At 69.9% G+C, this 53,177-nt stretch carries 42 protein-coding genes and 2 pseudogenes; 14 read left to right on the forward strand and 30 right to left on the reverse strand.

Annotation, left to right across the window (positions count from 1 at the left end):
* Positions 1-46: 46 nt before the first annotated feature.
* The 8 genes from U9R90_RS24260 to U9R90_RS24295 form a co-directional block, all read right to left on the reverse strand.
* Positions 47-463 (reverse strand): metal-sulfur cluster assembly factor, encoded by a 417-nt coding sequence (locus U9R90_RS24260; protein ID WP_411059791.1) that lies wholly within the window; start codon positions 461-463, stop codon positions 47-49.
* An 11-nt stretch (positions 464-474) separates the two neighbouring features.
* Positions 475-948, reverse strand: a complete 474-nt coding sequence (sufU, locus tag U9R90_RS24265) for a Fe-S cluster assembly sulfur transfer protein SufU (RefSeq protein ID WP_411058773.1) — start codon at positions 946-948, stop codon at positions 475-477.
* A gap of 32 nt (positions 949-980) precedes the next feature.
* On the reverse strand, positions 981-2,237 hold the full coding sequence (locus tag U9R90_RS24270) for a cysteine desulfurase (RefSeq protein WP_411058774.1): 1,257 nt from the start codon (positions 2,235-2,237) through the stop codon (positions 981-983).
* A complete protein-coding gene (gene sufC, locus U9R90_RS24275) occupies positions 2,234-2,998 on the reverse strand; it encodes a Fe-S cluster assembly ATPase SufC (protein WP_411058775.1) in 765 nt (254 codons plus the stop codon). The genes U9R90_RS24270 and sufC overlap by 4 nt, the downstream gene beginning before the upstream one ends.
* Positions 2,999-3,005: 7 nt before the next feature.
* Positions 3,006-3,323 carry a non-heme iron oxygenase ferredoxin subunit gene (locus U9R90_RS24280; RefSeq protein WP_411058776.1) on the reverse strand — a complete coding sequence of 106 codons (318 nt, stop codon included), beginning with the start codon at positions 3,321-3,323 and terminating at the stop codon, positions 3,006-3,008.
* Positions 3,323-4,501, reverse strand: a complete 1,179-nt coding sequence (gene sufD, locus U9R90_RS24285) for a Fe-S cluster assembly protein SufD (RefSeq protein WP_411058777.1) — start codon at positions 4,499-4,501, stop codon at positions 3,323-3,325. The genes U9R90_RS24280 and sufD overlap by 1 nt, the downstream gene beginning before the upstream one ends.
* Positions 4,502-4,562: 61 nt before the next feature.
* Positions 4,563-5,987: a Fe-S cluster assembly protein SufB gene (gene sufB, locus U9R90_RS24290; RefSeq protein ID WP_411058778.1), complete on the reverse strand. Its 1,425-nt coding sequence runs from the start codon at positions 5,985-5,987 to the stop codon at positions 4,563-4,565.
* Complete coding sequence (locus tag U9R90_RS24295; RefSeq protein WP_411058779.1) at positions 5,984-6,727, reverse strand: helix-turn-helix transcriptional regulator; 744 nt, start codon at positions 6,725-6,727, stop codon at positions 5,984-5,986. The genes sufB and U9R90_RS24295 overlap by 4 nt, the downstream gene beginning before the upstream one ends.
* Positions 6,728-6,877: 150 nt before the next feature.
* On the opposite strand from U9R90_RS24295, the gene U9R90_RS24300 reads away from it, so the two are divergent.
* The 3 genes from U9R90_RS24300 (at position 6,878) to U9R90_RS24310 (ending at position 9,632) form a co-directional block, all read left to right on the forward strand.
* The gene (locus U9R90_RS24300) at positions 6,878-7,810 is read left to right on the forward strand and encodes an ABC transporter ATP-binding protein (protein ID WP_411058780.1); all 933 of its coding nucleotides are present in this window, start codon (positions 6,878-6,880) and stop codon (positions 7,808-7,810) included.
* The gene (locus U9R90_RS24305) at positions 7,807-8,574 is read left to right on the forward strand and encodes an ABC transporter permease (protein ID WP_411058781.1); all 768 of its coding nucleotides are present in this window, start codon (positions 7,807-7,809) and stop codon (positions 8,572-8,574) included. The genes U9R90_RS24300 and U9R90_RS24305 overlap by 4 nt, the downstream gene beginning before the upstream one ends.
* Positions 8,575-8,636: 62 nt before the next feature.
* Complete coding sequence (locus U9R90_RS24310; protein WP_411058782.1) at positions 8,637-9,632, forward strand: COX15/CtaA family protein; 996 nt, start codon at positions 8,637-8,639, stop codon at positions 9,630-9,632.
* A gap of 51 nt (positions 9,633-9,683) precedes the next feature.
* Here U9R90_RS24310 and U9R90_RS24315 read toward each other — a convergent pair whose 3' ends face one another.
* From U9R90_RS24315 to U9R90_RS24325, 3 genes are all read right to left on the reverse strand, one after another.
* Positions 9,684-10,772, reverse strand: coding sequence for an amidohydrolase family protein (locus U9R90_RS24315; RefSeq protein WP_411058783.1), 1,089 nt, complete (start codon positions 10,770-10,772; stop codon positions 9,684-9,686).
* Positions 10,773-10,858: 86 nt separating this feature from the next.
* Positions 10,859-11,221, reverse strand: a complete 363-nt coding sequence (locus U9R90_RS24320; protein ID WP_411058784.1) for a hypothetical protein — start codon at positions 11,219-11,221, stop codon at positions 10,859-10,861.
* 93 nt (positions 11,222-11,314) lie between these two features.
* On the reverse strand, positions 11,315-12,256 hold the full coding sequence (locus tag U9R90_RS24325) for a heme o synthase (protein ID WP_411058785.1): 942 nt from the start codon (positions 12,254-12,256) through the stop codon (positions 11,315-11,317).
* Between the two features lie 401 nt (positions 12,257-12,657).
* Between U9R90_RS24325 and tkt the strand changes: the two genes are divergently transcribed.
* From tkt to pgl, 5 genes are read left to right on the forward strand one after another with little or no spacing between them, the layout of a single operon-like run.
* The gene (gene tkt / locus U9R90_RS24330) at positions 12,658-14,745 is read left to right on the forward strand and encodes a transketolase (protein WP_411058786.1); all 2,088 of its coding nucleotides are present in this window, start codon (positions 12,658-12,660) and stop codon (positions 14,743-14,745) included.
* A gap of 37 nt (positions 14,746-14,782) precedes the next feature.
* Positions 14,783-15,901, forward strand: coding sequence for a transaldolase (gene tal, locus U9R90_RS24335; RefSeq protein ID WP_411058787.1), 1,119 nt, complete (start codon positions 14,783-14,785; stop codon positions 15,899-15,901).
* Positions 15,902-15,906: 5 nt separating this feature from the next.
* Entirely contained in the window at positions 15,907-17,445 is a 1,539-nt protein-coding gene (gene zwf, locus U9R90_RS24340) for a glucose-6-phosphate dehydrogenase (RefSeq protein WP_411058788.1), read from the forward strand.
* Positions 17,442-18,461 carry a glucose-6-phosphate dehydrogenase assembly protein OpcA gene (opcA, locus tag U9R90_RS24345; RefSeq protein ID WP_411058789.1) on the forward strand — a complete coding sequence of 340 codons (1,020 nt, stop codon included), beginning with the start codon at positions 17,442-17,444 and terminating at the stop codon, positions 18,459-18,461. The genes zwf and opcA overlap by 4 nt, the downstream gene beginning before the upstream one ends.
* Positions 18,458-19,243: a 6-phosphogluconolactonase gene (gene pgl, locus U9R90_RS24350; RefSeq protein WP_411058790.1), complete on the forward strand. Its 786-nt coding sequence runs from the start codon at positions 18,458-18,460 to the stop codon at positions 19,241-19,243. Before opcA ends, pgl begins: the two co-directional genes overlap by 4 nt.
* Before the next feature lie 198 nt (positions 19,244-19,441).
* Here pgl and U9R90_RS24355 read toward each other — a convergent pair whose 3' ends face one another.
* The gene (locus U9R90_RS24355) at positions 19,442-21,109 is read right to left on the reverse strand and encodes a glycoside hydrolase family 13 protein (RefSeq protein ID WP_411058791.1); all 1,668 of its coding nucleotides are present in this window, start codon (positions 21,107-21,109) and stop codon (positions 19,442-19,444) included.
* A 221-nt stretch (positions 21,110-21,330) separates the two neighbouring features.
* Positions 21,331-22,602 carry an ABC transporter substrate-binding protein gene (locus U9R90_RS24360; RefSeq protein ID WP_411058792.1) on the reverse strand — a complete coding sequence of 424 codons (1,272 nt, stop codon included), beginning with the start codon at positions 22,600-22,602 and terminating at the stop codon, positions 21,331-21,333.
* A 164-nt stretch (positions 22,603-22,766) separates the two neighbouring features.
* On the opposite strand from U9R90_RS24360, the gene U9R90_RS24365 reads away from it, so the two are divergent.
* From U9R90_RS24365 to U9R90_RS24375, 3 genes and pseudogenes are all read left to right on the forward strand, one after another.
* Positions 22,767-23,282: a PadR family transcriptional regulator gene (locus tag U9R90_RS24365; RefSeq protein ID WP_411058793.1), complete on the forward strand. Its 516-nt coding sequence runs from the start codon at positions 22,767-22,769 to the stop codon at positions 23,280-23,282.
* Positions 23,283-23,413: 131 nt separating this feature from the next.
* Positions 23,414-24,067 (forward strand): annotated as a pseudogene (locus U9R90_RS24370) (ABC transporter ATP-binding protein); the annotation flags it as partial.
* A gap of 2 nt (positions 24,068-24,069) precedes the next feature.
* Positions 24,070-26,364, forward strand: a complete 2,295-nt coding sequence (locus tag U9R90_RS24375) for an ABC transporter permease (RefSeq protein WP_411058794.1) — start codon at positions 24,070-24,072, stop codon at positions 26,362-26,364.
* A 131-nt stretch (positions 26,365-26,495) separates the two neighbouring features.
* Here the strand turns inward: U9R90_RS24375 and pgi are convergent, their stop codons facing one another.
* The 15 genes from pgi to uvrA form a co-directional block, all read right to left on the reverse strand.
* On the reverse strand, positions 26,496-28,148 hold the full coding sequence (gene pgi / locus U9R90_RS24380; protein WP_411058795.1) for a glucose-6-phosphate isomerase: 1,653 nt from the start codon (positions 28,146-28,148) through the stop codon (positions 26,496-26,498).
* 59 nt (positions 28,149-28,207) lie between these two features.
* A complete protein-coding gene (locus U9R90_RS24385; protein WP_411058796.1) occupies positions 28,208-29,455 on the reverse strand; it encodes an MFS transporter in 1,248 nt (415 codons plus the stop codon).
* Between the two features lie 269 nt (positions 29,456-29,724).
* Positions 29,725-30,060: an RNA polymerase-binding protein RbpA gene (locus U9R90_RS24390; RefSeq protein WP_078077905.1), complete on the reverse strand. Its 336-nt coding sequence runs from the start codon at positions 30,058-30,060 to the stop codon at positions 29,725-29,727.
* A gap of 169 nt (positions 30,061-30,229) precedes the next feature.
* Positions 30,230-30,460, reverse strand: a complete 231-nt coding sequence (gene secG / locus U9R90_RS24395; RefSeq protein ID WP_411058797.1) for a preprotein translocase subunit SecG — start codon at positions 30,458-30,460, stop codon at positions 30,230-30,232.
* A 135-nt stretch (positions 30,461-30,595) separates the two neighbouring features.
* On the reverse strand, positions 30,596-31,372 hold the full coding sequence (gene tpiA / locus U9R90_RS24400) for a triose-phosphate isomerase (protein ID WP_411058798.1): 777 nt from the start codon (positions 31,370-31,372) through the stop codon (positions 30,596-30,598).
* A gap of 7 nt (positions 31,373-31,379) precedes the next feature.
* Positions 31,380-32,591: a phosphoglycerate kinase gene (locus U9R90_RS24405; protein WP_411058799.1), complete on the reverse strand. Its 1,212-nt coding sequence runs from the start codon at positions 32,589-32,591 to the stop codon at positions 31,380-31,382.
* A gap of 107 nt (positions 32,592-32,698) precedes the next feature.
* Positions 32,699-33,703, reverse strand: coding sequence for a type I glyceraldehyde-3-phosphate dehydrogenase (gene gap / locus U9R90_RS24410; RefSeq protein WP_411058800.1), 1,005 nt, complete (start codon positions 33,701-33,703; stop codon positions 32,699-32,701).
* A gap of 187 nt (positions 33,704-33,890) precedes the next feature.
* A complete protein-coding gene (locus U9R90_RS24415; RefSeq protein WP_411058801.1) occupies positions 33,891-36,860 on the reverse strand; it encodes a M14 family zinc carboxypeptidase in 2,970 nt (989 codons plus the stop codon).
* A 147-nt stretch (positions 36,861-37,007) separates the two neighbouring features.
* Complete coding sequence (gene whiA, locus U9R90_RS24420; protein WP_411058802.1) at positions 37,008-37,997, reverse strand: DNA-binding protein WhiA; 990 nt, start codon at positions 37,995-37,997, stop codon at positions 37,008-37,010.
* Positions 37,988-38,995 carry a gluconeogenesis factor YvcK family protein gene (locus U9R90_RS24425; RefSeq protein ID WP_411058803.1) on the reverse strand — a complete coding sequence of 336 codons (1,008 nt, stop codon included), beginning with the start codon at positions 38,993-38,995 and terminating at the stop codon, positions 37,988-37,990. Before U9R90_RS24425 ends, whiA begins: the two co-directional genes overlap by 10 nt.
* Positions 38,992-39,927 (reverse strand): RNase adapter RapZ, encoded by a 936-nt coding sequence (gene rapZ / locus U9R90_RS24430; RefSeq protein WP_411058804.1) that lies wholly within the window; start codon positions 39,925-39,927, stop codon positions 38,992-38,994. Before rapZ ends, U9R90_RS24425 begins: the two co-directional genes overlap by 4 nt.
* The gene (gene uvrC / locus U9R90_RS24435; protein WP_411058805.1) at positions 39,924-42,044 is read right to left on the reverse strand and encodes an excinuclease ABC subunit UvrC; all 2,121 of its coding nucleotides are present in this window, start codon (positions 42,042-42,044) and stop codon (positions 39,924-39,926) included. The genes rapZ and uvrC overlap by 4 nt, the downstream gene beginning before the upstream one ends.
* Before the next feature lie 110 nt (positions 42,045-42,154).
* Positions 42,155-42,586 carry a Rieske (2Fe-2S) protein gene (locus U9R90_RS24440; protein ID WP_411058806.1) on the reverse strand — a complete coding sequence of 144 codons (432 nt, stop codon included), beginning with the start codon at positions 42,584-42,586 and terminating at the stop codon, positions 42,155-42,157.
* A 141-nt stretch (positions 42,587-42,727) separates the two neighbouring features.
* Entirely contained in the window at positions 42,728-44,482 is a 1,755-nt protein-coding gene (locus tag U9R90_RS24445; protein WP_411058807.1) for an alpha/beta hydrolase, read from the reverse strand.
* 449 nt (positions 44,483-44,931) lie between these two features.
* A complete protein-coding gene (gene uvrA, locus U9R90_RS24450) occupies positions 44,932-48,015 on the reverse strand; it encodes an excinuclease ABC subunit UvrA (RefSeq protein WP_411058808.1) in 3,084 nt (1,027 codons plus the stop codon).
* Between the two features lie 187 nt (positions 48,016-48,202).
* Between uvrA and U9R90_RS24455 the strand changes: the two genes are divergently transcribed.
* From U9R90_RS24455 to U9R90_RS24465, 3 genes are all read left to right on the forward strand, one after another.
* Entirely contained in the window at positions 48,203-48,889 is a 687-nt protein-coding gene (locus U9R90_RS24455; RefSeq protein ID WP_411058809.1) for a maleylpyruvate isomerase family mycothiol-dependent enzyme, read from the forward strand.
* Positions 48,890-48,899: 10 nt separating this feature from the next.
* Positions 48,900-49,556: an MBL fold metallo-hydrolase gene (locus tag U9R90_RS24460; RefSeq protein ID WP_411058810.1), complete on the forward strand. Its 657-nt coding sequence runs from the start codon at positions 48,900-48,902 to the stop codon at positions 49,554-49,556.
* Between the two features lie 184 nt (positions 49,557-49,740).
* The gene (locus U9R90_RS24465) at positions 49,741-50,787 is read left to right on the forward strand and encodes a S66 peptidase family protein (RefSeq protein ID WP_411058811.1); all 1,047 of its coding nucleotides are present in this window, start codon (positions 49,741-49,743) and stop codon (positions 50,785-50,787) included.
* Positions 50,788-50,791: 4 nt separating this feature from the next.
* On the opposite strand, the gene U9R90_RS24470 is transcribed toward U9R90_RS24465, so the two are convergent.
* Positions 50,792-51,784, reverse strand: a complete 993-nt coding sequence (locus tag U9R90_RS24470; protein WP_411058812.1) for a TerC/Alx family metal homeostasis membrane protein — start codon at positions 51,782-51,784, stop codon at positions 50,792-50,794.
* Between the two features lie 226 nt (positions 51,785-52,010).
* A pseudogene (locus U9R90_RS24475) lies at positions 52,011-53,177 on the reverse strand (export associated protein); the annotation flags it as partial.

Here is a 53,177-nt window from a genome sequence, read left to right on the forward strand (position 1 = left end):
TCCGGATGCATCCGGACAGCCGCCCCTCGGTACGGCGGAGTACGACTCAGACGTTGAAGCCGAGCGCGCGCAGCTGCTCGCGGCCGTCGTCGGTGATCTTGTCCGGGCCCCACGGCGGCATCCAGACCCAGTTGATCCGGAGCTCGTTGACGATGCCGTCGGTGGCGGACTTCGCCTGGTCCTCGATCACGTCGGTCAGCGGGCAGGCCGCGGACGTCAGCGTCATGTCGATGGTGGCGATGTTGGCCTCGTCGACATGGACCCCGTAGATCAGGCCGAGGTTGACGACGTCGATGCCCAGCTCGGGGTCGACGACGTCCAGCAGCGCCTCGCGGACCTCCTCCTCGGAGGCCGGCTTCACGGTCGCGGCCCCGTCCGGGGTCGCGGCGGCGGGCGTCGCGGTGTCGTCCGGCGTCGCGGCGTCGGGCGTCGCGGCACTCTCGGTCGCGGCGTTCTCTGTCACGGCGTTGTCAGTCATGCGATCTTCCTCACAGCACTCTCGCGGTCGTCGCCCAGCGCCTGCGCCGTCGCGTCCTTCCACGCCATCCAGCTCAGCAGAGCACACTTCACGCGTGCCGGGTACTTGGAGACACCGGCGAACGCGACCGCGTCCTCCAGTACCTCCTCCATGGCGTCGTCCGGCTCCAGCTTGCCCTTGGACTGCATCAGCTCCAGGAACACCTCCTGGATGCGCTGCGCCTCGGCCAGCTCCTTGCCGACCAGCAGGTCGTTCAGGACCGAGGCGCTGGCCTGGCTGATCGAGCAGCCCTGGCCCTCGTACGACACGTCCGCGATGCGCGACCCGTCGTACTTCACGCGGAGCGTGATCTCGTCGCCACACGTCGGATTGACGTGGTGCACCTCGGCGTCGCCGTCCCGCAGGCCACGCCCATGGGGGTGCTTGTAGTGGTCCAGGATCACTTCCTGGTACATGGAATCAAGCTTCACCAGTCAACCCTCAGCCGCTGCCTCGTCAACCATCAACCGAAAAAGTTCCGTACATGCTCCAGGCCGTCCACCAGGGCGTCGACCTCGGCGGGCGTGGAGTACAGATAGAACGACGCTCGCGTGGTCGCAGGAATTCCGTACCGCAGGCAGACCGGCCGCGCGCAGTGGTGGCCGACCCGGACCGCGATGCCCTGCTCGTCCAGGACCTGGCCCACGTCGTGCGGGTGGATGTCGCCGAGTACGAAGGAGATCGCGGCGCCCCGGTCCTCGGCCGTCACCGGACCGATGATCTTCAGGTCCGGGACCTCGAGCAGCCGCTTGACCGCGTACTCGGTGATCGCGTGCTCATGCTGCGCGATCTTCTCCATGCCGATCGAGTTCAGGTAGTCCACGGCCGCACCGAGCGCGATGGCCTGGGACACCGGAGGCGTACCGGCCTCGAACTTGTGCGGGGCCGGAGCGTAGGTCGAGGAGCTCATCGAGACGGTCTCGATCATCTCGCCACCGCCGAGGAACGGCGGCAGGTCCTCAAGCAGCTCCTGGCGGCCCCACAGGACGCCGATGCCGGTCGGACCGCACATCTTGTGGCCGGTGAAGGCCACGAAGTCGGCCTGCAGCGCCTGCACGTCCAGCGGCATGTGCGGGGCGGCCTGCGAGGCGTCGATCAGGACCAGCGCACCGACCTCCTGGGCGCGGCGGACGATCGCCTCGACCGGGTTGAGGGTGCCCAGGATGTTGGAGACCAGAACGAACGAGACGATCTTCGTCTTCTCGGTGATGACCTCGTTGATGTTGGACAGGTCGAGTCGGCCGTCGTCGGTGAGGCCGAACCACTTCAGCTTCGCGCCGGTGCGCTGCGAGAGCAGCTGCCACGGAACGATGTTGGAGTGGTGCTCCATCTCCGTGATGACGATCTCGGTCTCGTGGTCCACGCGGTAGGGCTCATCGGCCCAGCCGAGCATGTTGGCCACGAGGTTGAGCGACTCGGAGGCGTTCTTGGTGAAGATCACCTCGTCCCGGCTGGGCGCGTTGATGAACTCCGCGACCTTGTCCCGGGCGCCTTCGTACAGCGCCGTGGCCTCCTCGGCGAGGACATGCACGCCGCGGTGGACGTTGGCGTTGTGCTGCTCGTAGTACTCGGTGATCACATCGAGCACCTGGCGCGGCGTCTGCGAGGTCGCCGCGTTGTCCAGGTACACGAGCTTCTTGCCGTCGTGGAGCACCCGGTCCAGGATCGGGAAGTCCTTGCGGATCGCCTCAGTGTCGAGGAGGCCCGGCAGCTGTGTCACGCGGATGCGCCACCCTTCGTGTAAGCCTCGTAGCCCTCGGCCTCCAGCTTGTCGGCGAGCTCGGCGCCGCCGGACTCGGCGATGCGGCCGTTCGCGAAGACGTGCACGAAGTCGGGCTTGATGTAGCGCAGGATGCGCGTGTAGTGCGTGATCAGCAGAGTGCCGACCTCGCCGCTCGCGTGGACGCGGTTGACGCCCGCGGAGACCTGGCGCAGGGCGTCGACGTCCAGGCCGGAGTCGGTCTCGTCGAGGATCGCGATCTTCGGCTTGAGCAGCTCCAGCTGGAGGATCTCGTGGCGCTTCTTCTCACCGCCGGAGAAGCCCTCGTTGACGTTGCGCTCCGCGAAGGCCGGGTCCATCTGGAGGTCCTCCATCGCGGTCTTGACCTCCTTCACCCAGGTACGCAGCTTGGGGGCCTCGCCGCGGACGGCGGTGGCGGAGGTGCGCAGGAAGTTGGAGACCGAGACACCGGGAACCTCGACCGGGTACTGCATGGCCAGGAACATGCCGGCGCGGGCGCGCTCGTCGACGGACATCTCCAGGACGTCCTCGCCGTCGAGGGTGACGGTGCCGCTGGTGATCGTGTACTTCGGGTGGCCCGCGATGGAGTACGCGAGGGTGGACTTGCCGGAGCCGTTGGGGCCCATGATGGCGTGGGTCTCGCCCTGCTTCACAGTCAGGTCGACGCCCTTGAGGATCTCCTTCGTGGCGTTGTCGGCCTCGACGGTGACGTGCAGGTCTCGGATTTCAAGCGTTGCCATGGGTGCCTCAGGACTCCTGGGAGAGGGAGACGAGCACGTCGTCCCCTTCGATCTTTACGGGGTATACGGGGACGGGGCGCGTCGCGGGAAGGCCGGACGGCTTGCCGGTGCGGAGGTCGAAGCTGGAGCCGTGCAGCCAGCACTCGATCTGGCAGTCCTCCACCTCGCCCTCGGAGAGCGACACGTTCGCGTGCGAGCAGATGTCGTAGATCGCGAACACCTCGCCCTCGGTGCGGACGACCGAGACCGGCGTGCCGTCGAGTTCCACCCGCTTGGGGGTGTCCCCTTCCAGCTCGCTGAGGCCGCAGGCGCGTACGTACGTCATCAGACCGACGCCTCCAGCTCGGCCTCGATCTTGGCCATGAGGCGCTCCTCGATGTCCGGGACACCGATCTGCTGGACCAGCTCGGCGAAGAAGCCGCGCACCACGAGGCGGCGGGCCTCGATCTGCGGGATGCCGCGGGACATCAGGTAGAAGAGCTGCTCGTCGTCGAAGCGGCCGGTCGCCGAGGCGTGGCCCGCGCCGACGATCTCGCCGGTCTCGATCTCCAGGTTCGGCACCGAGTCGACCCGCGCGCCGTCCGTGAGGACGAGGTTGCGGTTCATCTCGTAGGTGTCGGTGCCCTCGGCGGCGGCCTCGATGAGGACGTCACCGATCCAGACCGCGTGCGCGTTGTCGCCCTGGAGCGCGCCCTTGTAGGCGACGTTGGACTTGCAGTGCGGGACGTTGTGGTCGACCAGGAGGCGGTGCTCCTGGTGCTGGCCCGCGTCGGTGAAGTACAGGCCGAAGAGCTCGGCCTCGCCACCGGGGCCCGCGTAGGTGACGCGCGGGTGCAGACGTACGACGTCGCCGCCGAAGGTCACCACGACCGACTTGAAGGTGGCGTCGCGGCCGATGAGGGCGTTGTGCTGCGAGACGTGGACGGCAGTGTCGTCCCAGTCCTGCACGGAGACCACGGTGACCTTGGCGCCGTCGCCGATCAGGAAGTCGACGTTGGCGGCGCGGACGGCGTCACCGGTGTGGTCGATGACGATGACAGCCTCGGCGAAGGCGCCGATGTCGAAGACGGTGTGCCCGAAGGTGGTGCCGCCCTCGCCGTGCAGGGTGACCCGCACCGGCTCGGTGAGCACCTGCTCCTTGGGGACCGAGACGACGGTGGCCTTCTCGAAGGACGAGAACGCCTGGGCGGCGATCCGGTCGACCGGCGTACCGGCCTTGCCGACGCGCGCGTCGTCCCGGCCGACCGACTCGACGGTGACGCCGTCGGGGGCGTCGATGTCGGCCTTCAGGGTGCCGTCGGCCTTCGCGGTGCCGTCGTGCAGACCCCTGAGGCGCTCCAGCGGCGTGAACCGCCACTCCTCCTCGCGGCCGTGCGGGACCGGGAAGTCCGCCACGTCGAAGGACGGGGGCGCACTCATACGGGTGGCGACGGTGGACTCGGCGGCCACCGCGATGGATCCGGCGGTGGTGGAGCCCACCGGGATGTTCTGAGCCTCAGCCATGGCTGTCGTAGTGCTCGCTTTCTCAGTCAAGACGTGTAGCTGCGGACCGTGGGCGGGGGCGTCAGCCGACCGCGCCTTCCATCTGCAGCTCGATCAGCCGGTTGAGCTCCAGCGCGTACTCCATGGGCAGCTCCTTGGCGATCGGCTCCACGAAGCCGCGCACGATCATGGCCATGGCCTCGAACTCGGTCAGACCGCGGCTCATCAGGTAGAAGAGCTGGTCCTCGGAGACCTTGGAGACGGTGGCCTCGTGGCCCATGGACACGTCGTCCTCGCGGACGTCCACGTACGGGTACGTGTCCGAGCGGGAGATGGTGTCGACCAGGAGCGCGTCACAGAGCACGTTGGACTTCGCGCCCGGAGCGCCCTCGCCGATCTCGATCAGACCGCGGTACGAGGTACGGCCGCCGCCGCGCGCCACCGACTTGGAGACGATGTTGGACGAGGTGTTCGGGGCCATGTGGACCATCTTGGCGCCGGCGTCCTGGTGCTGGCCCTCGCCCGCGAAGGCGATGGACAGGGTCTCGCCCTTGGCGTGCTCGCCCATCAGGTAGACGGCCGGGTACTTCATGGTCACCTTGGAGCCGATGTTGCCGTCGACCCACTCCATGGTCGCGCCCTCGTACGCCACGGCGCGCTTGGTGACCAGGTTGTAGACGTTGTTCGACCAGTTCTGGATGGTCGTGTAGCGGCAGCGGCCGCCCTTCTTGACGATGATCTCGACGACCGCGGAGTGCAGCGAGTCCGACTTGTAGATCGGCGCGGTGCAGCCCTCGACGTAGTGGACGTAGGCGTCCTCGTCGACGATGATCAGCGTCCGCTCGAACTGGCCCATGTTCTCGGTGTTGATCCGGAAGTAGGCCTGCAGCGGGATCTCGACGTGCACGCCCTTCGGCACGTAGATGAAGGAGCCGCCGGACCACACCGCGGAGTTCAGCGAGGCGAACTTGTTGTCGCCGACCGGGATGACCGTGCCGAAGTACTCCTTGAAGAGCTCCGGGTGCTCCTTGAGCGCGGTGTCGGTGTCCAGGAAGATGACGCCCTGCTCCTCCAGGTCCTCACGGATCTGGTGGTAGACGACCTCGGACTCGTACTGGGCGGCGACACCGGCGACCAGGCGCTGCTTCTCCGCCTCCGGGATGCCCAGCTTGTCGTAGGTGTTCTTGATGTCCTCCGGCAGGTCCTCCCAGGACTCGGCCTGCTTCTCGGTGGACCGCACGAAGTACTTGATGTTGTCGAAGTCGATGCCCGACAGGTCGGAGCCCCAGCTCGGCATGGGCTTCTTCTCGAAGAGCTTCAGGCCCTTGAGGCGAAGCTTGGTCATCCACTCCGGCTCGTTCTTCTTGGAGGAGATGTCGCGGACGACCTCCTCGCTGAGACCTCGCTTGGCAGCGGCGCCGGCCGCGTCGGAGTCGGCCCAGCCGTATTCGTACGTACCCAGACCCTCGAGCTCAGGGTGGGCAGTCTCCTCGATGGGGAGAGTCATGCGGGGTTCCTCCCGGCCGTGCTTGCAGTGGTGGACTTGCTGTGATGCTCGATGCGGGGAATGTGCGTGGTGCACACGCCGTCCCCGTGGGCGATGGTGGCCAGCCGCTGGACATGTGTGCCGAGCAGGCGGCCGAAGAACTCGGTCTCCGCCTCGCAGAGCTGCGGGAACTGCTCGGCCACATGCGCAACGGGACAGTGGTGCTGGCACAGCTGCTCACCCTGTTGCGGCTGGGGCGCGCTACGCGCAGTAGCAGCGTACCCGTCGGCCGAGAGTGCCTTGGCCAGGGCCTCGGTGCGCTCCTCGGGGGCCACGCCGTCGAGGATCTCGCGGTAGGTGTCGGCCTGGGCCGCGAACCGGTCCCTGGCGAAGGCCGCGACCGCGGCCTCGCCGCGCTCACCGCCGCCCGCAGCCCGGGAGATCCAGGTCAGAGCCTCGACCGCCAGCTTGTCGTACGACTGGTCGAAGGCGTCCCGGCCGCAGTCGGTCAGCGCGAACACCTTGGCCGGTCGGCCACGGGTGCGTGCGCCGTAAACGCGCTGTTCACGAGGTTCTACGACGGTGTCGGCGACGAGCGCGTCAAGGTGTCGGCGGACGGCCGGCTGGGTGAGTCCCAGACGCTTCGCGAGTTCGGCCACGGTGGACGGGCCGTGGTCCAGGATGGAGCGCGCGACGCGGTTGCGCGTGGAGCGCTCGCCGGTCGCGAGTTCCTCCTGCGGAACCTCGCCAACGTTTTTCACAACGCCATTGTTGCGTAATTCCTCAGGCCCCGACAACCCGCGACCGAAACGCATGAGGGTGGCTTCAGTCACTAAGGGTTACCTAATTCCGCTCTGTGGACAGGCCCCCGCCGCCCCCGGGCCCCATGGCCCGTCTCTAGACTGCGCGGCATGCGTGCAGACCCCGCCTCCGAGGTAGTCCGGATCCACGGCCTGGTGAAGCGGTACGGATCAAAGACCGCCGTGGACGGCCTCGACCTGACGGCAGGGACGGGCATCACCGCCGTACTCGGACCCAACGGCGCGGGCAAGACCACCACCGTCGAGACCTGCGAGGGCTACCGGAAACCCGACGCGGGCACCGTGCGCGTCCTCGGTCTCGACCCGCTCGCGGACGCGGCCCGGCTGCGGCCCAGAATCGGCGTGATGCTGCAGTCCGGCGGCGTGTATTCGGGCGCCCGCGCCGACGAGATGCTGCGCCACATGGCCAAGCTGCACGCCGACCCCCTGGACGTGGACGCGCTGATCGAGCGCCTCGGCCTCGGCAGCTGCGGACGCACCACCTACCGCAGGCTCTCCGGCGGCCAGCAGCAGCGGCTCGCCCTCGCGATGGCCGTGGTGGGCCGCCCCGAGCTGGTCTTCCTGGACGAGCCCACCGCGGGCCTGGACCCGCAGGCCCGCCGGGCCACCTGGGACCTGGTACGCGATCTGCGCACCGACGGCGTGAGCACCATCCTCACCACCCACTACATGGACGAGGCCGAGCAGCTCGCCGACGATGTCGCGATCATCGACGAGGGCCGGGTCGTCGCCCAGGGCAGCCCCGAGCAGCTCTGCCGCGGCGGCGCCGAGAACACCCTGCGCTTCACCGGGCGCCCCGGACTCGATGTGGCCTCGCTGCTCAAGGCCCTGCCGATGAACACCGCGGCCGCCGAGCTCACCCCGGGCTCGTACCGGGTGACCGGCACCGTCGACCCGCAGCTGCTGGCCACCGTCACCTCCTGGTGCGCCCAGCACGGTGTGATGCCGGAGCGGATCTCGGTCGAGCGGCACACCCTGGAGGACGTCTTCTTGGAGCTGACCGGTAAGGAGCTGCGCGGATGAGCGCCGGTACGTACACGCCGAAGCCGGGGGCCGCCCCGGTCGGGCGCATGATCGCGGCCCAGACGGCGCTCGAGACGAAGATGCTGCTGCGCAACGGCGAACAGCTGCTGCTCACTGTGGTCATCCCCTCGCTGCTCCTGGTGCTGTTCTCGACGGTCGACATCATCGATACAGGGTCGGGCAAGTCCGTGGACTTCCTGGCGCCGGGCGTGCTCGCGCTCGCCGTGATGTCCACCGCCTTCACCGGGCAGGCCATCGCCACCGGCTTCGAGCGGCGCTACGGCGTCCTGAAGCGGCTCGGCAGCTCGCCGCTGCCCCGGTGGGCGCTGATGGCGGCGAAGACGCTGTCGGTCCTGGTCACCGAGGTGCTGCAGATCGCGCTGCTGACGGCGATCGCGTTCGGGCTCGGCTGGTCGCCGGACGGCAACCCGTTGTCCGTACTGCTGCTTCTGGTGCTCGGTACGGCGGCGTTCTCCGGGCTCGGGCTGCTGATGGCGGGGACGCTGAAGGCGGAGGCGACGCTGGCCGCGGCGAATCTGGTGTTCCTGCTGCTGCTGGTGGGCGGCGGGGTCATCGTGCCGTTGGACAAGTTCCCGGACGGGGCCCAGTCGGCGCTCGGGCTGCTGCCGATCTCGGCGCTTTCGGACGGGCTGCGGGACGTGCTCCAGCACGGCGCCGGCCTGCCCTGGGGGAACCTCGCGATCCTGGCCGTATGGGCGGTACTGGGCCTGGGCGCGGCCGCCCGGTTTTTCCGCTGGGAGTGATCTGGGCGTGATTTCGCCACCCCTCGTGAACGGATGCACAAGCCCCCTCCTAGGATGACCCCGTGCCGAATCTGACCCGGGCGGAACTCGCCCAAGCCGCGCGCAACCCGCTCGCCTTCATCGCCGAGCGCTGGTCTCCGTCACCCCGGATCGTCCAGCGCGCGATCCTCGCGTCACTGGTGATGAACACGGCCATCGTGGTGACCGGCGGCGCCGTACGGCTGACCGGCTCGGGCCTCGGCTGCCCGACCTGGCCCAAGTGCACCGACGACTCGCTCACCGCGACCAGCGAGATGGGCTTCCACGGCGTCATCGAGTTCGGCAACCGCATGCTCGCGTATGTGCTGTGTGCCGCCGTCGCCTGGGCGATCATCGCGGCGCGCTCCCAGAAGCCGCGCCGCCACAGCCTGACCCGGCTCGGCTGGCTGCAGTTCTGGCTGGTGATGGGCAACGCCATACTGGGCGGCATCGTGGTCCTGGTCGGCCTCAACCCGTACACCGTGGCCCTGCACTTCCTGCTCTCCACCACGCTGATCACCGTCGCCACGGTGATGTGGCAGCGTGCCCGCGAGGGCGACGACGCCCCGCGTCCGCTGGTCGGCAAGGCCGTGCGGCAACTGGTGTGGGTGCTGGTCGTCGCCTCGGCGGTGCTGGTCGTCGCGGGCACCGCGGTGACCGGCTCCGGGCCGCACGCGGGCGACTCCAGCGAGGTACCGCGGATGTTCTTCGACCCGGAGGCCATCAGCCGGGTGCACGCGGTGGCGGCCTGGGTCGTGGTGATCCTCACGCTCGCGCTGTGGCTCATCCTGAAGGCCATGGACGCGCCGCGCGGGCCGCTGCGGCGCACCGCCGAGCTCTTCGCGATCCTGCTCGCCCAGGGCGTGATCGGCTACGTCCAGTACTTCACCAACCTGCCCGAGATCCTGGTGGCGACGCACATGCTGGGCTCCTGCCTGGTGTGGATCGCGGTGGTCCGGGTGGCGCTGGCGATGCGGGAACGGCCGCGGAGCACCGTGGACCTCCCGGCCCAGTCCGAGTCCCAGATGTCGGCTGTCTGAGATGTCAGCTGTCTGAGATGTCGGGTGTCTGACCCGGCCCTTTCCCCGGCGTCAGCCGTCTGACAGGCCGTACACCCGCCGCGCGTTGTCCGCCGCGATCAGTCCCGCCACCCGGTCCGCGTCCCTGCGCGACCAGGCCCCCTCGGAGACCCAGCCGCCCAGCACCCGCCCCAGCGCCTCGCGGAAGAGCTGGGCCGCGACCACATGGAGTTCGGGCAGCCCCCGGGCTCCGCTGGAGAACAGCAGCTTGCCGAACGGCGCCAGCTCCAGGACCTCGGCGAGCAGGGAGGCCGCACGCGCCCCGGTGCGGACCGACGCCGGGCCCAGATCCGCGTACACATGCGGGAAGGTCCCGGCCAGCTGCGCGGCGTGCCGGTGGTACGGATAGCCGTGCAGCAGCACCAGATCGGTGCCGAGCCCGGCCGTGGCCCGCGCGAACGCGCCGAGGTAGGTCTGCGGATCGCCCGCCCCGGTGTGCAACTGGAGCGGCAGCCCGCTGGCGACCGCGATCCACAGCAGATGCCTGAGCAGCACCGCATCGGTCAGCGGGCCACCGACCTCGCGGGCGGCCAGCCAGCGGGCGGCGGCGCCCCGCACCTCCCCCGCGTCGGGTGGCTCGGGGGCCAGCGCGAGCCCTTGCCGTACCCCGGCGACCGAGGTGAAGGCGACGGCGCCCGCGGCGGCACCGTGCACCGACTCGGCGAGGTTGGCGAGGAAAGACTCGACGGTGCCCGAGGTGTCGGCCACCTGCTCGGCGAGCAGTTCCAGGCGGACGATCTCATGGGCCTGGGCCGCGCCCGCCGCGGCCAGCTCGGGCGGCCTGGTGAGGTCGCCGGGGAGCCCGGTGTCCACCAGATAGGTGGTGATGCCGGTACCGCGCAGCAGCCGCCGGTCCGCCTCGGCAACCCCGAGCTCTCGGCGCCTGGCCAGATAGCGGGCGGGCGGGCAGTGCGGTTCGAGGCCGAGCAGGGGTGGGCACCAGCGGCGTACCGCGAAGCCGGTCTGGGTGTCGAAGAAGGTGGTGCCGGGGGCGGGCGGGCCCTGACCCCGGCCGAGCTGCGCCTCGAAGGTGCCAAGGCCCAGCTCCGTACGGAGCACCCCGTGGCAGTACTGGTCCACCAGGGATGGCATCTCGATCATCCGGACTCCCCGCTCTGGACCGTTCTCCTACGGTCCTAACGGGTGAGCGGGCGTTCAGGTGTTGCTGAAGTTGTCCGCGGGAGTTGTCAGCCGGCCTTGTTGCTGGGGCCGCCGAGCTGGATACCGGCCATCCGGGTCCATTCGTACGGGCCGGTCTTCACGCCGGCCGCGAAGTCGCCGTCGAACTCCTCGTGCATGGTGATGCCGGCCACCTGGACGGCGCTCTGCGCGATCGGGTGGCTGGGGGCCACCAGGTCGCCCCAGGTGCCGTCCGCGCCGACGAGCACGATCCGGGTGCCTTGCTCGCCGATGTACGCGAGCTGCCCCTCGGCGCCGCCGTGCGTCTTGGCGAACGCGCCGATCTGCTTGGCCAGCTTGGCCGCCCGGCGCTGCGCGCGGGGGCCGGGGGCCTGGTCGGTGGCGTTCTCTTCAGCCTTGGTCTCTGCCATAAAGCCGATGCTACTCGCGGGTAATCGCTCGGGGCAATCGCTACGTGGACCTCTGACGAGACCTCTGCCAGGACCTTTACCGGGACCCGGGGGTCAGCGCAGGAACGGGTCCACGGCGACGGCCACGAAAAGCAGCGAGACATAGGTGATGGACCAGTGGAAGAGCCGCATCTCCTTGAGCTTGCCGCCGGTCACTCCGGCCTTGGCCCGGGCCTGCAGGGCGTGCGCCTCCCAGAGCCAGAAGCCGCCCGTGACCAACGCCACCGAGGTGTAGAACCAGCCGGTGTAGCCGAGCGGGGTCAGCAGCAGCGAGACCGCGACCATCACCCAGCTGTAGAGGACGATCTGCCGGGCCACCACCTTGTTGGAGGCGATGACGGGAAGCATCGGGACGCCCACGCGCGCGTAGTCGTCCTTCACCTTCATCGACAGCGGCCAGTAGTGCGGCGGCGTCCAGAAGAAGATGACCAGGAAGAGGATGACGGCGGCCCAGGACATCGAGTTGGTGACCGCGGACCAGCCGATCAACACCGGCATACAGCCGGCGATGCCGCCCCACACGATGTTCTGAGCGGTACGCCGCTTGAGGATCATCGTGTAGACGACGACGTAGAAGAGCAGCGCGCCGAGCGACAGCCACGCGGACAGCCAGTTGACCAGCAGTCCGAACCAGAACGTGGAGATCACGGCCAGCGCGGAGCCGAAGGCCAGGCCCTCGCGGGGGCTGACCATGCCCGTGACCAGCGGGCGCTGCGACGTACGGTCCATCAGCGCGTCGATGTCACGGTCGATGTACATGTTGAGGGCGTTGGCGCCGCCGGCGGAGAGATAGCCGCCGACGCAGGTGGCGAGCACCAGCCAGAGGTTGGGTACGCCCTGTTGCGCGAGGAACATGACCGGAACGGTCGTGATGAGCAGCAGCTCGATGATCCTCGGCTTCGTCAGGGCCACGAACGCCATGACCCGAGCCCCGAGAGGCCGGTGGCCTGGGTTCGTCCCGAGCACCCCCGCAGGACGGGATTCAACGGCCGTCACGCACACCCCTGACACAGACTCCCAGCGAGCCACCGGTCATGGACACAGGACGTGAAGACCCGGTAAAGGCTCGCGCGTACCACGCCACTGTAGACGTTGCCCATACCCGGCTCTTCGCGGGGGTGGGCTCGTGTTGAGCGGCAGTGCCGCGAAGGACGTATACACCTCCGGAGCCTCTTGAGCCTCGGGAGGCGAAGACGGCCGACCCCCGGCAGTCTGGTCTAAGTCGCCCCCGGCCCCTTGAATCAGGTGTCCACGCATCCGAGTCAGGTGTCCAGGCATCGAGACGGAATCGCACCGAAAAGGACGCACGCTCGCGCAACGGTAGGCTCGACAGCGCCCGGCGCGCGTTGTCGCCGGGGGTGACATGTGTTGCATGTGGAGAGGAGCCCTGACCCAGGGTGAGCACCAAGCCGACCACTTCAGACCTCGAGTGGACCGATCTGGACCAGCGGGCGGTCGACACCGTCCGCGTCCTGGCCATGGATTCCGTACAGAAGGTCGGCAACGGCCATCCCGGTACGGCCATGAGCCTCGCGCCCGCCGCGTACACGCTCTTTCAGAAGGTGCTGCGGCACGACCCCTCCGACGCCGACTGGGTGGGCCGTGACCGGTTCGTCCTGTCCGCCGGACACTCGTCGCTGACCCTTTACATCCAGCTCTACCTGGCCGGGTACGGCCTGCAGCTGGACGACCTGAAGGCGTTCCGCACCTGGGGTTCGAAGACCCCGGGCCACCCCGAGTACGGCCACACCACCGGCGTCGAGACCACCACGGGCCCGCTGGGCCAGGGTGTCGCCAACGCCGTGGGCATGGCCATGGCCGCCCGCTACGAGCGCGGTCTGTTCGACCCGGAGGCCGCCCCCGGCACCTCCCCGTTCGACCACACCATCTGGGCCATCGCCGGTGACGGCTGCCTCCAGGAGGGCATCTCCGCGGAGGCGTCCTCGCTGGCCGGGCACCAGAAGCTGGGCAACCTGGTCCTTTTGTGGGACGACAACCACATCTCGATCGAGGGCGACACCGAGACCGCCGTGTCCGAGGACACCCTGAAGCGGTACGAGGCCTACGGCTGGCACGTCCAGCGCGTAGACCAGCTGCCGAGCGGCGACCTCGACCCCGCGGGCCTGTTCCAGGCGCTGCAGGCCGCCAAGGCCGAGACCGAGCGGCCCTCCTTCATCGCGGTCCGCTCGATCATCGCCTGGCCCGCCCCGCACGCGCAGAACACCGAGGCCTCGCACGGCTCGGCGCTCGGCGACGAGGAGGTCGCGGCCACCAAGCGCGTCCTGGGCTTCGACCCGGAGCAGAGCTTCGAGGTCTCCGACGAGGTCATCGCGCACACCCGCAAGGCGCTGGACCGCGGCCGTGACAGCAAGGCCGAGTGGGAGAAGTCCTTCGCCGCCTGGCGCACCGCCAACCCGGAGCGCGCCGCCGAGTTCGACCGCATCCACGCGAGCGAGCTGCCGGCCGGCTGGGAGGAGAAGCTCCCGGAGTTCGAGACCGGCAAGGCCGTCGCCACGCGCGCGGCGTCCGGCAAGGTGCTGCAGGCGCTCGGCGCGGTGATCCCCGAGCTGTGGGGCGGCTCCGCCGACCTCGCGGGCTCGAACAACACCACGATCGACAAGACGTCGTCGTTCCTCCCTGCGGGCAACCCGCTGCCGGAGGCCGACCCGTACGGCCGGACCATCCACTACGGCATCCGCGAGCACGCGATGGCCGCCGTGATGAACGGCATCGCGCTGCACGGCAACACCCGCATCTTCGGCGGCACCTTCCTGGTGTTCTCGGACTACATGCGCAACGCCGTCCGGCTGGCCGCCCTGATGCACCTGCCGGTGACGCACGTATGGACCCATGACTCGATCGGTCTGGGCGAGGACGGTCCGACCCACCAGCCGGTGGAGCACCTGGCCTCGCTGCGTGCCATCCCGGGCCTGAGCGTCGTCCGCCCGGCGGACGCCAACGAGACCGCGATCGCCTGGCGCGAGATCCTGAAGCGGTACACCAAGACGTTCGGCAAGGGCACCCCGCACGGCCTGGCGCTGACCCGCCAGGGTGTGCCGACCTACGAGCGCAACGAGGACGCCGCCAAGGGCGGTTATGTGCTGTTCGAGGCCGAAGGCGGCGAAGCGGAGGTCGTGCTGATCGGTACGGGCTCCGAGGTGCAGCTGGCCGTCGAGGCCCGCGAGCGGCTCCAGGCCGACGGTGTGCCGACGCGTGTGGTCTCGATGCCGTCCGTCGAGTGGTTCGAGGAGCAGGACCAGAGCTACCGGGACGCGGTGCTGCCGCCGGCCGTCAAGGCGCGGGTCGCGGTCGAGGCCGGGATCGGTCTGACCTGGCACCGGTACGTCGGGGACGCCGGACGGATCGTTTCGCTGGAGCACTTCGGCGCTTCGGCCGACGGCAAGGTCCTCTTCCGCGAGTTCGGCTTCACTGGCGAAGCTGTCGCCGCCGCCGCCCGGGAATCTCTCACCGCCAGCAAGCGCTGACGCCGACATACCGAACCAAGTAGGAGATGTAATTTCCATGACAGACGCACTCAAGCGCCTCTCCGAAGAAGGCGTCGCGATCTGGCTGGACGACCTGTCGCGCAAGCGGATCACGTCCGGCAACCTCGCCGAACTGATCGACCAGCAGCACGTCGTGGGCGTCACCACCAACCCGTCGATCTTCCAGAAGGCGATCTCGTCGGGCGATGGTTACGAGCAGCAGCTCACCGACCTCGCGGCCCGCAAGGTCACCGTCGAGGAAGCCATCCGCATGATCACCACGGCGGATGTCCGGGACGCGGCCGACATCCTGCGCCCGGTGTTCGACGCGACCGGCGGCCGGGACGGCCGGGTCTCCATCGAGGTCGACCCGCGCCTGGCGCACAACACCGCGGCGACGATCGCCGAGGCCAAGCAGCTGGCCTGGCTGGTGGACCGGCCGAACACCCTGATCAAGATCCCGGCGACCAAGGCGGGCCTGCCCGCGATCACCGAGGTCATCGGCCTGGGCATCAGCGTCAACGTCACGCTGATCTTCTCCCTTGAGCGCTACCGCGAGGTCATGGACGCCTACCTCGCCGGTCTGGAGAAGGCGAAGGACGCGGGCCTGGACATCTCCAAGATCCACTCGGTGGCGTCGTTCTTCGTCTCGCGTGTGGACACCGAGATCGACAAGCGCCTGGACGCCCAGGGCACCGCCGAGGCCAAGGAGCTGCGCGGCAAGGCCGCCCTGGCCAACGCGCGCCTGGCGTTCCAGGCGTACGAAGAGGTCTTCAGCAGTGAGCGCTGGGCGCCGCTGGACCGGGCGAACGCCAACCGGCAGCGTCCGCTGTGGGCTTCGACGGGTGTCAAGGACCCGGCGTACAAGGACACGCTGTACGTCGACGACCTGGTCGCCCCCGGCACGGTGAACACCATGCCCGAGGCCACCCTTGAGGCGACCGAGGACCACGGTCAGATCACCGGCAACACCATCGCCGGCACCTACGAGCAGGCCCGCGCCGAGCTCGACGCCGTCGAGAAGCTGGGGATCGCCTACGACGACGTGGTGCGGCTGCTCGAGGACGAGGGCGTCGAGAAGTTCGCGGTGTCCTGGAACGACCTGCTCAAGTCGACCGAGGCGGAGCTCAAGCGCCTCGCCCCCTCGGAGGCCTGACCACCTTGTCACCCCTCTCCGCAAGCGGCGACAACCCGCTGCGTGACGCTCAGGACCGACGGCTCCCGCGTATCGCGGGGCCGTCGGGCCTGGTGATCTTCGGTGTCACGGGCGACCTGTCCCGTAAGAAGCTGATGCCCGCCGTCTACGACCTGGCCAACCGCGGGCTGCTGCCGCCGGGCTTCTCGCTCATCGGCTTCGCCCGGCGCGAATGGCAGGACGAGGACTTCGCGCAGGAGGTGCACGACGCCGTCAAGGAGCACGCCAGGACGCCCTTCCGCGAGGAGGTCTGGCAGCAGCTCATCCAGGGGATGCGCTTCGTCCAGGGCGACTTCGACGACGACGACGCGTTCGAGACCCTGCGGGCCACGATCGCGGAGCTCGACAAGGCCCAGGGCACCGGGGGCAACTTCGCCTTCTACCTCTCCGTACCGCCGAAGTTCTTCCCCAAGGTCGTCCAGCAGCTGAAGAAGCACGGTCTGGCCGACCAGCAGCACGGCTCCTGGCGGCGCGCGGTCATCGAGAAGCCGTTCGGGCACGACCTGGCATCCGCGCAGGAGCTCAACGCGATCGTGCACGAGGTGTTCGCGCCGGACCAGGTGTTCCGGATCGACCACTACCTGGGCAAGGAGACGGTCCAGAACATCCTGGCGCTGCGGTTCGCCAACACCCTCTTCGAGCCGATCTGGAACCGGTCGTACGTCGACCACGTACAGATCACGATGGCCGAGGACATCGGCATCGGCGGCCGGGCCGGCTACTACGACGGCATCGGCGCCGCCCGCGACGTCATCCAGAACCACCTGCTCCAACTCCTCGCGCTGACCGCGATGGAGGAGCCGTCCTCCTTCGACGCGGACGCGCTCGCGGCCGAGAAGGTCAAGGTGCTCGGCGCGGTGAAGCTGCCGAAGGACCTCGGCAAGGGCACCGTACGCGGCCAGTACGCGGCCGGGTGGCAGGGCGGCGAGAAGGTCATCGGCTATCTGCAGGAAGACGGCATCGACGCCAAGTCGAAGACCGACACCTACGCGGCGGTGAAGCTGGAGATCGACAACCGCCGCTGGGCGGGCGTCCCGTTCTATCTGCGCACCGGCAAGCGCCTCGGCCGCCGGGTCACCGAGATCGCGGTGGTCTTCCAGCGCGCCCCGCACTCCCCCTTCGACCACACCGCGACCGAGGAGCTGGGGCAGAACGCCCTGGTCATCCGGGTGCAGCCGGACGAAGGCGTGACCATGCGGTTCGGCTCCAAGGTGCCGGGCACCTCGATGGAGGTGCGGGACGTGTCGATGGACTTCGCGTACGGCGAGTCCTTCACCGAGTCCAGCCCCGAGGCGTACGAGCGGCTCATCCTGGACGTCCTGCTCGGCGACTCGAACCTCTTCCCGCGCACCGAGGAGGTCGAGCTGTCCTGGAACATCCTCGACCCGGTCGAGCAGCACTGGGACAAGCACGGCAAGCCCGCGCAGTACCCGTCGGGCACCTGGGGTCCCGTCGAGGCGGACGAAATGCTCGAACGAGACGGACGGAGCTGGCGTCGGCCATGAAGATCGACCTTACGGACACCACGGCCAGCAAGATCAACAAGGCGCTGGTGCAGGGGCGCCGGGCCATCGGCTCCCCGGCTCTCGGCATGGTGCTCACCCTGGTCATCGTCACCGACGAGGAGAACGCCTACGACTCGCTGAAGGCCGCCAACGAGGCCTCCCGCGAGCACCCTTCGCGCACCCTGGTGGTCATCAAGCGCGTCTCGCGTTCGCCGCGGGACCGTACGAAGTCCCGGCTGGACGCCGAGGTGCGGGTCGGCGCGGACGCGGGCACCGGCGAGACGGTGATCCTGCGGCTGTACGGCGAGACCATCGACCACGCCCAGTCCGTGGTGCTGCCGCTGCTGCTCCCGGACGCCCCGGTGGTGGTGTGGTGGCCGGTGAACGCGCCGGTCGACCCGGCGAACGACCCGCTGGGCGCACTGGCCCAGCGCCGGGTCACCGACACCTACGCCGCCGAGCGGCCGATACAGGAGCTGGCCGCGCGCGCCAAGACGTACACGCCGGGCGACACGGACCTGTCCTGGACCCGGATCACGCCGTGGCGTTCGATGCTGGCCGCCGCGCTGGACCAGCTGACCTGCCAGGTCAGCTCGGTCGAGGTGGAGGGCGAGGAGCACAACCCGAGCTGTGAGCTGCTGGCCATGTGGCTCGCGGACCGGCTCGGGGTGCCGGTGGAGCGCACGGTCTCCCGTGGGCCGGGGCTCACCGCGGTCCGGATGGCGACCGACTGCGGTCCGATCGTCCTGCACCGGCCCGACGCCTCGCTGGCCACGCTCTCCATGCAGGGGCAGCCGGACCGTGCGGTGGCGCTGAAGCGGCGCGAGACGGCCGAGCTGATCGCTGAGGAACTGCGCCGCCTCGACCCGGACGACACCTACGCCTCGGCGCTGAAGTTCGGCGTGGACCGGCTCGGTGCGGCGGCGGACGCGGGCCCAGAGGCATCTGAGGCCAGTACGGGCGCCGCGGTGAAGAAGGCGCCGAAGGCTGTGACCAGGAAGGCGGCGGCGAAGTGAGCGCCGCCGCGCAGGTGGTCGTCCACCACGACAAGGAGCTGATGGCGCAGGCCGCCGCGGCCCGGCTGATCACGAAGATCGTGGACGCCCAGGCCGCTCGCGGCTCCGCTTCGGTGGTCCTGACCGGTGGCCGGGGCGGCAACGGTCTGCTGGCCGCGCTCGCGTCGTCGTCCGCCCGGGACGCCGTCGACTGGGGGCGCCTGGATCTGTGGTGGGGTGACGAGCGGTTCCTGCCGGAGGGCGACCCGGATCGCAACGTCACCCAGGCCAGGGAAGCGCTGCTCGACCGTGTCCCGCTGGACCCGGCACGGGTGCATCCGATGCCCGCGTCGGACGGCCCGTACGGCCACGACGCGGATGCCGCTGCCACGGCGTACGCCGCCGAACTCGCCGCGGCCTCCCGGCCGGAGAACCACGCCGAGGTGCCGTCCTTCGACGTGCTGCTCCTCGGGGTCGGCCCGGACACGCATGTGGCCTCGCTCTTCCCTGAGTTGCCCGCGGTACGGGAGACCGAGCGCATGGTCGTCGGGGTGCACGGCGCCCCCAAGCCGCCGCCCACGCGGATCTCGCTGACGCTGCCCGCGATCCGGGCGGCCCGTGAGGTGTGGCTGCTCGCGGCGGGCGAGGACAAGGCGAAGGCGGCGCATATCGCGCTGTCCGGGGCGGGCGAGATCCAGGCCCCGGCGGCGGGCGCGTACGGCCGCAGCCGCACGCTGTGGCTGCTCGACGACGCGGCGGCCTCGCAGCTGCCGCGCGCGCTGTATCCCCCGGCGTCGCCGTAAGGTTTCGCCAGAGCGGAGCGCCGGGTGGGCTGACCTGTCAGCCCACCCGGNCCGCAGGCGGTCGCGCCGACCGCGAGGGCGAGGGCCGTGCAGCTCGCGAGCGCCGTACGCCGCGCGGTGGTGTGCCTGGTGGTGTGACGTCTCATCGTGGTTGTCCTTTCGGGGGACGGGAGGAGGTGTACGGGGGCGGGGGCGTGCTCAGGGGTTGGTGCTGTCGCTGATCCACCAGGCGGCGGTGGAACCGGGCAGGACGGCGGCCGTGCAGGGGCCGCTGGCCAGCAGTGGGGTGCCGGAGACCGGGGCGGGTACCGGCGTGGTGCCGAAGTTGACGGCGCAGACCAGGCCGTCACCGCGGACGAAGGCGAGCACGTCGGGCGGGGTCTCCAGCCAGCGCAGGACGCCCTCGCCCAGCTGGGGCAGTCCGGCGCGCAGCTGCAGTGCGTCGCGGTACAGGTGCCAGCAGGAGCGGGTGTCGGCCAGCGCCCGGTCGGTGGCGTGCTCGGCGAACCACGCGGGCTGCGGCAGCCACGGCTTGGCACTCTCGGCTCCGGAGGTGAAGCCGAACGGCGAGGCGTGCCCCGACCAGGGCAGCGGGACGCGGCAGCCGTCCCGGATGCGGGCGCGGCTCCCGGTGCGGTGGAAGATCGGGTCGGTGAGCACCTCGTCGGGCAGGTCGACGACCTCGGGCAGCCCGAGCTCCTCGCCCTGGTAGATGTACGCGGCTCCGGGCAGCGCCAGCATCAGCAGGGCTGCGGCCCGGGCGCGGGCGGTGCCGAGGCCGCTGCCTTCGGCGGCCGACTCGCCGTAACGGGTGACGGTGCGGACCTGGTCGTGGTTGTTGAGGACCCAGGTGACGGTGGAGCCGGTGCCCGCGATGTCCTGCATGGCCTCGGAGATGACCTTGCGGAAGGCGTCGGCGTCCCAGGGGGCGCCGAGCAGGTCGAAGAAGAAGGCCTGGTGCAGTTCGTCGGGGCGTACGTACCGGGCGTGTTCGCGGGCGGTCGGCACGGAGACCTCGCCGACCAGCAGGCGCTCGTGGCCGTCGCGCGCGGTGTACTCCTCGCACACCGCTCGCCAGTGCCGCCAGACGTCGTGGACCTCGGGCTGGTTCCAGGCCAGCGGGTTGACCGAGTCGCGGGTACGGGCGTCGGCCTCGGGGTCGGGCGAGTCGGGCAGGTCCGGGTGCTTGAAGAGTCCGGCGGCCACGTCGATACGGAAGCCGTCGACGCCGCGGTCGAGCCAGAACCGCAGGGCGTGCTCGAAGTGGTCGCCGACCTCGGGGTTGCGCCAGTTCAGGTCGGGCTGCTCGGGCGTGAACATATGCAGGTACCACTGGCCCGGCGTGCCGTCAGGATCGGTGATCCGGGACCAGGCGGGGCCGCCGAACATGGCGTGCCAGTTGTTGGGCGGCAGCTCGCCGTGCGGGCCGCGGCCGTCGGCGAAGTGGAAGCGGGCGCGGGCCTCGCTGCCGGGCGCGGCGGCGAGCGCCTCGCGGAACCAGGGGTGCTCGCTGGAGCAGTGGTTGGGGACGATGTCGAGCAGCACCTTGACGCCGAGGCGCCGTGCGTCGGTCATCAGCAGGTCGAACTCGGCGAGGTCGCCGAAGAGCGGGTCCACATCGCAGTAGTCGGCGACGTCGTAGCCGTGGTCGTGCTGCGGCGAGGGGTAGAACGGGCTCAGCCAGACGCCGTCGACGCCGAGCTTCTTCAGATACGGCAGGCCCGCCCGGACCCCGGCGAGATCGCCGATGCCGTCCCCGGTGCTGTCCAGGAAGCTGCGGACATACACCTGGTAGATCACTGCGTCGCGCCACCAGCGGGGGGCGTGAGGGCGTGCGGGGCCGTCGCCGACCGGGTTTGTTGACATCACCCGTGGACCTTGTTTCTTCGTGACGTGCGGAAAGTGCGCAAAGAGGTGCGCTCGACCGAGAGCCGGTCGCTGTTATGCATGCATGTTAAGTAGCGGCTACGAGAAGATGTCAACGAGTAGGCGCGAAATCATCGATGATTGGGGTGAAATGTCCAGAGTTTCCACGCAGCCGACAGGCTCAGGGCGTGCTCACAGATACATAACGGGTAACTAGGAGGTCAGTCCCGGTCCGCGACGGCTGCCAGCTCCCGGTCCAGCCGCCGTACGGCCGCCGCGGGTGTCTGCCGTCCGGCCATCGCGTCGTGCAGGACGGCCTGCACCACCAGGCTCACCTGGTCGTAGTGCGGGCTCTTGGGGCGCGGCGCGGCCGTGAGCACACTGGCGCGCAGGGTCCCCAGATACGGGAACCTCCGGATCAGCTCCGGGTCCTGGTAGAGCGCGGCCCGCACGGGCGGCAGCGCCCCCTTGGTGAGGACCTGCCGCTGCACCCGTTCGCTGGTGAGGTAGGCGATCAGGTCGGCGGCCGAGTCCGGGTGCCGCGCGTGGGCGCCGACCGCGAGGTTGGAGCCGCCGAGCACACTGGTGCCCGGGCCGTCGCGGCCCGGCAGGGAGACCGCGCCGATCTTCCCGGCCACCTTGGAGTCCGGGCCCGACGCGCCCACATAGGCGTACGGCCAGTTGCGCAGGAAGAGCAGTCGCCCGTCCTGGAAGGCCCGCCGGGACTCCTCCTCCTTGTACGTCAGCGCCTCCTGCGCGATCCAGCCGTCCCGTACGCCGCGGGCGAGGAACCCGATGCCTTCGCGGGCCGCGGCGGAGTTCACGGTGACCCGCTCGCCCTCGCCCTCCAGGATCGTGCCGCCCGCCGAGTGGACCGCCTCGACCGCGTTGACCGTGAGGCCCTCGTACGGCAGGAACTGGCCCGCGTAGCCGTCGAGTCCGTACTTCGGGGCGAGGGTGCTCGCCTGCCGCTCCAGCTCCGCCCAGGTGCGTGGCGGACGTACGCCCTCGCGGTCGAGGATGTCCTTGCGGTACAGGAGCATCCCGGCGTTGGTCACGTACGGGACCGCGTACAGCTTGCCCTGGTAGGTCGCGGTGTCGACCACCGGCGGCAGGAAGCTGTCCAGCGGGAAGCGGTCGCGCTCCAGCGGGGCGATCCAGCCCGCGGCGGCGAACTCCGAGGTCCACGCGACATCGATGTTGAGTACATCGAACCGGCCGGTGGCCGAGCGCAGATCGGTGGCCATCTGCTCATGGGTCTCGTCGGCGGAGTCCGGGAGTTCCACCAGGGTGACCGGCTCGTCGGGGTGCGTACGGTTCCAGCCTTCGAGCAGCGGACCGAGATAGCCGGTGAGGTCCCCCGCGGTCGCCAGGGTGAGCGGGCCGCGCGCCTCGCCGCGTGCGCCGTCCGCCGGTACACCGGAGGCGACATAGCCGGTCAGGAGCACCACGGCGACAAGGAGCCCCCTACCGGCGGCATGTATCCACCGCATAGGTTCCTCCCAGTGCACCGGCGTCCAGCACCCTCGCGGGACGTCACGGGCCATGTATACCTGTTAGGCATGGGCGATACTAGAGCCTCGATCACACGAGGACCTCACACGAGGAAGCCTCACACGAGGACATCGCAGACGAGGACACGGGGAGGAGAGCACGCGTGCGTCTGGCTCTCCTGGCGCTGCTGGCCCGCGGCCCGGCCCACGGCTACGAGCTCAAGCAGGACCTTGAGCAACTGCTGGGTGCCGCGTACCCTCAGCCCAACGTCGGCCAGATCTATGTGACACTCGGCCGGCTGGAGAAGTCCGGACTGATCGAGGGCGAGGAAGTCGCCCAGTCGAGCCGGCCCAACAAGAAGATCTACCACCTCACCGACGCCGGGCACGAGGCTCTGCTCGCCTGGTACGAGGACACGGCGGACGAGCCGCGGGTACGGGACGAGTTCTTCATGAAGCTCGCCCTGGCGCCGCGGACCGGTCTCGCGGACCAGGTCGCCCTGATCAACAAACAGCGGCGGCAGTATCTGAACACCATGCGCAGTCTGTCGAAGCTCGCCGGGGCCGAGGACCGCGACAACCGCATCGCCCAGCTGCTGATAGAGGGTGCGATGCTGCATCTACAGGCCGACCTCGACTGGCTGGAGCGCTGCCAGGAGGAGCTGGAAGGACCGGAATGAACGCCACCGCCGACTCCGCTCCCCCCGCGCGCCCTGCCCCCTCTGATCCCGCTGCCCTGCTGCGCGCCGAAGGCCTGGTCAAGACCCATCACGGCGAGGGCGGACCGGTCCGCGCCGTACGCGGCGTCGACCTGACCATCCGGCCGGGCGAGTTCGTGGCCATCACCGGCCCGTCGGGCGCGGGCAAGTCGACGCTGCTGCATCTGCTCGGCGGGCTGCAGCGCCCGGACGGCGGCAGCCTCTGGCTGGACGGCGAGTGCACCGACTCCTACAGCGAGGCACGCTGGGCCACCGAGCGCCGACGCCGGATCGGCATCGTCTTCCAGTTCTTCAACCTGGTCTCCAACCTGTCGGTCGCCGACAACGTCGAGCTACCCGCGCTGCTGGCCGGGTCCACCGCCAAGCAGGCCCGCGCCGAGCGCGAGAAGCTGCTGACCGAGCTGGGTCTTGAGGGCAAGGCGCGCAGCATGCCGGGCGAGCTGTCGGGCGGCGAGCAGCAGCGGGTCGCCCTGGCCCGGGCCCTGGTCAACCGCCCGGGGCTGCTGCTCGCCGACGAACCCGCGGGCAGCCTGGACAGCAAGGGGACCCGGGAGGTGATCCGGCTGCTGTCCCGCTTCCACCAGCGTGGTCAGACGATCTTGCTGGTCACCCATGACGCGCGGCTGGCGAGCGGCGCGGACCGGGTGATCAGTTTCTTCGACGGCCGGATCGTCGACGATGCCGAGCTGGGCGGCACGCCGCCGCGCCGCACCGGCATATCCGACGTGCTCGAACTGACGGACTGACGGTGCGGGCGACGCTGCGCTGGGCGCATGCCGATCTACGACGCCACCGCGGCGAGGCCCTGTTCATCGTGCTGGCCACCGCCGGGATCGTCGCCTCGCTCCTGCTGGCCGCGGCGCTGTTCGGCTACGCGACCAACCCCTGGCAGCGGGTGTTCACGCAGTCCCAGGGTGCCCATGTCTGGATTCACACGGGGCAGTCCGCCGACGCGGGCCGGCTGGCCTCGCTGGACGGCGTCGCGTCGGTGTCGGGCCCGTACCGCACCGCTGCCGCCACCGTCGAGTCGCGCGGCGCCCGCGCCTCGGTCGAACTGCGCGCCGTCGGCGCCGAGCCGCCCACGACCGGCCGCCCCGTGCTCGCCTCCGGCCAGTGGCTGAACCCCGGTGACCCGGACGGTGTCGTCCTGGAAAGCGGCCTGGCCCGGGAGCTCTGGGCCGAGCCCGGTGACACCCTCACCCTGCCCGGCACCGAGCGGACCCTCACCGTGCGGGGTATCGCCGACACCGCCGAGACCCGCTACAGCCCCGGCGAACGGGCCGGCACCGTATGGGCGACGCCGCGCGCCGTCCAACAGGCCGAAGGGCGCTCGGGCCAGGTCATCGGACTGCGCCTGGCCGACCCCGACGACACGGACTACGCCGTACAGCGCGCCGTCACCGCGCTCGGCGCGGGCGAGGTCACCCAGGTCTCGCACTGGCAGCGGGCGCGGGCCGAGGCGCAGGGCGACAACCGGCTGCTCGGGCAGGTGCTCGGCCTCTTCGGCCTTGGCGCGCTGCTCGCCGCCGCGCTCGCCGTGTACGGCGCGATCGGCACCCGTATCCGCGGTCACCTCCGGGACATCTCGGTCCTGAAGGCCATCGGCTTCACACCCGGCCAGGTGGTGCGGATCTTCCTGATCCAGCATCTGGTCTACGCGCTCCTCGGCGCGGTGGCCGCGGCGGCGCTGACGCAGACGCTCGGCACCCGGATACCGGGGCGGCTGGGTGACGCGGTGGGGGTGTGGCAGGGGCTGCCGGGGCACTCGGCCGCGCTGTTCGGGGTGCCGGTGGCGGCGGTGCTGTTCATCGGCGCCACGACGGCGCTGGCGGCCTGGCGGGCGGGGCGGGTGCCACCGGTTCCGGTGCTGCGGGCCGCCGCGGCGCCGGCCGGGCGGCTGTCGGGTGTGGCGCGCCGGGCGCTCGGGATGCGGCTGCCGCCCGCGCTGGTACTCGGCTGGCACCAGGCCTTCGCCCGGCGGCCCCGCCCGCTGGCCACGATCGCCCGGCTGACGCTGCCGCTGCTGCTCATCGTGGTCGCGCTGAGCGCCTGGACGACCATCGACCGCTTCCACCGCGAGCCCGAGCAGCTCGGCCTCGCCGCCGCGCTCACGGTGCGCGGCGGCGAGGAGCTGGGCGACCGCGGGACGCGCGCTTTGCTCGCTGAGAACGACCAGGTCACCGCCGTCCATCCGGGCGTCCAGGTGGCGGCGCTGGTTCCCGGCCAGACGGGCACGGTCGCCCTGCGCGGGCTCGGCACCCGCCAGGACCCGTATCCCTTCTCGCTGGCCGAGGGGCGCCCGGCCCGGGGGCCCGACGAGGCGGTCGCCGGGCAGGGCCTGCTCGATCTGGTGAACATCAAGGTCGGCGACTGGGTACGGGTCACGGTCGGCGGGCGCCCGCAGATCCTGCATATCGTCGGGCGCAGCATCGAGCCGGAGAACGGCGGCCGGACCATCTCCACCTCGCTGGACACCCTGCGCGAGAACGACGCCAAGCTGCGACCGAGCCTGTACCAGCTCCAGCTGCGCCCCGGAGCGGACCCGCGTGCGGTCGGCGCCGAGCTGACCGAGGCCTCACGCGGGCGGCTCGACGTCCATCCGGTGACCAACCCGGCCGACGGCCTGTCGCCGCTGCGCGGGGTCGTCGTCGGGCTGATCGCCGTGCTGGCCCTGATCGGGCTGATCGAACTGCTCACCGCGGTCGGCGGCACGGTGCGCGACAGCGAGCGTGACCTGCTGGCGCTCAAGGCGATCGGGCTGTCTCCTCGCCAGATCACCGCGATCACGATGGTGGCGACCGGCTGTACCGCCCTGGCCGCCACGCTCGCGGGTACGGTGCTCGGGGTGCCGCTGGCGCGCTGGCTGATCGACGCCCAGGGAGCGTCGAGCGGCATCGGCGCGGGCATCGCCCGGGCCCCGTCCCCCGGCCTGCTCCTGCTGTGCGGCGCGACCGCCGTCCTGGGCGCGGCCGCGGTCGCCGCCGTGCCCGCGGCCCGCGCGGCCCGACGACGGCTCGCGGACACCCTCAGCGCGGTCGCCTGACACCTTCACTGCGGGCTGCCTGACACCCTCAGCGCGGGCTGCCTGACTCCCGCCGTCGCGCGAGTCAGTGACACCCTCAGCGGGGGCTGCCTGACTCCCGCCGTCGCGCGAGTCAGGCAGCCCGGCTGACGTCAACGGCCGCGCAGCTCGCGGTACTTGGCGACCAGCGCCCGCGAGGAGGCGTCCAGGCCCGGTACTTCGGCGCCCTCGGTGAGTGCGGGCTCGACCCGCTTGGCGAGCACCTTGCCGAGCTCGACGCCCCACTGGTCGAAGGAGTCGATGTTCCAGATCGCGCCCTGGACGAACACCTTGTGCTCATAGAGCGCGATCAGCTGCCCGAGTACCGAGGGGGTGAGCTCCCGCGCCAGGATCGTGGTCGTGGGGTGGTCGCCGCGGAACGTCTTGTGCGCGACCAGCTCCTCGGGCGCCCCTTCGGCGCGCACCTCGTCGGCGGTCTTGCCGAAGGCGAGCGCCTGGGTCTGCGCGAAGAAGTTGGCCATCAGCAGGTCGTGCTGGGCGACCAGGCCAGGCAGCAGATCGGCGACCGGCTCGGCGAAGCCGATGAAGTCGGCCGGGATGACCTTCGTGCCCTGGTGGATCAACTGGTAGTAGGCGTGCTGCCCGTTGGTGCCCGGCGTACCCCACACCACGGGCCCGGTCTGCCAGTCCACCGGGTTGCCGTCCCGGTCCACTGACTTGCCGTTGGACTCCATGTCCAGCTGCTGGAGATAGGCGGTGAACTTGGACAGGTAGTGCGAGTACGGCAGCACGGCGTGCGACTGGGCGTCGTGGAACGCGCCGTACCAGACACCCAACAGGCCGAGCAGCAGCGGGACGTTCTCCTCGGCGGGAGCGGTACGGAAGTGCTCGTCGACCAGGTGGAAACCGTCGAGCATCTCGCGGAAGCGGTCCGGGCCGATGGCGATCATCAGCGACAGGCCGATCGCCGAGTCGTAGGAGTAGCGGCCGCCGACCCAGTCCCAGAACTCGAACATGTTGGCCGTGTCGATGCCGAACTCGGAGACCTTCCCGGCGTTCGTCGACAGCGCCACGAAGTGCTTGGCGACGGCCGACTGGTCCGCCCCGAGCCCGGTCAGCAGCCAGTCCCTGGCCGAGGTGGCGTTGGTGATCGTCTCAATCGTCGTGAACGTCTTGGAGGCGATGATGAACAGCGTCTCGGCCGGGTCCAGGTCCCGGACGGCCTCATGCAGATCGGCGCCGTCGATGTTCGAGACGAAACGGAGGGTCAGGTCGCGTGCGGTGTAGGAGCGCAGCACCTCGTACGCCATGGCAGGGCCCAGGTCCGAGCCGCCGATGCCGATGTTCACGATGTTCTTGATGGGCTTGCCGGTGTGGCCGGTCCACTCACCAGCGCGGACCCGCTGCGCGAACGTGCCCATCTTGTCGAGCACGGCGTGCACCGCGGGCACCACGTCGACCCCGTCGGTCTCGATCTCCGCGCCTCGCGGGGCGCGCAGCGCGGTGTGCAGCACGGCCCGGTCCTCGGTGGTGTTGATCTTGTCGCCGCGGAACATGGCGTCCCGCAGCCCGAAGACGTCCGTCGCCGCGGCCAGTTCCCGCAGCAGCCCCAGTGTCTCGTCGGTGACCAGGTGCTTGGAGTAGTCGATGTGCAGGTCACCGACCTGGAGCGTGAGCTCGGCGGCACGGTTCGGCTCCGCGGCGAACAGCTCGCGCAGCCCTGTGTCCCCCAACTGCTCCCGGTGCTTGCCCAGCGCCGTCCACTCGGGCATCTGATTGAGCCTGGTACGGCTTTCTGTGGTCATCTCGTGCGTCAGCCTTCTCTCCGTGCGTACCTGCCCCGCTGCCCTCCCAACCTAATTGATCAGGAGCCTGTCCGAGGCGTCCATCCCCCGTCATGCGGCTTAAGTCCGGGTAGCAGGGCGGTGACCGCGAGGACGAAGAACCCAGCCGCGAGCAGCGCGGGGGTGTTCAGCCCCCAGGCCGTGGCCACCGCCCCGCCGAGCAGCGCGCCCAACGGGGTCCCGGCGATCGACAGGGTGCGAAAGGCCGAGCTGACCCGGCCCAGCATCTCCGCGGGGCTGCGCTCCTGCATCAGCGTCACCTGGTTCACGCTCCACACCGAGCCCATGAAGCCGAACACCATCAGGCAGCCTATGAGCACCCCCAGGCTGCGCACCGACCCGATGGCGACCAGGCAGCCGGTCTGCGCCACCCCGGCGACCAGCACACTCCGCATCCGCCCGAGCCGCGGCACCGCGCGCCCGGCCAGCAATCCCCCGGCCACACCGGCCGCCGCATAGGCCGTGATGGCCGCCGCGTGCCCGTTGGTCCCCGCGTCGAGCCAGCCGGTGGTGTGCAGCACGATGGTGGCGATGAGCGCGCCCATGCCGATGTTGCACAGCGTCGTGCCGACACACAGCGCGCGCAGCACGCCGTCCCGCCACAGGGTGCGCAACCCGTCGGCTATCTCCCCGCGCAGTGTGCTGCCCGCGGGCCTGGGAGGGCGCTCGGGCGCCTTGGTGCGTAGCGAGGCGATCAGCAGGGCCGCCACCAGGTAGGTGGCCGCGTCGAGCGCGTACGGCACCGCGTCGCCCACGATCAGCAGCAGGGGCACCAGCGGCGCGGCGATCATGCCACCCGCGAGCCGCTGCCCGGTCAGCAGCCTGGCGTTGGCACTGCCCAGCGCCTCCTTGTCGACCAGCGACGGCAGCAGCGCCGTGGCGGCGTTGTCGAAGAGGGTCTGCAGGGTGGTGAGGGTGAACGCCAGCACGATCAGCAGGGCTATCGACGCGTGGCCCAGCGCGACGGCGAAGGCGAAGGCCGCGACGAGTGCGGCGCGTACCCCGTCCACGGCCCACATCGCGCGCCGCTGGTCGACCCGGTCGGCGACGGCACCGCCCAGCAGCCCGAACAGAATCCACGGCAGAAATCCGCAGGCCGTCACCAGCGCCACCAGCATCGGCCTGTCCGTCAGCGATACGGCGAGCAGCGGCAGCGCGGCCATCCGCAGCGCGTCGCCGAACTGCGAGACGACCGCGGCCGTCCACAGCCGTCCGAACCCTCCGCGCCACGCGGGCGCCCGCGGCTTCACCACCTCGACGGTCGTCACAACTCCCCCCTCCGGTCCAGTGCTTCACAACCGTAGGGGGTGCCACTGACAATCGACCCGGCCCAGCGGGCAGACCGGCGTCGAGGCCCAGCGGGCACCCCGGCGTCAACCAGGCATAACAGTCCGGCCGGACACCCTGGCTAGGGTGTCCGGCCGGACGGTGACTTCTAAATCTCGCCGCGCAGTTTCGCGANGGCCCCCCGGGGCACCCCTCGTCAACCCTGGCCGGCGTCACCCCGGGGTGGGGGGGCCCCCCCGGACGGTGACTTCTAAATCTCGCCGCGCAGTTTCGCGAGTGCCTCGGCGAGGATCGCCTCGCCGTCAGCGTCGCTGCGTCGCTCCCGCACATAGGCGAGGTGGGTCTTGTAGGGCTCGGTGCGCGGCGGATCCGGTGGGTTGTCCCGGTCCTGGCCCGCCGGGAATCCGCAGCGGGGGCAGTCCCAGGTGTCGGGGACCTGCGCGTCGCTGGCGAAGCTCGGCACCGTCTCATGCCCGTTGGAGCACCAGAAGGAGATGCGCAGGCGCGGCGCGGACTCGCCCCGCTCGGCCTCACCCATCGGCCCCGCTCCGACCCGGCTTCCACGGATCGCGTTGCCACTTGCCACAGTCGTAACTCCCTGCGTAACGGTGCTGCACGGCGTCCAACGGCGGCTCCGCCGCGGTGCCTCAGTCTACGTAAGGCCCAACGCGCGTCCAGGGATAGGAGTTACACCCTCACCCACGAGACGCACGCCCATGATAAGGCCGGGCGTGCGACCCGTACGGCAGGAAGCGTCAGCTGTCCAGCTTCATCAGCAGACCAAGCACCACAATGCAGGCGAACCAGACCAGACCGACCACGATCGTGATCCGGTCCAGGTTCCGCTCGGCGACCGAGGAGCCACCTACGGAGGACTGCATTCCGCCACCGAACATGTCGGAGAGGCCGCCGCCCTTCCCCTTGTGCATCAGCACCAGCAGCATCAGCAGCAGGCTGAAGACGATCAGGGCGATCGAGAACCCCATAACCACGGCTGGACCAACTTCCTCGGAGCTATTCGGACTGAGTGAAACCTGAGTCAAACACAAACGCGGGGGCCGCGACTCCGCAGAGAAGCCCCGGCCCCCGCAAGGGTACGACGTATCGCCGCTACCGCATACTCACTGGTCGCGGAACCGGACGATCTTGACGAACTCGTCGGCGTCCAGGGCCGCGCCACCGATCAGCGCGCCGTCCACGTCGGGCTGCGCCATGATCGCGGCGACGTTGCCGGACTTGACCGAGCCGCCGTACTGGATGCGGACCTTGTCGGCCAGCTCCTGCGAGTACAGCTCGGCGAGGCGGGCACGGATCGCGCCGCAGACCTCCTGGGCGTCCTCGGGGGTCGCGACCTCGCCGGTGCCGATGGCCCACACCGGCTCGTAGGCGATCACGATGGTCTCGGCCTGGTCGGACGGGATGTCCTTGAGGGCGCCGTCGAGCTGGTTCAGCGTGTACGGGACCTGCTGGCCCGCCTTGCGGATGTCCAGGCCCTCGCCGACGCACAGGATCGGGGTCAGCCCGTGCTTGTAGGCGGCCTTGACCTTGGCGTTGCAGATCTCTTCGTTCTCGCCGTGGTACTGGCGGCGCTCGGAGTGGCCGATGGCCACGTACGTGCACTTCAGCTTGGACAGCATCGGGCCCGCGATCTCGCCGGTGTAGGCACCGGAGTCGTGCGCCGAGATGTCCTGGGCGCCGTACTTGATCTTGAGCTTGTCGCCGTCCACCAGGGTCTGCACCGAGCGCAGGTCGGTGAAGGGCGGGAGTACGGCGACCTCGACGGCCTCGTAGTCCTTGTCGGCGAGCGCGAAGGCGAGCTTCTGGACGTGGGCGATGGCCTCGAGGTGGTTGAGGTTCATCTTCCAGTTGCCCGCCATGAGCGGGGTGCGGGTGGTCATGTGGTGCTCAGTCCTCCAGTGCGGCGAGGCCGGGGAGCGTCTTGCCCTCGAGGTACTCGAGGGAGGCGCCGCCGCCGGTCGAAATGTGGCCAAAAGCGTTCTCGTCGAAGCCCAGCAGGCGCACGGCCGCGGCGGAGTCGCCACCGCCGACGACCGTGAAGGCCGGGGAGTCAAGCAGCGCCTGGGCGACCGCCTTGGTGCCCTCGGCGTAGTCCGGGTGCTCGAAGACGCCCATCGGGCCGTTCCAGAAGACGGTCTCGGCGTCGGCGAGCTTCGATGCGTACAGCTTGCGGGTCTCGGGGCCGATGTCCAGACCCTCCTGGTCGGCCGGGATCTTGTCCGCGGCGACCGTGGTGGGGTTGGCCGGCGCCTTGGTCTTCAGGTCCGGGAACTCCGTGGAGATCAGCACGTCGACGGGGAGGACGAACTCCACACCGCGCTCCTTGGCGCGCTGCAGGTACTCCTTCACCACGGGGACCTGGTCTTCCTGGAGCAGCGAGATGCCGACCTCGTGACCCAGGGCCTTGAGGAAGGTGTACGCCATGCCGCCGCCGATCAGGATGCGGTCGGCCTTCTCCAGGAGGTGGTCGATCACACCGAGCTTGTCGGAGACCTTGGCGCCGCCGAGCACGACCGCGTACGGGCGCTTGACGTCCTCGGTGAGCTTCTTGAGTACGCCGACCTCGGTGGCGATCAGGAAGCCGGCGGCGTGCGGGAGGCGCGCCGGGAGGTCGAAGACCGAGGCGTGCTTGCGGTGTACGGCGCCGAAACCGTCGCCCACGTAGACGTCGGCCAGGGCGGCGAGCTGGTCCGCGAAGGCGCCGCGCTCGGCGTCGTCCTTGGCGGTCTCACCGGCGTTGAAGCGCAGGTTCTCGATGACGGCGACCTGGCCGTCGGTGAGCGCGGCGACGGTGGCCTGGGCGGACGCGCCGACCGTGTCGGTCGCGAACGCCACGTCGGCGCCGAGCAGTTCACCGAGCCGCCCCGCGGCCGGGGCAAGCGAGAACGCCGGGTCCGGGGCCCCCTTGGGGCGGCCCAGGTGGGAGGCGACGATGACCCGCGCCCCGGCCTCGGCAAGCTTGGCCACCGTCGGCTGGACGGCGCGGATCCGGCCGTCGTCGGTGATGGTGGTGCCGTCCAGCGGCACATTGAGGTCGGCGCGGACGAAGACCCGCTTGCCTGCGACCCCTTCGGCGAGAAGTTCGTCGATCGTCTTCATGGGTGTGGACTCCTTGGAAGCGTCAAACACAAGCAACAGGGCCCGGGGCGCGCGGCGTTGCGCTGTCCGAGCCCTGTTGCTCACATCGAGGTGCCTGCCCTAACTGGTCAGAGCTGGCCGCCGACGAAGGTGGTGAGGTCGACGAGGCGGTTCGAGTAGCCCCACTCGTTGTCGTACCAGCCGATGACCTTGACGCTCTTGCCCTGGACCATGGTCAGGGAGGAGTCGAAGGTGCAGGAAGCGGGCCAGTTGACGATGTCCGACGACACGATCGGGTCCTCGGTGTACTCGAGGATGCCCTTGAGCTGACCCTCGGAGGCCTTCTGGAACGCGGCGTTGACCTCGTCCTTGGTGACCTCGCGCTCAAGCTCGATGACCAGGTCGGTCACGGAGCCGGTCGGAACCGGGACGCGCATCGCGATGCCGTCGAGCTTGCCCGCCAGCTCCGGGATCACCAGGGCGGTGGCCTTGGCGGCACCGGTGGTGGTCGGGATGATGTTCTCCGCCGCGGCGCGGGCGCGACGCAGGTCGGAGTGCGGGAAGTCCAGGATGCGCTGGTCGTTGGTGTAGGCGTGGACCGTCGTCATCATGCCCTTGACGATGCCGAAGTTCTCCAGGAGAACCTTGGCCATCGGCGCCACGCAGTTGGTGGTGCAGGAGGCGTTGGAGATGACGTGGTGGTTGGCCGCGTCGTACTGGTCCTGGTTGACGCCCATCACGATCGTGATGTCCTCGTTCTTGGCCGGGGCCGAGATGAGGACCTTCTTCGCGCCACCGGCGAGGTGCTTGGCGGCGTCGTCGCGCTTGGTGAAGATGCCGGTCGACTCGATGACGATGTCGACACCCAGCTCACCCCAGGGGATGTCGGCCGGGTTGCGCTCGGAGAGCACCTTGATGGTGTGACCGTCGACGGTGATGGTGTCGGCGGTGTGCGACACCTCGGCCTTCAGGCGGCCGAGGATGGTGTCGTACTTCAGAAGGTGAGCGGTGGTCGCGGTGTCACCCAGGTCGTTGACGGCAACGACCTCGATGTCCGCACCCTGCTCCTTGAGCGCCCGGAAGTAGTTGCGGCCGATACGACCAAAACCATTGATGCCTACGCGGATCGTCACGAACCGATCTCCTCGTTGGTACGCCGGTCTGTCCGCCGGCGAGCTGTATGGGATGTCCCCGACCGACTCCGACCCTACCTCTCCCGCGCCCTGTGAGTGACATCGTGCCGCCCCGTACGAGTCACCGGCGGCCCGTACCCCTGACGCGGGTACGGACCGCCGGGACCGCGGCCCTGACTACGGAGAGTCAGGGTCGCAAAGAGCTCAGCGCGTTACCGATCAGTACATTGCGCTCAGCGCTCCCTGGGACGTGTTCGAGCCCGAATCCGAGCAGCACGCTGTTACGCGCCGTGACCGCCGCATGGGACTGGTACAGCTCGCCGGTGCTGGCCCAATCTCCTGTGACGAGCGGACTGCCGGCAGGTGCGTCGGCGACGGCCCAGGAGCCGAGCGCCCCCTCGAAGCCCTCCGTCTCGCGCACCTCGCCGCCGACGGCCAGCCGCGCGTTGTCGGCGAAGAGGCCGCGGCCGCCGAACGCCGGGTCGGTGACGTAGCTGAGCGCCAGCTCGACCTTCTTGCCGGCGTACGCGCTCAGGTCGAAGGACACCTGCTGCCAGCCGTCGGACGAGCCGGTGAAGCTGTTCCAGCCGCCACTGGTCCCCCCGGCAGTGCAGCCGTCGGCGGTCCGTGTGAGGTAGTGGGTCAGGAAGGGGTGCCCGGCCATGAAGTACCCGGCCTCGCACTCCACGGGCACCTCGGCCGAGGTCTTGCCGCCCTGGTCGGGCAGCGTGGTCCAGTCCTGGGCACCCTCGGTGTGCGCTTCGAGCACGCCGTGGTCGTAGCCGGGCTCGATGTTCCAGTTGAGCGCGAGCCGCAGTTCGGGTGCGTCGGCGGCGCTCACACCGGTGAGGTCGACGGTACGGGTCAGCCGCTGCCAGTCGCGGTCGCTGTGGGTGGCCGAGGCCATGCCCTCGCCTTCGTACGGCGCGTACGGGTTGGGCAGGCTCGGGTAGGAGCCCGCGGCCTCGCTGCTGAACTGCGGGAAGTCCGACGGCGGCAGACTGTCCGATGTCACCCGGTAGCGGCCCGCGCTGTCCAGCGGGTTGCCGTCGGCGTCCCCGAGCGGAGTGCTCGCCCCGTCCAGGGCCCCGTCGCCGGCGAAGCTGTCGGCGCCGGATGCGGCGAGTCGTTCGTACGCGCCCAGGTAGTACTGCGCGAAGTCGTCGGTGTTCGCGCGGCCGATAGTCACATTGCCGCCGGCCCGCTCGCCGGCCTGGATCAGCTTGCCGCCCTCGTTCAGATAGGCGCGCAGGGCCAGCGTGGTGTCGCCGCCGGGAGCCGGGTCGCCGGTGTAGTGGACGACGGCGGGGAAGTGGCTCAGCACGCCGAGCGGGTGCGGGGTGCCCTGCGTGGCGACGTCCCAGACGATGGCGCTGCGACCGTTGGCCTTGAGCGCGTCGACGTACTTCTGAGCGTGCTGGGCCTTGGCGCCTTCCTCGGCGATGACCAGGGTGTTCGCCTTGGACCGCTCGGCCACGGTGTAGGTGAAGTGCTCGCTGGAGACCCTCCCCTTCCGCTTGGCTCTGCCGGAGAACCAGACCTCGACCTCGTCCCCCGGCCTGGCCTTCCTGATCTTGGCCCGGTACTGGTCGAAGTAGTGGTTGTCGTCGCCGCCGAAGGTCCGGCCGCCCTTCCAGGCCCGGAGCTTCACCCGGTGCGTACGACCGTCGTTGACCCGGTAGTTGAGTCGCTTGGCACGGACCGACTTACGTGCGGTGACCGCCACTTCCTGGGCGGTGCCGCGGGCGTACGACGCGTCGAAGGCGTCGACCGTGAAGTCGGGTGCCTCGATGCCGACCGGCGACGACGGCTGGTCGGGGTGCGCGGCGGTCTCGGCGACGGCGAGCGCGAAGGGGAGGTTCTTGGCGACCTCCTGCTGGATCAGCTTCTCGTCGTCGGGGAAGGTGAAGATGGAGGCGCAGTCACCGGGCTCCCAGGCGTCGTCCGGGTCCACGTTGGAGGCGGTCCGACAGGTGGACATCTCCGGGGTGAACATCATGGTGCCGTTGACGTTGCTCGCGTGTCCGTCGGAGTCGCCGTTGGTGATGTAGAGCTCGGAGGACAACTGCGGGCGGTAGCCGGGGACCGCGGGGTTCTCCGGTGTCCCGGCGAGTGCTTTGAGCAGTACGTCGTCGGGGCTCGGGGTGGCGACCTGCCAGCCGACTCCGTAGAGGATCAGTTCGGCCGCCGAGTGGTAGTTGATGGCGTACTCGAAGCCGATCCGCTTCTGGAAGCGGTCCATCGCCTTGGTCTCGGGCTCCGAGAGCGGGCCGCTGCCCCGATAGGTCTCCGACGACGGGCTGGCGGACGAACCCTCGTTGTCGTAGCCCCACTTGTAGGCGAAGTTGCGGTTGAGGTCGACGCCGTCGCCGGTGGTGATCTCGCCGTCGCCGTTGATGTCGCGCATGTTCTTGCGCCACTGGCGGTCGCCGTCGGGCGCGTGGGTGAAGTCGTACCCGTCCGGGTTCGCGGTGAGCACGAACCACAGCTCGGTCGAGTCGACGAGCTGGGTGATCCGCCGGTCCTTGCCGTAGCCGTCCAGGTAGTGGTGCATCAGGCGGCGGGTCATCTCGGGTGTGATCCACTCGCGGGCGTGCTGGCTGGAGAGGTACAGCACCGACGGCTTGGACCCGTCCCTGGTCTTCCTGGCCTTCTTGGTGACCTTGAGCGCCAGGATGTCCTGGCCCTGGAGGGTCTTGCCGATGGAGACCACCTTGGTCAGGTCCGGGTGGGCCTGACCGGTCTTGACGATCTCCTCCTTCAGGCCGCCCTTGCCCGAGTACGGGCGGAAGACGCCGTCGCCCTGGGCCGCCAGGTCGCGCTGGGTGGCCGCGGAGACCTTGTGCTCCGCGAGGTCGACGCCCTTTTTCTCGAGCTTGTCGGCCTGGGCGTCGGTGAGATAGAGCTCCACGCGCGCGGTGCCGCGTGCGGGCGGCTGTTCGGCCAGTTCGTGGGTGTCCTGACCGGCCTCGATGAGCAGGGGTATCTGTTCCTTGGTGATGTCGGCCTCGAAGACCTTCACCGCGTCGGCTGTGTCGACGGCGTCTGTGGCCTCGCCGGTCGGCGCCTGCCTGGCTTCGGCCATGGGTGCGGCGACCAGTCCCGCGAGCAGTAACGCGCCCGTGGCGAGGATCGCTCTAGCTCTTCGTCGTCTCATGAGCCCCCCTTGCAGTTGTCCGGCACTGTTGTGCACAGACGCCAGGCTCATGACACTTCATGATCATGTCAATATGGCGGGCTGAGACAGAAATGCCGTAGGCGTCCGGAAAGCTCCGGACGCCTACGGCAGCGCTGGCACGGGTCGTCAGCCGACCATGTTGTCGGCCATCTCGTCGGAGAGGTTGGACTCGGTACCCGGAATCCCCAGGTCCTGGGCCCGCTTGTCGGCCATGGCCAGCAGGCGCCTGATCCGCCCGGCGACCGCGTCCTTGGTCAGCGGCGGGTCGGCGAGCGCGCCGAGCTCCTCCAGCGAGGCCTGCTTGTGCTCCATACGCAGCCGGCCCGCGGCCGCCAGATGCTCGGGCACCTCCTCGCCGAGGATCTCCAGGGCGCGCTGCACCCGGGCCCCGGCGGCGACCGCGGCCCGCGCCGAGCGGCGCAGGTTGGCGTCGTCGAAGTTGGCCAGCCGGTTGGCGGTGGCCCGGACCTCGCGGCGCATCCGCCGCTCCTCCCAGGCCAGTACGGACTCATGGGCGCCGAGCCGGGTCAGCAGCGCGCCGATCGCGTCGCCGTCCCGGACCACGACGCGGTCCACGCCGCGCACCTCGCGGGCCTTGGCCGCGATGGAGAGGCGGCGGGCGGCGCCGACCAGTGCGAGGGCGGCCTCCGGGCCCGGGCAGGTCACCTCCAGCGAGGAGGAGCGGCCCGGCTCGGTCAGCGAGCCGTGGGCCAGGAACGCGCCGCGCCAGGCGGCCTCGGCGTCACAGGTGGCGCCCGAGACGACCTGCGGCGGCAGACCCCTGATCGGGCGGCCGCGGCCGTCGACCAGGCCCGTCTGGCGCGCCAGCTGGTCGCCGCCCGCCACGACGCGTACGACATAGCGGGAGCCGCGCCGCAGCCCGCCCGCGGCCATCACCATCAGCTCCGAGCTGTGCCCGAAGATCTCCAGGATGTCCTTCTTGAGCCGCCGTGCCGCCATCGCGGTGTCCAGCTCCGCCTCGATCACAATGCGGCCGCTGACCAGATGCAGTCCGCCCGCGAACCGAAGAATCGCCGAGACCTCTGCCTTTCTGCAGCAGGTCCGGGTGACGGGGAGCCGGGAGACTTCGTCCTTCACCGCTGCCGTCATCGCCATGGGCCGATCCTTCCATGCATCCGAAAAATACGGTCGTACGCGGCTGCCAACAGCTCCGGGTCGTGCTTCGGGGAACCGTCGGGCGCGGCGACCGGGGCCAGCTCGACCGTCGCCCCGAACCGCTTGGCGGCATCACTGAGGGACTCCGGGTCGCGCACGGCGGCCTGATCGGCCAGCACCACGTCCAGGGCGAGTTTAGGGGCGTGTCGGGCCAAAACCTCCAAATGACGCTGCGGGGAGAAGCCTTCTGTTTCTCCGGGTTGCGGTGCGAGGTTGAGTGAGAGGACCCGCCGGGCCTTCGTCTCGATCAGCGCGTCGAGCAGCTCGGGCACCAGAAGGTGCGGTATCACCGAGGAGAACCAGGAGCCGGGGCCGAGTACCACCCAGTCGGCGTCGAGCACCGCCGCGACGGCTTCGGGGACCGCGGGCGGGTCGGGCGGGACCAGGTGTACGGACTGCACCTCGCCCGGAGTGAGCGCCACCGTGGCCTGGCCGCGCACGGTGTCGACGTCCGATGGCCGCTCCGGGTCGTGGCCGCGGACCAGCGCCTGCAGCTCCAGCGGTACGGCCGACATCGGCAGCACCCGGCCCTGGGCGCCCAGCAGCTTGCCGACCAGGTCGAGGGCCTGGACATGGTCGCCCAGCTGCTCCCACAGGGCGACGATCAGCAGATTGCCGACCGCGTGCTCGTGCAGCTCGCCCTGGGACTGGAAGCGGTGCTGGATCACCCGGGCCCAGGTCTGGCCCCAGTCGTCGTCACCGCACAGCGCGGCCAGCGCCTTGCGCAGGTCGCCGGGCGGCAGCACGCCCAGCTCGTCCCGGAGCCGGCCGCTGGAGCCGCCGTCGTCGGCGACCGTGACCACGGCCGTGAGGTCGCCGGTGATACGGCGCAGCGACGCCAGTGAGGCGGACAGCCCCATGCCGCCGCCGAGTGCCACCACCTTGGGCTGGGCGCTCCGCTTGCGGCGCAGGCGGCTGCGCCGCAGGGAGGGTTTCACTCGCGCCCCAGATCCCGGTGGACGATGACGGTCTCCACGCCCTCGGTGGCGAGGCGGGCGGCGAGCTTCTCCGACATGGCGACGGAGCGGTGCTTGCCTCCGGTGCAGCCGACGGCGATGGTCACATAGCGCTTGCCCTCGCGGCGGTAGCCGGTGGCGACGAGCTGGAGCAGCTCGGAGTACTGGTTGAGGAACTCCTTGGCGCCCGGCTGGTCGAAGACATAGCCGGAGACCTCTTCGTTCAGGCCGGTGAAGGGGCGCAGCTCCGGGACCCAGTGCGGGTTGGGCAGGAAGCGGCAGTCGACGACCAGGTCGGCGTCGACCGGCAGGCCGTACTTGTAGCCGAACGACATCACCGTGGCCCGCAGCTCGGGCTCCTCGTCGCCGGCGAACTGGGCGTCGAGCTTGGCGCGCAGCTCGTGGACATTGAGGCTGGAGGTGTCGATCACCAGGTCGGCGTCGCCGCGCAGCTCGCGCAGCAGCTCCCGCTCGGCGGCGATACCGTCGGTGATCCGGCCGTCACCCTGCAGGGGGTGCGGGCGGCGCACCGACTCGAAGCGCTGCACCAGGGCGTTGTCGGAGGACTCCAGGAACACGATCCGCCGGGTGACGTTCTTGGACTGCAGGTCGGCCAGCGACTCGCGTAGATTGTCGAAGAAGCGGCGGCCGCGTACGTCGACGACGACGGCGATCCGCGCCACGTTGCCCTGCGAGCGGGCGCCGAGCTCCACCATGGTGGGGATCAGCGCGGGCGGCAGGTTGTCGACGACGAACCAGCCGAGGTCCTCCAAGCACTTGGCGGCCGTGGACCGCCCGGCCCCGGACATACCGGAGATGATCACCAGCTCGGGGATGGCCGCTTCGGCTGCCTCGCCGGCCTCGATGGTCGTGCCCGTACTCACCTGTGCTCCGTCTTCGTCGTGCTCGGTCATGGCTGCTGCCCCCGTCCGTCCGAGGATGCCTCGGCCCCGTCGGCCTCGGTCACCTCGTCTCCACTCTCTTCAATGATCTCTCCGGTCGCGGTGTTCACCGCGGGAGCGGCGGGTGCCGCCTGCGCCAGGGCCACAGCAATGGTCTCAGCCGTCTTGCGGCCTATGCCGGGCACCTCGCAGATCTGGTCGATGGTGGCGGACCGCAGTCTCTTCACCGAACCGAAGTGCTTGATCAATGCCTGCTTGCGGGAGTCGCCGAGGCCGGGGACGTCGTCCAGCGGGCCCGCCTTGAAGCGCTTGGCCCGCTTGGTGCGCTGGTAGCTGATGGCGAACCGGTGGGCTTCGTCACGTGCCCGCATCAGCAGGTAGAGGCCTTCGCCGCTGCGCGGCAGGACCACCGGGTCGCTCTCGCCCGGCAGCCACACCTCCTCCAGGCGCTTGGCCAGGCCGCAGACGGCGACATCGTCGATGCCCAGCTCGTCCAGGGCCTGCTGGGCGGCGGCGACCTGCGGCTGCCCGCCGTCCACGACGATCAGCTGGGGCGGGTAGGCGAACTTCTTCGGCCGGCCGTCCTCCTCCCTGGCGCCCCTGGCGCCCTGGGAGTCCTGGGAGTCCTGGGAGTCCTGGGAGTCCTGGGAGTCCTGGACACGCAGGACGTCCTGTGCGCCCTGGGCGTCCCGGTCGCCGTTGGTCCCGTCTGCCCACTCCCCCGTCCGCTCCTTCTCGGCGAGGTAGCGCTTGAAGCGTCGGGTGATCACCTCGTGCATCGAGCGCACGTCGTCCTGGCCCGCGAAGCTCTTGATCTGGAAGCGGCGGTACTCGCTCTTGCGGGCGAGGCCGTCCTCGAAGACGACCATGGACGCCACGACGTCGTCGCCCTGCAGGTGGGAGATGTCGAAGCACTCGATACGCAGGGGCGCGCTGTCCAGGTCGAGCGCGGCGGCGATCTCCTCCAGGGCACGGGAGCGGGTGGTCAGGTCGGAGGCGCGCTTGGTCTTGTGCAGGGCGAGAGCCTGCTGGGCGTTGCGCTGCACGGTCTCCATCAGGGCGCGCTTGTCGCCGCGCTGCGGGATGCGCAGACTGACGTTCGCGCCGCGGTGCTGGGTGAGCCACTCCTGGACCGGTGCCACCGGGTCCGGCAGCGCGGGGACGAGCACCTCCTTGGGTACGGCGTCGCCCGCCTCCTCGCCGTACAGCTGCTGCAGCGCGTGCTCGACCAGGTCGGCCGATGTGAGCGCCTCGACTCGGTCGGTGACCCAGCCGCGCTGGCCGCGCACCCGGCCGCCGCGGACATGGAAGATCTGCACGGCGGCCTCGAGTTCGTCCTCGGCCAGGGCGATCAGATCGGCGTCGGTGGCGTCGGCGAGGACGACGGCGCTCTTCTCCATGGCGCGCTTGAGCGCCTCTATGTCGTCGCGCAGCCGGGCCGCCCGCTCGTACTCCAGCTCCTCGGCGGCCGCCGTCATTTCCTTCTCCAGGCGGCGGATGTACGTACCCGTGCGCCCGGCCATGAAGTCGCAGAACTCCTCGGCCAGTTCGCGGTGGTCGGCGGGCTCGATCCGGCCGACGCAGGGGGCCGAGCACTTGCCGATGTAGCCCAGCAGGCAGGGGCGGCCGGTGCGGGCGGCGTTCTTGAACACCCCGGCCGAACAGGTGCGGACCGGGAAGACCCGCAGCAGCAGGTCGACGGTGTCGCGGATGGCCCAGGCGTGGCCGTACGGACCGAAGTAGCGCACGCCCTTCTTCTTGGCGCCGCGCATCACCTGGACGCGCGGAAACTCCTCGTTCATCGTCACCGCGAGATACGGATAGCTCTTGTCGTCGCGGTACTTGACATTGAACCGGGGGTCGTACTCCTTGATCCAGGTGTACTCCAGCTGGAGCGCCTCGACCTCGGTGGCGACCACCGTCCACTCGACGGATGCGGCGGTGGTGACCATCGTGCGGGTGCGCTGGTGCAGGTTCGCCAGGTCCTGGAAGTAGTTGGCGAGCCGCTGACGCAGGCTCTTCGCCTTCCCGACGTAGATCACCCGGTGGTGCTCGTCGCGGAATTTGTAGACCCCCGGCGAGTCGGGGATCTGTCCCGGCTTGGGGCGGTAGCTGGAGGGGTCGGCCATGTCAGACAGCCTACTTGCGGCCACTGACAGTCGTGGATCAGTTCGGGAGCACGCGCGGGGATCAGTCCAGGCGCGGGCGCGGGGGTCAGTCCACGGCGGGCGCGGCCGTGTCAGGCGGCCGGGCCCGCGATCAGCTTGCCGTTCTCGGCCGTCAGCGGAACCTCGGGCAGCGGCACGGTGGCGGGGCCCTTGAGCGCCTTGCCGGTGGTCACGTCGAACCGGCTGCCGTGGCAGGGGCAGTTGGCCTCGTTGTCCTCGACCTTGTCCAGGGCGCAGCCCGCGTGCGTGCACTGGGCACTGAACGCCTTGTACTCCTGTCCGTCGGCGGAACGGCAGACCACCAGGCGCTGCTCGCGGTAGAGCCGGGCGCCGCCCGCCGGGACCACGTCGGCCTCGCCCAGGTCCACGGGGGCGGTCGGGACGGGGTTCTTCGCATGCCCGAGCTTGGACTCGGTCGAGCAGGCCGCCACGCCGAGACCCGCCGCTCCCGCGAGGGCAGCGCCTTTGAGCACGGTGCGACGGGCGGCGGGCTGGCCGGGCATGGGGGCTCCACGGGTCAGGGGCTTTGGTGACGCACCCGACGATACCGGCACAGATCACGGGACCCGCTGCCGGGCGTACCCTCGCGAAAAACGGCAGGTCAGAGGCATGCCACAGGCATCGTTCAACGGCACAGCCAGCGTTCAGTAGGGCGCCCTGCGTCCGTCGATGTGCTTGCGCAGCTGCTCGGTGTCCTGGTCCGTCCAGCCCTTCGGGGGCAGTACGGCCGCCCAGCCGTTCACCGACCCGGCTCCGTACCGGTGACCGTGCGGCGCGTCCACGCCGTACGAGACGGCCATGTCCACGGTCGTCTGCCAGAAGGCGACGAACGGGAACCAGTTGATCTCGGGCGTCACATCCGGGCCCAGCGGCTGGTTCATCCACTCAGGCCGCTGGAACAGCAGGTCGGTGGACCACCAGACGACCGGGTCCGATGCGTTCTGTAGATAGACCACGCGTGGCCGGCCCCAGGTGCCCGGCGGGCGATCCAGGTCTTCGGGGAACTGCGCGAAGCGGATGTTCTTGCCGTCCTCGAACTGCGGGCGCCATACGGGACTGCCCGGGTCGCGTCGGGAGCGGAGCTCCTGGGAGACGGGTGAGAAGTGCGGCACTCCGGCCAGCAGGGCCGCGTCGACCTGGCCGAGCAGTCCGTCAACGCTGCCGAAGGTGTCCTCGATCGCGTACGCCCCCAGGCTCTCGCCGGTGACCGCGAACTTCGGGCGGTCCTGGGCCGGCAGCGCGTCCACCTCGGCGCGAACCGCGGTGACCAGCGCCCGGGTGGACTCCCCGGCCTTCTCCTTGTCGACCAGGAACGACACCCAGCTCGGCAGATACGAGTACTGCACGGCGACGACCGCGGTGTCGCCGCCGTACATGTACTCCAGCGACTCCGCGACATTGGGATCGATCCAGCCGGACCCGGTGGTCCCGGCGATGACCAGCACCTCACGGTCGAACGCTCCGGTGCGCTTGAGTTCCCGGACGGCGAGCTCGGCCTGGGCCTTGAACGGTTCGCGCCTGCTGAACGCCGCGGGCTCCGGCGAGCTGATGTAGATCCGGATCGGGTCGCTGGCGGGGCTGCCGCGATAGGCGGCGATCTGCTCGCCGGTCGGTGCGGAGCCGGCGAAGTTGCGCCCTTGGAATCCCAGGTCCTGCCATGCGATCAGGGAACCGGGGCCGCCGGAGACGAGCCGCGATGTGGGTTGCTCGATGCCGTCCTTGGTCCCGAAGTTGGTGGCCTTGGCGATCCGGTCCGCGACGTCGATCACTCCGCGGTCGAAGACCACGTCCCGCAGGCCGACCGTGACGACCATCGCGCTGAGCACCAGGCCGATGGTGAGGGCCACGGGGCGCGGGAGCAGCCGTCCCAGCGCGTGGATCAGCTTGCTCGAACCCAGCCGGATCGTACGGGCCAGGAACAGGATCACCAGCCAGATGGCCACCGAGATCAGCGCGATCATGAGGGTGTGCCAGGTGAGGGCGGGTGGCAGGCCTTGCAGGGTGCGCAGTTGGCGCTGCATGTCCGCGCTCTCGGAGATCAGCCAGCCGCCGAGGCCCGGACTGAGCACCCAGTAGGCCTGCCAGCAGCGGGTACGTGTCCGCCGGCTCGGGCGTCGGCGTATCAGGGCCCGGAAGAGCGTGCTCAGCACCGAGCCCACGGCGTAGCCGATGGCCGCGGTGATGCCGCCGATCACGCCCTGCAGAAACCAGGGCCTGGGCACCAAGGACGGGGTCAGCGAAAGCCAGAAGAAGACGGTCGCGACACAGGTCGCGGCAAGATCGGGCCAGCGGCGGACCAGGTAGGTCGCATTGGGGCGGTCCCAGTAGGGGCGGCGCCATAAGCGGACGACATGCTTGACCGCCGACCTCGCGATCCACATCCGCCCCATGGTCCACATGCGCCCCACGCTGAGTGGGCTGCGTCGTCCCAGTTCGCGGAGGGTCCCCGAGTGTGGGAGGCGCGGCCGGTCGGGGCCTGCCTCTCGCTGGTCGGGCGGGGGCCTGCGCACGGTGTCCGTGCGCGCTCGCTTGGTCCCCTCGCGGCCCTCGTGGTCCCCGTGCATGTGTGCTTCGCCCCCCATTGGCCCCTGTGCACCCCTGTCGCCTCCCCCGGCCCGGCTCCTGATTGTCCCCCTGCGCTCGGCACGGGGACGGGCACCCCTACCTGTGGTGGGGGTGCCCGTCCGGAACAGCGCGGTGTGTTCAGGCCTTNGCTTCGCCCCCCATTGGCCCCTGTGCACCCCTGTCGCCTCCCCCGGCCCGGCTCCTGATTGTCCCCCTGCGCTCGGCACGGGGACGGGCACCCCTACCTGTGGTGGGGGTGCCCGTCCGGAACAGCGCGGTGTGTTCAGGCCTTTCGGGGCCGCGGGGTCTTCCTGGCCGCGGCCTTGGTGGTCTTGGCTGCGGCCTTGGTGGCCGTCGCCGCGGTCTTGGTCGTCTTGGCCACGGCCTTGGTGGTCTTGGTGGCCGTCGCCGTGGCGGTCCGCTTGGCCGGAGCCTTGGCCGCAACCGTCTTCTTCGCCGGAGCCTTCTTGGCCGCGGTCTTCTTCGCCGCCTTGCCGCGCGGGGGCAGCGCCGCGTCACTGATCCGGTCGGCCGCGATGATCCCCCGCAGGAACTTGCCCGTGTGGCTGGCCGGCACCCCGGCGACCTGCTCGGGGGTGCCCTCGGCGATGACGAGGCCGCCGCCGTTGCCGCCCTCGGGGCCCATGTCGACGACCCAGTCCGCGGTCTTGATGACGTCGAGGTTGTGCTCGATGACGATGACGGTGTTGCCCTTGTCGACCAGGCCGGACAACACGTTGATCAGCTTGCTGATGTCCTCGAAGTGCAGACCGGTGGTCGGCTCGTCCAGGACGTAGACCGTGCGTCCCGTGGAGCGCTTCTGCAGTTCGCTGGCGAGCTTCACGCGCTGTGCCTCGCCGCCGGAGAGCGTCGGCGCGGACTGGCCGAGGCGCACATAGCCGAGCCCGACCTCGTGCAGGGTCTTGAGGTGGCGCGAGATGGTCGGTACCGCCTCGAAGAAGCTCAGCGCCTCCTCGATCGGCATGTCCAGCACCTCGGCGATGGACTTGCCCTTGTAGTGCACCTCCAGGGTCTCCCGGTTGTAGCGCGCGCCGTGGCAGACCTCGCACGGGACGTACACGTCCGGCAGGAAGTTCATCTCGATCTTGATGGTGCCGTCGCCGGAGCAGTTCTCGCAGCGGCCGCCCTTGACGTTGAAGGAGAACCGGCCGGGCAGGTAGCCGCGGACCTTGGCTTCCGTGGTCTCCGCGAAGAGCTTGCGGACATGGTCGAAGACTCCGGTGTACGTCGCCGGGTTGGACCGGGGCGTGCGTCCGATCGGGGACTGGTCGACGTGCACCACCTTGTCGACCAGGTCGTCGCCGTCCACGCGCGTGTGGCGGCCGGGCACATTGCGCGCGCCGTTCAGCTCGCGGGCGAGGTGGGTGTAGAGGATGTCGTTGACCAGCGTCGACTTGCCGGACCCCGAGACGCCGGTGACGGCGGTGAGCACACCGAGTGGGAAGTCCACGTCGATGTCCTGGAGGTTGTTCTCCCTGGCGCCGTGCACCGTCAGGCGGCGACCGGGGTCGACGGGCCTGCGGAGGTCCGGGACCGGGATGGCCTTCTTGCCGGACAGGTACTTGCCGGTCATCGACTCCGGGTTGGCGAGCAGTTCCTTGAGCGGCCCGCTGTGGACGACCTTGCCGCCGTGCTCACCGGCGCCCGGGCCGATGTCGACGACCCAGTCGGCGACCTTGATGGTGTCCTCGTCGTGCTCGACGACGATCAGGGTGTTACCCATGTCGCGCAGCCGGACCAGCGTTTCGATCAGCCGGTGGTTGTCGCGCTGGTGCAGTCCGATGGAGGGCTCGTCCAGGACGTAGAGCACGCCCACCAGGCCGGAGCCGATCTGGGTGGCCAGCCGGATGCGCTGGGCCTCGCCGCCGGAGAGGGTGCCGGCCGCGCGGTTCAGCGACAGGTAGTCCAGGCCCACGTCGACCAGGAAGCGCAGGCGTTCGTTGACCTCCTTGAGGACCCGTTCGGCGATCTTCTTGTCGCGGGCGTTCAGCTTCAGCTCGCCCAGGAAGTCCGCGCAGTCGGCGATGGACATCGCGGAGACCTCGGCGATGGACTTCTCCATGACCGTGACCGCGAGGACGATCGGCTTGAGCCGGGTGCCCTCACAGGTGGGGCAGGGCACCTCGCGCATATAGCCCTCGAAGCGCTCCCGACTGGCGTCGCTCTCGGCCTCCGAGTGGCGACGCTTCACGAACGGCACCGCGCCTTCGAAGGGCGTGGTGTACACCCGCTCGCGGCCGTACCTGTTGCGGTACCGGACCTCGATCTGGGTCTTGTGGCCGTGCAGCAGGGCCTTCCTGGCGCGCTGCGGGAGCGCGCCGAAGGGCGTGTCGGTGCTGAAGCTGAGGGCGTCGGCCAGGGCCCCGGTGAGCCGGCCGAAGTACTCCTTGGTGTGGCCGTGCGACCAGGGGTGGATCGCGCCCTGGTCGAGGGACTTGTCCTCGTCCGGGACGATCAGCTCGGGGTCGACCTCCATGCGGGTCCCGATGCCGGTGCAGTCGGGGCAGGCGCCGAACGGGGAGTTGAACGAGAAGGAACGGGGTTCGAGCTCTTCGAAGGACAGGTCGTCGTACGGGCAGTAGAGGTGCTCGGAGAACATCCGCTCGCGCTCGGGGTCGTCCTCGGCGAGGTCGACGAAGTCGAGCACGACCATGCCGCCGGAGAGCCCGAGCGCGGTCTCGACGGAGTCGGTGAGGCGGCGCTTGGCGCCTTCCTTGACGGTGAGGCGGTCGACGACCACCTCGATGGTGTGCTTCTCCTGCTTCTTGAGCGTGGGCGGCTCGGAGAGCTGGATGGTCTGGCCGTCGACCCGGGCGCGGCTGTACCCCTTGGTCTGCAGCTCGTTGAAGAGGTCGACGAACTCGCCCTTGCGCTCGCGGACCAGCGGAGAGAGCACCTGGAAGCGGCTGCCGTCCGGAAGCGCGAGGACCTTGTCCACGATGGCCTGCGGCGACTGGCGCGAGATCGGGCGGCGGCACTGGGGGCAGTGCGGCTTGCCGATACGGGCGAAGAGCAGCCGGAGGTAGTCGTAGACCTCGGTGATGGTGCCGACCGTCGAGCGCGGGTTGCGCGAGGTCGACTTCTGGTCGATGGAGACCGCCGGGGACAGGCCCTCGATGAAGTCCACATCGGGCTTGTCCATCTGGCCCAGGAACTGCCGGGCGTACGAGGACAGGGACTCCACGTACCGCCGCTGGCCCTCGGCGAAGATCGTGTCGAACGCGAGCGAGGACTTGCCGGATCCGGACAGGCCGGTGAAGACGATGAGCGAGTCACGCGGAAGGTCCAGCGAGACATTGCGCAGATTGTGCTCGCGCGCACCACGCACGATGAGACGGTCGGCCACGCCGGTCCGCACCTTTCTTGAGAGAAGCGGGGGGCGGGGCCCCCGTCCCACAGGTTAAGAGGGCCACCACATCGATGGACTGGTAACTACAAATGATGCCTCCCCCGAGCGTATAGCACGCACATTCGATTTACGGAGCCGGTCCACCACCTTCACCCGATCGAGTGGCGGGACTATCGTCGGTGCCATGAGTGATCATGTGCGCGACCTGGCTCTTGTACGCGAAGCGACCGACCGGCTGCTCACCGCGGCCGCCAAGCTGGACGACGCGGCGGTCGCCGCTCCGTCCCGGCTGCCCGGCTGGACCCGCGGCCATGTCCTGGCCCATCTGGCGCGAAACGCAGACGCGCTCGTCAACGTCTTCGCCGGACGCCCCATGTACGTGAGCGCCGAGGCCCGTGACGCCGACATCGCGCGGGACGCCCCCCGGCCACTCGCCACACAGCTGGCCGACGTGCGTGACACCGCCGCCCTCTTCCAGAAGGCAACAGCCGCGGACACCGATTGGTCACGCACCGTCGAGCTGCGCAACGGCGTCACCGACTCGGCCTCGCGCATCCCCTTCCGCCGGCTGGTGGAGGTAGAGCTGCACCATGTCGACCTCGGTATCGGATACGAGCTGGAGGACCTCCCGGAGGAATTCATCGGCCGGGAGATCGACTTCCTGGTGGACCGCTTCGCGGGCAACGCGAGCCTGCCGCTGATCCTGATCACCGCGAGCGACGGCAGGCAGTGGCGCACCGGCAGGGCCGACGCCGACCCGGTGTCCGTCATCGGTACCGCCGCCGACCTGCTGGGCTGGCTCGCGGGACGTCGCCAGGGCGCGGGACTCGAGTGCGACGGGACGCTACTGCCGGTGCTCCCCTCTCTGTAGGCTGATTTCCATGACGTACAGCGGAGCGGTGAAGGTCGGCGGTCCTGCGGATGTCCACGAGCTGGCCGACCTGATGATCTCCAAGGTCGCGGTCGGCCCGACGGACAACAACGCCTATCTGCTGCGCTGCCGGGCCACCGGCGAGCAGCTGCTGATCGACGCGGCCGCCGACCCACACACCCTGTTGAGCCTGATCGGCGACAGCGGCATCGCCGGTGTGGTCACCACCCACCGGCACGGCGACCACTGGGGGGCGCTGCGCGAGGTCGTGGACGCGACCGGTGCGCGCACCTATGCGGGGCGCCACGACGCCGAGGGCATCCCGGTGCCGACCGATGTCCTCGTCGACGACGGGGACATCGTGCGGGTGGGCCGCGTCGAGCTGACCGCCCGTCATCTGGTGGGGCACACGCCGGGCTCCATCGCCCTGATCTTCGACGACCCGCAGGGTCCCCCGCATGTCTTCACCGGCGACTGCCTCTTCCCGGGCGGCGTGGGCAACACCTGGGGCGATCCGAAGGCCTTCGCGAGCCTTGTCGACGATGTCGAGACGAAGATCTTCGGGGCGCTCCCCGACGAGACCTGGGTCTATCCGGGCCATGGCAACGACACCACGCTCGGCGCCGAGCGTCCGCATCTGGCGGAGTGGCGCGAGCGCGGCTGGTGAGCTGACCGGCCCACCTGACCCGTCTGCCGCATCTCGCCTGGCTGGCCCAGCTGGCTCGTCTGGCCCGTCGAGGAAGTTCATACGGCAAGCGTGGCACCCGCCACTGACAATCGGTCCGCGGCGGCCGAACGCCCGGCCGGAAATGGCCGGGCGATGCCGGTAGCGGCTGCATAGGCTGCCGGTCATGCCGATACCCGTGTATCCACCCAAGCCGTCTCCCGGCGACCGCATCGCCGTCATCTCCCCGTCCAGCGGGCTCCCCGAGCTCTTTCCGCTGCCGTACGAGCTCGGGCTCACCCGGCTCCGTGAGAACTTCGGGCTTGAGCCGGTCGAGTACCCGACGACCCGGAAGATGGCGTCGACCCCGCAGGATCGGGCCGACGACATCCACGCGGCGTTCGCCGACCCGGAGATCACGGCGGTGATCGCGAGCATCGGCGGAGACGACCAGATCACCGTGCTGCCGCTGCTCGACCGCGAGCTGATCGGGGCCCATCCGAAGCCGTTCATCGGCTACAGCGACAACACGAACCTGCTCGCGTATCTGTGGAACACCGGTGTCGTCGGCTTCCACGGCGCCAGCGTGATGTGCGAGCTGGGCAGGCCTGGTGCGATGGACCCGCTGACCGAGGAGTCGCTGCGGGCCGCGCTCTTCACCTCCGGGGAGTACGAGCTGCGCGCCGCCGAGCGCTTCCGCGACGTCGACCGCGACTGGGCGGACCCGGCCACCTTCAAGAGCGCACCGCCGACCGAGCCGGGCGGCGGCTGGCTCTGGCACCGGCCCGATCGCGTGGTGGAGGGCCGTTCCTGGGGCGGCAATCTGGAGATTCTCTCCTGGATGCTGATGGCGGACCGGGAGATCCAGCGCGACCTCTCGGTGTACGACGGATGTGTGCTGGTCCTGGAGACCTCCGAGGAACTGCCCACCGGCGACGAGGTCTTCAGGATCCTGCGCAATATGGGCGAGCGCGGGCTGCTGCGGCGCTTCCCCGCCCTGCTGATGGGCCGGGCGAAGGCATGGTCGTTCGCGAAGCCCCACGACGCCGAGGCGAAGGCTCACTACGCGCGCGTGCAGCGCGAGGCCGTACAGCGCGCCCTGGCGACGTACGCCCCCGAGACCCTCGCCGTCTTCGACGTCGACCTCGGGCACACGGACCCTCAGCTGGTGATCCCGTACGGCGGTGTGGTGCGGGTGGACGGACCCGCACGGCGGATCACCGTTCGGTACTGACGGCCTACGAGCGGCTCTCGCTCTCCTCGTCGGCCTGCTCGGCCTGCTCGGCCGCCGCCTGCTTCCTGGCGGCCAGCAGGCTGGTGACCGTCGTGACGACCAGCACCGCGCAGATGACGCCCAGCGAGACCGGGATGGAGATCTGCGGGACGTGCACCCCGGACTCGTGCAGGGCGTGCAGCACCAGCTTGACGCCGATGAACCCGAGGATGACCGACAGGCCGTAGCTCAGGTGGACCAGCTTCTTGAGCAGTCCGCCGATGAGGAAGTACAGCTGCCGCAGCCCCATGAGGGCGAAGGCGTTGGCGGTGAAGACGATGTACGGGTCCTGGGTCAGGCCGAAGATCGCGGGGATGGAGTCGAGCGCGAAGAGCACGTCGGTGGTGCCGATCGCCAGCATGACGACCAGCATCGGGGTCATCACGCGGCGGCCGTTCTGCTCGATCCACAGCCTGGTGCCGTGGTAGCGGTCGGCCACGCCGAAGCGCTGCTCCGCGGCCTTGAGCAGGCGGTTCTCCTCGTACTCCTCGTCGTTCTCCTCGGCCCTGGCCTCCTGGATGAGCTTCCAGGCGGTCCAGATCAGGAAGGCCCCGAAGAGGTAGAAGATCCACGAGAAGTTGGCGATGATCGCCGCTCCGGCGGCGATGAAGATCGCGCGCAGTACGAGGGCTATCAGGACCCCGACCAGCAGGACCCGCTGCTGGTACTGGGCAGGCACCGAGAACTTCGCCATGATCAGGACGAAGACGAAGAGGTTGTCGACGCTCAGCGACTTCTCGGTGATGAACCCGGCGAAGAACTCCCCTGCGGGCGCACTGCCCCCGAAGAAGAGCAGGCCGAGCCCGAACAGTGCGGCCAGGACGATCCAGACGACGGTCCAGATTCCGGCTTCTTTGATGGACACCTCATGCGGTTTACGGCCGATGAGGAAATCGACGGCGACGAGGGCGATCAGGCCCACGATCGTGAGGACCCACAGGGTCAGGGAAACATCCACTGCGCCTCCGGCAGTACGTAACGGACATCAGTCAGCGGCGTCGCTGCCGGAGGTCTCTTCCACCCGGGTCCCGGGCCGACGCCCCGGGACCCGAGGGGTCCGTACTGACGGGAACGTCGCAGTAGGGAGTACTCCCCTCCGCAGGGAGAACAGTACGCGAATCACCAAGGAAAGGTAAAGCCCAGCCCAAAAGAGCTGGTCACACACTTCGTGCGAGCAGGTACGGTCAGCGGAGCCAAGCGCGGCGCGCGGCCATCACCTGGTCGAGCACCTGCTGCAGGACCCGGCTGCTGGGCGGGACGAGCGCGGGCTCATACGTCCAGGCATGCCCGATCCAGGGGTCGGCCAGGTGGTCGTCAGGTACCGGCGTCAGCCGCAGCAGCGAGCGCCACAGCGGGTCGAGCACCGGACCGAACTGGGAGGCGTCCTCGCGGTCCGCGACCATCATGAGGTGCACGCCCACGGCCGGGCCTTCGTCGGCCAGATAGCGCAGTTGGGTCACGGCGCGGTCGTCGAAGCCGTGCGGGAAGTCGTTGACGATCAGCAGTTGTTCCGCGGTGTCCAGGCCGGGCGGCAGCGAATCCGCCGCTCCCCCGCGGATCGCCATCTGCACCAGGTCGACGCGCTGGGTGAGCCGCGCCAGCACCTCCATCACGCCCGCTGAGCCGGTGGCGGGCGGCCCGGCGAGCACGCCCGCGTTCACCAACGGGGCGAGCGAGGACGCGGCGGAACCGGCCGGGTCGACGACATGCACCGTGAACCCGCCGACCGGATAGACCGCGAGCAGCCGGGCGGCATGCGCCACCGCGGCGTCCATCGCGAGTCGGCGCAGCTCACCGGAGTCGGCGAACGAGTCGGCCGTCCTGGAGCGGCCGCTGTCGATCCACAGACCGCGCTCCAGCGGCAGCCGGACGAGCAGCGGAATCCGCAGCTCGGGGCTCTCGGGCAGATGGAGGTCGCCGAGCCGCAGGGCCATCGGGACCTCGAAGGGGACCCGGTAGGCGTGCCAGGCCGGGTTGTCCCAGGCGGCGTAGGCCGGGGGCAGGGCGGGCTCGACGACATCGGCCTCGGCCTTGAGCTGCGCGAGGTCGCGGTCGAGTACCTGCCTGGCCTGGTCGACCAGTTGGGCGTGCTTGGCGCGGGCCGTCTCGCGGGCGGCGTCGCCCGCGCCGCCGATCCGGCTGCGCGGGTCGGAGAGTGCCTGGTCGAGCTCCTGCTCCATCCGGGACTCGGCGAAGTCGACCGCGCTGCGGTAGGCCGCGACGGTGCGGGCCAGGTCCTCGAACATGCCCCAGACCTGGTTGTAGAGCCGCTCTTCCATGTCCCAGCCGGTGGCGTCGCCCGCGACCGGCTGGTCGGGCTGCGACGCAGGCGCGCTGGGCGGGGGCTCGGG

Origin of the sequence: Streptomyces sp. E11-3 (assembly GCF_046540415.1) — a bacterium.
Classification (GTDB): Bacteria; Actinomycetota; Actinomycetes; order Streptomycetales; family Streptomycetaceae; genus Streptomyces.

What these genes read in the sequence shown, in the direction of transcription:
- sufC (WP_411058775.1), bottom strand. Translation starts at nt 2,998, where the DNA reads ATGGCAACGCTTGAAATCCGAGACCTGCACGTCACCGTCGAGGCCGAC.
- U9R90_RS24280 (WP_411058776.1), bottom strand. Translation starts at nt 3,323, where the DNA reads ATGACGTACGTACGCGCCTGCGGCCTCAGCGAGCTGGAAGGGGACACC.
- sufD (WP_411058777.1), bottom strand. Translation starts at nt 4,501, where the DNA reads ATGGCTGAGGCTCAGAACATCCCGGTGGGCTCCACCACCGCCGGATCC.
- sufB (WP_411058778.1), bottom strand. Translation starts at nt 5,987, where the DNA reads ATGACTCTCCCCATCGAGGAGACTGCCCACCCTGAGCTCGAGGGTCTG.
- U9R90_RS24300 (WP_411058780.1), top strand. Translation starts at nt 6,878, where the DNA reads ATGCGTGCAGACCCCGCCTCCGAGGTAGTCCGGATCCACGGCCTGGTG.
- U9R90_RS24305 (WP_411058781.1), top strand. Translation starts at nt 7,807, where the DNA reads ATGAGCGCCGGTACGTACACGCCGAAGCCGGGGGCCGCCCCGGTCGGG.
- U9R90_RS24315 (WP_411058783.1), bottom strand. Translation starts at nt 10,772, where the DNA reads ATGATCGAGATGCCATCCCTGGTGGACCAGTACTGCCACGGGGTGCTC.
- U9R90_RS24320 (WP_411058784.1), bottom strand. Translation starts at nt 11,221, where the DNA reads ATGGCAGAGACCAAGGCTGAAGAGAACGCCACCGACCAGGCCCCCGGC.
- tal (WP_411058787.1), top strand. Translation starts at nt 14,783, where the DNA reads ATGACAGACGCACTCAAGCGCCTCTCCGAAGAAGGCGTCGCGATCTGG.
- opcA (WP_411058789.1), top strand. Translation starts at nt 17,442, where the DNA reads ATGAAGATCGACCTTACGGACACCACGGCCAGCAAGATCAACAAGGCG.
- U9R90_RS24355 (WP_411058791.1), bottom strand. Translation starts at nt 21,109, where the DNA reads ATGTCAACAAACCCGGTCGGCGACGGCCCCGCACGCCCTCACGCCCCC.
- U9R90_RS24360 (WP_411058792.1), bottom strand. Translation starts at nt 22,602, where the DNA reads ATGCGGTGGATACATGCCGCCGGTAGGGGGCTCCTTGTCGCCGTGGTG.
- pgi (WP_411058795.1), bottom strand. Translation starts at nt 28,148, where the DNA reads ATGACCACAGAAAGCCGTACCAGGCTCAATCAGATGCCCGAGTGGACG.
- secG (WP_411058797.1), bottom strand. Translation starts at nt 30,460, where the DNA reads ATGGGGTTCTCGATCGCCCTGATCGTCTTCAGCCTGCTGCTGATGCTG.
- tpiA (WP_411058798.1), bottom strand. Translation starts at nt 31,372, where the DNA reads ATGACCACCCGCACCCCGCTCATGGCGGGCAACTGGAAGATGAACCTC.
- U9R90_RS24405 (WP_411058799.1), bottom strand. Translation starts at nt 32,591, where the DNA reads ATGAAGACGATCGACGAACTTCTCGCCGAAGGGGTCGCAGGCAAGCGG.
- U9R90_RS24415 (WP_411058801.1), bottom strand. Translation starts at nt 36,860, where the DNA reads ATGAGACGACGAAGAGCTAGAGCGATCCTCGCCACGGGCGCGTTACTG.
- whiA (WP_411058802.1), bottom strand. Translation starts at nt 37,997, where the DNA reads ATGGCGATGACGGCAGCGGTGAAGGACGAAGTCTCCCGGCTCCCCGTC.
- rapZ (WP_411058804.1), bottom strand. Translation starts at nt 39,927, where the DNA reads ATGACCGAGCACGACGAAGACGGAGCACAGGTGAGTACGGGCACGACC.
- uvrC (WP_411058805.1), bottom strand. Translation starts at nt 42,044, where the DNA reads ATGGCCGACCCCTCCAGCTACCGCCCCAAGCCGGGACAGATCCCCGAC.
- U9R90_RS24440 (WP_411058806.1), bottom strand. Translation starts at nt 42,586, where the DNA reads ATGCCCGGCCAGCCCGCCGCCCGTCGCACCGTGCTCAAAGGCGCTGCC.
- U9R90_RS24445 (WP_411058807.1), bottom strand. Translation starts at nt 44,482, where the DNA reads ATGTGGACCATGGGGCGGATGTGGATCGCGAGGTCGGCGGTCAAGCAT.
- U9R90_RS24455 (WP_411058809.1), top strand. Translation starts at nt 48,203, where the DNA reads ATGAGTGATCATGTGCGCGACCTGGCTCTTGTACGCGAAGCGACCGAC.
- U9R90_RS24460 (WP_411058810.1), top strand. Translation starts at nt 48,900, where the DNA reads ATGACGTACAGCGGAGCGGTGAAGGTCGGCGGTCCTGCGGATGTCCAC.
- U9R90_RS24465 (WP_411058811.1), top strand. Translation starts at nt 49,741, where the DNA reads ATGCCGATACCCGTGTATCCACCCAAGCCGTCTCCCGGCGACCGCATC.